This window comes from Sphaerisporangium rhizosphaerae (assembly GCF_042665155.1).
Lineage (GTDB): Bacteria > Actinomycetota > Actinomycetes > Streptosporangiales > Streptosporangiaceae > Sphaerisporangium > Sphaerisporangium rhizosphaerae.
Genome location: NZ_JBHTCG010000001.1, coordinates 1 through 56,986, shown reverse-complemented (window position 1 = coordinate 56,986; position 56,986 = coordinate 1). Strand labels below are relative to the sequence as shown.

The window sequence follows — 56,986 nt, the reverse complement described above, 5'->3', positions numbered from 1 at the left end:
AGCCAGTACCCGTGCAGGTCGACCTCGGGCTCGATCGCCGCGTTCCTGCCGACCTTGAGCATCCCGGTCACCGGGGGCAGCGCGTGCAGGTCCACGTCCTCGCCGACCTGCGCGCCGAGCGCCCGCGCGTACCGGGCGTTCCACGGGGCGCCGGACAGCCGGCCCACCCCGATCTGCGCGGCGAACCGCTCGGCGAACCACAGCCGCAGGTGCGTGCCGCCGCCGCGCGGGTAAGCGCCCGGCTTCAGGCCGCGCAGCAGCACCCGGGCCACCGCGGCGGCCACGCCGATGCGTCCCCAGGGGGAGACGAACAGCAGCCAGCCCGCCAGCACCCACCACCACGAGACGGTGGGGGTCCAGGGAAGGGCCACGATGTTGTTCAGCGTGGCCAGGCCGACGATCCACGGCATGCCGCCGATGGTCAGCAGCGGAATCATGAGCGCCGTCTGCGCGAGCGCGGAACGCCGCGGCACCGGCGTCACGGGACGCTGCGCGTTCTCGGCGCGGGGGGCCGCCATCGCGGCCAGGCGGGCGGCCAGCCCGCCCAGCGTGGGGTGCTCGTACACGTCGGCGACCGCCGCCGCGGGGTGGCGGGCGCGCAGCTCGGAGACCAGCAGCGCGGCGGCCAGGCTCGTGCCGCCCAGCACGAAGAAGTCGGCGTCGCGGTCGGCGGCGTCCACGCCCAGGATGCCGGCCCACCGTTCGGCCACCCACCGCTCGTCGTCCGACAGCTCCGCGGCCGCGCCCGCCGCGCCCGGATCGGCGCCGGGGGTCGCGCCGCCGGGCAGCGGCCACGGCAGGGCGTCGCGGTCGATCTTCCCGGAGGTGCGGGTCGGCAGGTCGGCCACGAGCGCGATGCGCGGGACCAGGGCGGCCGGCAGCGCCCCGGCCAGCCGGTCGCGGGCGGCCTCGGCGTCGAAGTCCTCGGCGGCGACGACGTACCCGACCAGAAGCTGGTGCCCCGAGCCGGTCGCGCGGACCGCGGCGGCCGCGCCGCGCACGCCCGGGAGGGACTGGAGCGCGGCGTCCACCTCGCCCAGCTCGATGCGCCGGCCGCCGAGCTTGACCTGCTCGTCCGCCCGGCCGACGAAGACCAGGCCCCGCGGCTCGGCGGTCACCAGGTCGCCGCTGCGGTAGGCGCGCGCCCAGCCGAGGGAGGGCAGCGGGGCGTACTTCTCGGCGTCCTTGGCGGTGTCCAGGTAGCGGGCCAGGCCGGCGCCGCCGATGACGAGCTGGCCGGTCTCGCCCATGGCCACGGGCTCGCCCGCGTCGTCCACGACCGCGAGGTCCCAGCCGGCGAGCGGCAGGCCGATGCGCACCTTGCCCCGCCCGGTCAGCGGCGCGGCGCACGCCACGACGGTGGCCTCGGTGGGGCCGTAGGTGTTCCACACCTCGCGCCCGGGAACGGCCAGCCGCTCGGCCAGTTCGGGCGGGCACGCCTCGCCGCCGAAGATCAGCAGGCGGACGTCGTCGAGGGTCTCCACCGGCCACAGCGCCGCCAGGGTCGGCACCGTCGAGACGATCGTGATGCCCTTGTCGGCGAGCCAGGGGCCGAGGTCCATGCCGGTGCGCACGAGCGCGCGGGGCGCGGGCACCAGGCAGGCGCCGTGCCGCCACGCCAGCCACATCTCCTCGCAGGAGGCGTCGAAGGCCACGGAAAGGCCCGCGAGTACCCGGTCGCCCGGGCCGATCGGCTCGTCGGCGAGGAACAGTCGCGCCTCGGCGTCGACGAACGCCGCCGCGCTGCGGTGGGTCACGGCCACGCCCTTCGGCCTGCCCGTGGAGCCCGAGGTGAAGATGATCCAGGCGTCGTCCTCCGGCCCGGGACCGGACCGCTCCGGGGCGCCGGTCGTCTCGGGACCGGGCCGCTCCGGCATGCCGTCCGGCTCGGGGTGAGGGCGGGGGTCTGTGTCCGAGAGGACGGTGTGGCGAGGGCCGTCCGTGCTCGCGGGGAGGGGACGGCGAGCGTCGTCCGTGCTCGCGGGCGTCGTACGGGTGATCGCGCGGCCTTCGCCGACGACGGCGTGGACGCCCGCCTCGGTGAAGACCAGTTCGGCGCGCTCGTCGGGGTCGTCCGCGTCGACGGGCACGTAGGCCGCGCCGGCGGCGAGCACGGCGAGGATCGCGACGTAGAGGTCGGCGGTGCCGGACGGGACGCGCACGCCCACGCGGTCGCCGGTGCGCACACCGGCCCGGCGCAGCTCGCCCGCCAGGGACTCCACCTCGGCGCTCAGGGCCTGGTAGTCCAGGCGGGTGCGGCCGTCGTCGAGCGCGGGGGAGCGGGGGTGGCGCCGGGTCGTCTCGGCCAGGATGTCGACCAGCGTCCGCGGCGGCGCGGCGGCCGCCCCGGCCAGGAAGACGGCCGGCTCGGAGGTGGTCCCGGGCAGGGAGCCGGCCGGGGTGGGGGGCTTGCGCGGTGTCAGGGGGGCGTGCTGGACGGCTCTGGTCGCGGGCGTCCGCGAGGCGGCCGGCGTCGGGGTCCGCCGCGCGAGCGGCTGCTCGGCTTCCACCGGTGAGGAGGGCAAGAAGGCTCCTGGTGAGTGCCCGGACGGTTCGCCCGGGTCTTCGTCAGGGGCGGGGGAACGACGGTCTGGTCGACCACCCTGCTGCGGTTCTTCGGCTCCGAACCGGCCCTACTGACGCCATGGACATCGCCCGATCTTAACTTCCGCCACCGTTCCGCCTATTCCCGTCCATCTGATGGACACCCCGAGGACACCTTGATCGCCGTCGCCGTCGCCGTCGCCGCCGAGCCGGCACGGGGACGGGAGCGACGAGGACGGGGACAGGGGTGGATCAGCCCGGAGGAGGACGGTCTGGAGGGTGAGACCCGTGTGGGAGTTCGGACGCAGGGCCGATGCGCCGCCGCTTCGGCTGCGGGAGCGTTGACGCGTCCCCGAACACCCGCTCACCGGCGCCCGTACCGTCGAGCGCCCGCCCACGGTCGGCGTCCACGCACCGGAGGTAGTCCATGATCGACGTTCTGGCCGCGGAGTGGCACAAGCTCCGTTCGGTCCGCTCCACCTACTACGCCCTGGGCGTCACCCTGGCAGGCCTGCTGGCCGGCGCGGCCATCGCCTGGTCGGCGGCGGCCGCGTTCGACGGCACCTCGCCCGAAGGGCGGCTGCGCTCCTCGGTCTCCTACATCGAGGAGGTCCTGGTGATCATCCCCCAGCTGTGCCTGGGCATCCTCGGCGTGCTGTCGATCACCTCGGAGTACACCACCGGGACGATCAGGGCGACCATGATGGCGGTGCCCCGGCGTTGGCCGGTCGTCGCGGGCAAGGCGGCCCTGCTCGCCGGGCTGGCCGCCGTCACCGGGCCGCTGGTGGTGTTCGGGACCTACTTCGCCTGCCGGTCGCTCATCGGGGGCCGGTTCAACGGCGTGTACCTCACCCCCTTGGCCCACCGGCTGCCGGTCCTGATCGTCACCGGCCTGTCGGTGGTGGTGTTCGCCCTGGTGGGGCTGGGGCTGGCCACCGTTCTGCGGTCCACGGCCGGGTCGATCGTCATCCTGATCGGGCTGGTGTACGTGATCCCGATCGTGGCGATCAACCTGCCGGCGCCGTGGGACGCGCGGCTCGGGTCGGTCCTGCTGACGAACCTGCCCCGCGAGATCACCGGCACCCTCGACGCGAACACGGTGTTCGACACGCTGCTGTCCCCGGTCGCGGCGGCGGCCGTGATGCTCGCCTACGCTCTGCTGCCGCTCGCCGCGGGCGCCCTGCTCGTGCGCCGCAGGGACCTGTGAGCGGCGAATCGGCCCTCGCCATTGAGCATCGGGATGGCGGCTGTTAACGTCGGGCCCCGAATAACGTGAACGGTCGGCGAGAACCGCCGCATGACACCCGGCCCCCGACGGAGTGGTAATGGATTCCGCGCCACTGAACGCAGCATTCGACCCGATAACCCCAAATGTCGGGCGAATGTATGACTATTACCTGGGCGGCAAGGACAATTACGCCTCCGACCGGGAAGCGGCCGAGCGGGTCATCGGCGTGTTCCCCCGCACGCGCGAGCTCGCCGTCGCCAACCGCCGCTTCCTGCGGCGCGCGGTCGAGTACGCCGCCGCCGAAGTGGGCATCGGCCAGTTCCTCGACATCGGCTCCGGGCTGCCCACACAGGAGAACGTCCACGAGGTGGCGCAGCGCGTCCTGCCCGCCGCGCGCGTCGCCTATGTCGACCTCGAACCGATCGTCCTGTCGCACGGCGAGGCCCTGCTCGCCACCGACGAGCAGACCATCATGGTCGCCGGCGACCTGCGCCGGCCGGAGAAGATCGTCGCCGACCCGGTGCTGCGGGAGCACCTCGACTTCGACCGGCCCATGGCCGTTCTGCTCGTCTTCGTGCTGCACTTCATCAGGGACGAGGAGGACCCGCGCGGCATCGTCCGCGCTCTGATGGACGCCGTGGTCCCCGGCTCGGTGCTGGTCCTGTCGCACGCCGAGGCCGATCGGCGGCTGATGCCGGGCACGTCGGTGTACGACAGGGCCAGCTCGCCCGCCGTGCTGCGCTCCCAGGAGGAGATCGAGGCGTTCTTCGACGGCCTGAAGCTCGTGGAGCCGGGGTTGACGCGCCTGGGCTCGTGGCGGCCCGACTCCCCGCTCTACCGGGGGGACGACGACCTGCCCGCCTTCTGCGGCGTCGCCCACCGGGGCTGACCCCCTCCACACCCCACGCGGGGTCAGCGAAAGTCGTCCGCGTGACGCGGGGTCAGCGGAAGTCGTCCGCGTGGTCGCGGGCCCAGGTTCCGAAGCCGGTGGCCGGGGTGCCGGTGATCTCCTCGACGGTCGTGGTGACCGTTTCCGGGGCGGTGACCATCGCGGCGTGCCCGTCCAGTATGTCGCGGGCCAGCGAGGCCGGCATGCCCTGGGCCACCATCGCCCGCTGCGCGACCTCGGGGGACATCTCCTCCCATCGCACCGGACGGCCGACGGCCTCGCCGATGAGGGTGACCTGCTCGACCTGCGTGAGCGCCCGCGGCCCGGTGAGCTCGTACGCGGCGCCGCCGTGCCCGGGGGCGGACAGCGCGCGCACACCGACGGCCGCGATGTCGCGCTCGTGGATGAGCGGCCTGCGAGCGGCGCCGTGCACCCACCGGACGGTCCCGGTCTCCCGGATCTGCGGCGCCCACATGAGGGTGTTGGCCGCGAAGCCGCCGGGGCGCAGGAACGTCCACTCCATCCCCGACCGCTCGATCAGGCTTTCCAGGCGGGCGTGCGAGCCGAGGATGGTCCCGTCCGACTCCTCCCGCCCGGGTGGCACTCCCCGTGCGGACACATAGACGACGCGGCGGACGCGCGCGGCGATCGCCTCGACGGCGGCCGGGGCGGCGTGGTCGGCGGACAGGGTGGGCCAGACCAGGAACACCGCTTCGACGCCGTCCAGGGCTGCTTCCAGCGTCTCGGGTTTCGCCAGGTCGCCCGGGACGATCTCAACGGCGTCCGGCAGGCGGGCGGCCGCGGGGTCGCGGGCGAGGGCCCGTGTCTCGGCGCCCGCCGCCAGCAGGGCCGACACGGCGTGCCCTCCGACGCGACCGGTGGCCCCGGTGACCAGAATCATGAGTTCTCCCTTGTCAGAGGTGCGGGGCGACCATCGTGAAACATCAAGCGCGGTTGAGGTCAACCCCCGGCGGCCGGCACCGATCTGAATTACCGGATATGTCGCAATTAGGGATGGCGACGGGCGCTAATACCCGGAATCGATTCCCGGCGCCCATGAACCGCGCCGCGCGCCATGCGCGAACGTTAAAATGACGCCAACGGGGATTGTCGGCTGCGGGGCCACGGCTCCGCCGCTGACGGGGGGCGGCGATTTCGCCGAGAGGGGGCTTGCTTCACGATGGGCGCCTGGTGGATCGGACGATGGCCGGTGGTGGACCCGGACATCCCCGACGATGACAAACGACGCATCATCGGTAACAACGCCCTGGCCGACCGCCGTGTCGTCCCCTCCAGCGCCTCCGGCTGGCTCGGCGTCATCGCGGGCCTGCTGCTCATCCTCGTCCTCATCGCGGTGTCGCAGGAAGTGGCCCACGACCGCATGACGTTGATCGGCGGAACGGCGACGCTGTCGGTCCTGCTGGTGGGCGCCGCCGCCGTGGGCCTGCCGTGGGGCCGCTTCGCCGTGCTCGGATCCCCCACCCGCCTCGTGCGGCTCTACCAGGACCGTTACGTCGTCCCCGCCGACCTCGACCGGTCCGCCCGGCTGCTGCTCGACCGCGCGGGCCACGCCGTCGAGACGGTCTACGCCTCCCGCGTCAACCAGATGGGCTGGCTGGACCCGGTGGCCAACGACGTCGTCCTGCCCCGGCGGCTGTGGGAGATCGCCAGAGTGCTCCGCACCCAGTCCGAGCTGCGCGCCGAGCACGCCCGGGCGACCGGGGGAGTGCTGACCCCCGAGCTGCGCGCGGTGCTCGAGCCCCAGCTCGCCGCGCTGCGGCGCTCGGCCGGCGAGGTGACCGGGCAGGTCGCGGCGCTCGAGGCGTACGCGCGCCGCGTGCAGGCGGCGGACGCGGCGCTGCACGCCGAAGACCTGCTGCGCAGCAACGACAAGTACCGCGACCTGCTGGCGCACACCGATGACCTCGAGGGCCTGCGCGACCTGGCGTCGCGTGCCCACGGAGTCGGAGCGGTCCTGGCGAGCAGCGTACGCGAGGCCGTCGCCGCCGGCCGCACTCTCGCCGTGCACTGAGTCCCGGGTCGGGGGCGCACGCCGCCTCGCCGTGCGCCGACCGCTTCGGCCGGCCCTCTCGGCCCGGCGCGGCGGAGAGGGCCGGTGGCGGTGCCCTTAGGCTCGCGCCGGGCGCAGGGTCTCGGTGGGGAACAGGGGGATGGCGGGGGCCCTCAGCGTGGAGGGCGGGGCGGCCTGGGTTCCGCACAGGGCGACCAGCATGTGCCGCGCCATCGCGATGTCGATGGGATGGACCTGGACCTGGCCGTTCTCGTCGATGTGCTGGTACTTCATCAGGTTGATGCCCAGCGACGCCTGGCGGCGGCCGTCGGGGCTGGACAGGGTGACCGTGCCCGCGCCGAAGACCGCTCCGTCGTGCCCCCAGAACCGGCCGCACGGCCAGTCCTGCGCGTAGATCCCCAGCCCGTAGTTGAGCAGCACGTTGCCCTGCGCGTCGGTGAACGGGACGGTGCGCTGCATCTCGGCGAGTTGCCGGGCGCCGACGAGCCGGCCGCCGAGGAGCGCGCGGTAGAAGGTGCCGAGGTCGTCCATCGTGGAGATCAGCGCGCCCGCGGTGAAGGCCCAGGACATGTCATACACGCTGTAGTCGCGCGGCGGGTCGATCAGGCCGTACAACGCCTCGTACATCTTGGAGTGCGGCCCGGTGATGAAGGGCGTGCGCGGGAAGTAGGTGTGCCGGAGCCCTGCCCTGCCGATGACGTTGTGGGTGATGTAGGTCTCGGCCTCGACGCCGGTGAGTCTTTCCAGCAGCAGGCCGGCGATCACGTAGTTGGTGTTGGAGTACGAGGCGCGCTCGCCGGGACGTCCGGTGCGCGCGCCGGCCAGGCCGAAGCGCACCAGTTCCTCGGGGGTGAACCGCTTGAACCTGTTGTCGTCGAGGCTGGCGGGGGAGTCCCGCAGCAGCGACGGGAAGGCACCGGGGATGTAGTCGGCGATGCCGCTGGTGTGGTTCAGCAGCATCCGCGTGGTCACGGCGCGCCCGAGCTCGCCGGGCACCAGGCCGGGCAGATAGCGCGCGATCGGCGCGTCGAGGTCGAGCCGGCCGCGCTCCACCTGCTGCATGAGCGCGACGGAGGTGAACGCCTTGCTGACGCTGCCGATGCGGTGCCGCATCCGGGGCGTCACGGGCCTGCCGGTGCGCACGTCGGCGACGCCGGAGGCGCCCTCCCACCGCTCCTCGCCGTCTCGGACGCTGGAGTAGATGCCGTACATCCCCGCGTCCCGCACCGCGTCGAGCGTCCCGCGCAGCGCGTCGCGGTCGAGGGCGTCCGCGGCGGGGGTGGTCCGCGGCGCCGCGGTCCGGACCACGGCGCCGCCGGTGCCGGACGCCTCGCTCTGCCGCGCCGCCGCTGGGTGCGCCGCCGCTGGGTGGGCCGCCGCCGTCCAGGTGGCGAGCACAGTGCCGGAGACCAGCCCGGCGGCCATCAGTCTACGGAGTGATTTTCGGGCTAAATGCACCGTTTTGCTCCTTTGGTGGGCCGACATCGGTCGCCCTCCCGAGTCTGCCGACCTCCGTCGCCGGCCTCATCGTCATCGCGGACGATTTTCGCGCTCCTCCACCCTCCCGAAGTCCTGCTCGCAGCCGGCGTCAGGAGTCCCGGCCGGGGCCGGGGTGGCCGGGCTCGCCCGCGCGGGGCCGGTCGTCGTCGGGGGAGTTCCCCTTAGAGCGCCGATCCGGAGTGTCCCCCTTGGGGGCACGGTGCCTGCGCTCGTCGTGGTGCTTCGCGCCGCCGGAGCCGCCCTTGGAGCGTGGGAAGGGCCAGGCGTTCGGGCGGCAGCCCTGCAGGGACTTGGTCTGCTGCGTCATCACCGGCGCGAGCCCGCCGGGGGCGGGGCACCGCTGGTGCGCGTGGCCGAGGGCGTGGCCGACCTCATGGTTGATCACGTACTGCCGGTAGGCGACCAGGTCGCCGTGGTAGCCGGGAATCGCCGCGCCCCACCGCTTGGCGTTGATGACCGAGCGCCTGCCGTTCCAGCACGACAGCTCGCCGAACGTCTGCAGGGGACGGCACCGTACGTTGGTGAGCGCGGGGCTGGACAGCGCCACGCGGAAGCGCACCGGGCCGTGGTCGACCCGCTCGAACCGCATGCGTCCCCGGCCCCAGCTGCGCGGGTCGTTGAGCGTCCGGTGCACCATGGCGGCGAAGTCCTCGGCGTCGAACGGCAGCCCGCGCTCGACCTCGACGAGGTAGCGGACCACTTTGCCGCGGGTTCCCTCCGGCGGCTCGGCGACCCCCTTGACGACCTTGTACCGCCCCTTCGCCGAGTACGGGACCCGGACGGTCTCCGCCCGCCCCGCCGAGCCTGAGTCCGAGCGCGCGTCCGGGCCCGCGTCCGGGCCGTCGCCGGAGCCGGACGCGGCGGACGTGGGGCTGGGAGGCGGGGCCACGGCGGACGGTGGGCTCGCCGTCCCCGCCGGCGCACCGGGCGTCACGGCGGCCGAAGGGGCCGATGGGGGCGTACCCGGGGCGGAGGGGGCCGTGACCGAGCCCGGAGGGCCCGCCGCCGAGGCCGAGGGGGCCGCGACCGCGGCGCGAGCCGTCCTGTCCCGTCCCGCGACCGCCTTCGCGTCATGGCCGGCGGCGAGCAGGAACACGTATCCGCTGAGCAGGCAGATGGCAGTGATCGGCAACGCCATGAGCAGGGTCCCGGGCTTCAACCGACGAAGAATGCGAGGCGTGATATTTCCGGACATCGAGGGCGAAGCCTAGTACCGATCGCCTCATTGATCACCTTAGGCCACTCTGGTGGCGAACGGCCCGATCACCCGCCGTGCGCGCCGTGGAAGGGCGTGGTGACGCCCTCATAGTCCAGCATGAGCATCATGCCCTGATCCGCGTGGCTCAGGTTGTGGCAGTGGTTCATCCACACGCCCGGATTCGAGGCGCGGAAGGCCACCTGCCACACCTCGCCCGGGCGCACGTCGAAGGTGTCCAGCCACAGCGGGGTGCCGGTCGGCGCGCGGCCGTCCCGGGCGAGGACCAGCACGCGATGGCCGTGCAGATGCCAGGGGTGGGTCTCCCGTCCCCGGTTCACCACCGTCATCCGGACCAGATCGCCATCCCGTACCTGTTGGGTCGGCACCGAGGGGAACGCGCGCCCGTTCACTGTGTGCGCGTACAGAGGGCGGCCTTCCGACACGGCCAGCCCCTGGTCGAGGACCATGGTGAAGTCCCGGTCGAACCGGGTGGAGCCGCTGTACGGAAGCGGCCCGGCCGGCGACCCGTACCGCGTCAGGTCCAACTCGGGCCACCCCCGAGTGTCCGGAACCGTCACCGTGCCCGGCCCGTCTTCACCCGTCTCGCCGCTCGTGTCCCCCTCGTTCGTGGGGTCCGTGGACGAGCCGGGTGTGGCGCCGGCCGCGGGGGCCGTGGGGTCGGGGGTGAGGCGCAGGCCGGCCACGCGGTCGTCCACGGCGAGCGTGACCGGCGCGCCCGCCGCGAGCGTGAAGGCGAGGTCATAGCGGCCGCCCGCGGGCAGGCGCAGTCCCACCCGGTCCACCTCGCCTGGGGTGTGCAGATCCGAGCCGTCCACGGCGACCACCCTGTACCGGGCGCCCGCGAGCGTGAACCGGTGCGGAGTGTTGTCGGTGTTGACCAGCCGCAGCCGGACGGCCGTGCCGGGCGCGACGCGCCGCTCGATCGGCCGGTCGTGGTCGCCGAGCACGGTCCGGCCGGCGAAGGTGTGCACCGGCAGGGTGAGGTCGGCGCCCGGCGGCGCCGGTCCACGCCGTGTCACCACCAGCGCGCCGTACAGGCCCATCTTCACCCCTTTGTCGGACACTTCGTGGGTGTGGTACCAGTACGTGCCGACCTGGAGGGCGCGGAACCGGTACACGAACTCCTGTCCGGGCCGCACGCCGTCCTGCGTCAGGCCGGGGACCCCGTCCTCGCCGGCGGGCACGTCATAGCCGTGCCAGTGCAGGGTCACCCCGGCGGCGATGTCGGCGTTGCGCAGGCGCACCTCGACCAGGTCGCCCTCGGTGGCGGTGATCGGCGGACCGGGGACGGTCCCGTTGAACGTCCACGCGGCCACCTTGCGCCCCGACGACAGGGTGACCGTGGCCGTGCGCGCCGTGAGCTCGTACCGGCGCACCGTGCCGCCCGGCGCGGGCGCGGCGGGTCCGCGCAGCGCGGTCACCGGCCGGTCGTACCCCGCGGCACCGGCCGCATGCGCTCCTGCCGGGTGCCCCGCTCCGAATCGACCACCGGTCACCGGCATCGCGGCATGTCCAGCCGGCATCGGCATGGCGGCATGTCCACCTGACATCGGCATGGCGGCGTGCCCGTTCGATGCCGGCATGGTGCCCGAGGAGGCGGCGGCCGGGCCACGGCCGGTGTCGACGTCGTCGGCCGGCAGGAACGCGAGCCCTCCACCGATCAGCCCGGCCACGACGGTCGCCGCCACGGCGGCCCGCGTCCCGTGGACGCGCGTGCCGGGGGCCAGCAACCGCTGGGTGGTCAGTACCGCCGCGGCCACGAGGACCACGGTGATCACCGCGGTGCTCCACGTCGCCGGGTACCCCATCAGCAACGTGACCACCGGCCCGGCCGCCGCCGCGTACCCGGCCCCGAACAGCGCCGTCACCGTCCCGGGCCTGGTCAACGCCGCCGCACCGGGTACGGCATCCCGTCCTGCCTTGGCACTTGCCCGTGTCTCGGACGCCGGTCCCGTGCCGGCGGCCGTTCCCGGCCCGGCCGCCGGGTTCTCGACCGCCTGCGCCCCCGTGGCGTGCGGTACCGTCGCCGTCGACTCGGTGCGGGCGGCCTCCGAGAGGCCGGGTGCGCCCCGACCGGCTCGCAGGGCTGCTCTGGCAAGGGACGGAGCGGCGAGCACGGCGGCGGCGATCACGCCGACCGCCAGCAGCGGCAGCGTCAGGGTGAGCTTCTCCTGGACGAACCACCAGCCGGCGCCGGCGAGCGCCAGGACGATCCCGCCCCGGGCCAGCGACGCCAGCACCGCCAGAACGAACAGACCGGCGGCCACCCGGATACGGCGGGTGGCCGCCGCCGCGCCCGCGCCCAGCCACGCCACCGCGGCGAGCACCCCGGCGAGCAGGTCGAGCGCCATGAGCCCTTCAACGCTCACGAGGACCGTGCCGCGGACTCGCCGCCCAGAGAGCCGGAGGTCCGCGCCATGGGAGCGCCGTCGGCGGCCTGCGAGCCGCGCGGAGAACCGGCGAGCTTGCGGGCGTTGCGCAACACCATGCCGGCGGCTCCCATGACCGCCATGGCGTTGATCCCATGCAGGCCCATGATGGCGAGCCCGGCGGGGGTCGTGTTGTCCGCACTGTCGTTCAGCACGCGGCCGAGCACGACGATCAGAACCTGGACGATCACCAGGCCGAACGGCAGCAGGGCCGTCGCGATCTGCCGCCCAGGGGCGCGGGAAGCGGCGGCGGCGATGGTGACCAGCAGCGACAGGACCGGAATGATCATCATGCCGGTGATGCTGTGCAGCGCGAAGGAGCCGTCGTCCTGTGGTCTGGCGAACGCGCCCACTGCGGCGAAGTAGAACTGTGCCAGTACGGCGATCAACAGCAGTGCGGCAAGCGCTGCGTAGATTCTGCGCATCGCGTGCTCCCTTCATGGCTCGGTCGGTAGTGACCGATGCTGTTGCACGCGCCGCTCCACGTCGTCCCCCCTCCAGCGACACGTCACGTACTACCTAGGGAGTACGCGGACCCGCCGGGCCTGCCCCCGGGACCGTCCGCCTCCTCGCCGAGCGGGCGTCCCGGTCGAGAACGCCCGGCCAGGGGGCCCGCTGTGGCGCTTCGCGGAAGCGGTCAGTCCTGATCGAAGGACCCTGTGACGACCTCGCCGGCCGATTCGTAGGTGTTCATGAGGACGCCGGTGGTGGAGACCTCCCTGTCGACGAGCTTCAGTCCCGAGGGAACGGCGCCTTCGGAGAACAGCCGCTTGCCCGACCCGAGGACCACGGGGAAGATCAGCAGGCGGTACCGGTCGACGAGGTCGTGGCGCAGCAGCGTCCGCAGCAGGTCGCCGCTGCCGTGCACCTGCAGCTCGGGTCCGTCCTCCTTCTTCAGCGCCGCGACGCCTTCGGCCACGTCTCCCTTGATCAGCACCGAGTTGTTCCACTCCAGCGTGGGACGACTCCGCGACGCGACGTACTTGGTGGCGTCGTTCAGGCGCTTGGCGCCGGCCTCCTCCGGGGCGTTCGGCCAATACGAGGCGAAGAGGTCATAGGTCTTGCGTCCGAGGACGAGATCGAACGGCGTGGACATGGTCTCGTCCATGAATGCGGCCAGCTGCTCGTCCCAGTAGTTCACGGTCCATCCGCCGTGCGCGAAGCCATTGCTGTCGTCCTCGCCGGGGCCGCCGGGAGCCTGCATGATCCCGTCGAGCGTGACGAAGGTGCTCACGACCAGCTTCCTCATCTGTCATGTCCTTTCGGTCGGATCCCCGGGCGATCCATCGCGTGCTCTGAAGTTCTAGGCCGAAGGTGATGCGCCGATCCCTTCGACCGCCACCCATCTACTGCCCGATACGTCGCTACCGAAAACTAATCTCTTCAAGAACATAGACATTGTCGGTCCTTCGGAGAGCCGCAAACAACCCAAAATGGCCGACGGCGTCCCGCCGGCGTTACCGCAGGACGTTACGGAGGTCAGACAAAGAGGTCATCCCGCATGCGATTGAGATCGCCGTACACCGGGTGGCGGCCGGGGGCCATCGCACAGACCGGCAGCGAGGTCATGGGCGAGATGAGGCGGCTGCTGTCGGTCCTGCGCATCGAACCCGAGGACGAGGGCGATGGGGTGAGCTACGACCCGGCGCCGGGTCTCGACCAGCTCGGGCAGCTGGTCGAGCGGGTGCGTTCTGCGGGGGTGGCGGTGGAGGTGACGGTCACCGGCGCCGCGCGGCCGCTGGCGCCCGGTGTCGACCTGTGCGCCTACCGGGTCGTCCAGGAATCGCTCACCAACGTGCTCAAGCACGCCGGGCCCGCGCGGGCCGGGGTGTCCCTCCTGTACCGCCCCGCGGAACTGGAGATCCGCGTCACCGACGACGGCGGCGGGAGCGAGAGGGCGGCCGCTCCCGACTGCGAGAAAGGCCACGGCTTGATCGGCATGCGAGAAGGCGTCAAGCCCTGCGGGCCGGCGCGTCGGGCTTCCTGCTCAAGGACACCCCGCCCGAGCGCCTGCTCACCGCGATCCACACCGTCGCGGCCGGAGAGATGCTCTTCGCGCCCAGCGTCACCCGGCGCCTGATCGAGACCTACACGCGCCGCGCGGACGTCACCGCGCCCCCCTCCCGCGACCTGGCCGCCCTCACCGCCCGCGAGGCGGAGGTCCTCGAGCTGGTCGGGCACGCGCTGTCCAATACCGAGATCGCCGGCCGCCTGTGCGTCAGCGAGGCGACCGTGAAGACCCACCTCAACCGCACGATGACCAAACTCGGCCTCTCCAGCCGCGCGCAGGCGGTCGCCTTCGCCTACGAGACCGGTCTGGTGACCCCTCGCCGGGCGACGGTGTGAGACGGCTGCTCGCCGTCGCGGCAGGTCACGGCCTCTCGCCCGCGGGTCTCGGCGTGTCGGCCGAGCGGCGGCTCGGGTGGACGACGCCGGCGACCGGCGTGGCCGCCTCTTCGGCGGCCGGTTCCTAGTGGTCGTCGTGGTCGTCGTGGTCGCCGGGCCGGCGGTGATCGGCGCCGGCGAGTTGTGACAGGTGAGTGAGCAGCCGGGTCAGCGCGGGTCCGGCGATGAACTTCCCGTTCCGCTCGGCGCCGGCCAGGTCGCCGAGGATTCCGCGGATCCGGTCGGCCGCCTCGCGATCGTCCCGGTCCCTGTGGTCGTGCCGCCCACCGTCCCGGCCGAGCCTGGCGAGGGCCTCCGCGATGTCGTGCCGGGCCTTCTCCGCGACGCGAGGGTCGAGCCGTCCCTGGTCGACCGCCCAGCTCAGCCCTTGGGCGAGCTGGGCCAGCAGCACACGCGGATCGTCCGACAGCCGCCGCGGGCCGACGGCCACCACCGAGGGCGGTGAGGGCGGTGGCGACGCGGGAAGCGACACGGAAGGCGACGCCGACGCGGAGGGCGACTCCGATGGCGACGAGGGCGCGGAGCCGGAAACGGACGGGGCGTCCGCGTAGGGAGACGCGGCGGCGGCCGACGGGGCCACCGTGTCCGGGCCCGAGCGCAGGAGCGCGAAGGCGAGCGCCGCGACGACCATGACCGCGGCGACTCCGGCGGCGGCGACGGGCGCCGGTTCACCTCGGCGGAGCGACAGCCACGCCTTGACCGCCGGCGACCGGCGGGCGCCGGCCTCGGCGATCGGCGACGTCCGGCGGCCCCCGTGATCCGGCGGCAGGGAGGCCAGGAAGCGCGTCCCCGAGGGCTCCGCGGCGGACGGCGCCATCGGCAGGGCCGGCGCGACGTCGTGCCGCCGCCGGGGGGCGTCCGCGAAGGAACGGGGGATCGGAGCCCCGACGAAGGAGCGGTGCGGCGGGGCGGCCGTGTAGGAGGGCCCCGGATCGGTGAGCCGGTGGGCGACCTGGTCGGCGGTCGGGCGGTCGTCGGGCTCCTTGGCCAGCAGGCGCATCAGCAGGTCGTCCAAGGCGGACGGCACGTCCCGGCGCACTTCGCCCGGCGGCGTGGGCGGCACCTGGACGTGCTGGTACAGCAGCGCGGTCGGGCCGTCCGCGCGGAAGGGCGGGCGCCCGGTCAGCAACTCGTACAGCACGCACCCGAGCGCGTACAGGTCGGACGCCGGTCCGGCGTCGCGGCCGAGGGCGCGTTCGGGGGCGAGGTAGGCGCTCGTGCCGATGATCAGCCCGGTGCCGGTGAGCGCCGCCGCGGCCTGGTCGGCCAGCCGGGCGATGCCGAAGTCGACGACCTTCACCGCTCCGTCCGCGGTGAGCAGCAGGTTGGCGGGCTTGATGTCACGGTGGACGACGCCCAGCCGGTGGGCGGCGGCCAGGCCGGTGGCGGCCTGAGCCCCGATGCGGACCACCTCGTCGACGGCGAGCCGTCCGGCGGCGGCGAGGTGGCCGGCGAGACTGTGTCCCTCGATCAGCTCCATGACGAGGAAGAGCCGGTCGCCGGCCTGGCCGAAGTCGTAGACGGAGACGACGTTGGCGTGGTTCAGCCGTGCGGTGGCCTGTGCCTCCTGGCGGAACCGCGTGGCGGCAGAGGAGCCGACGGCCTCCGCGAGCAGCAGCTTGACCGCGACGGGGCGGTTAAGGACCTCGTCGGTGGCCCGCCACACCTCGCCCATGCCTCCGCGCCCGAGAGGCTCGTCAAGCCGGTATCGAGCCGCCAGCAGCACGCGAACGCCTTCCTTGTCACGCCCGGCAGGCCGTCCGTCCCCCGAGGCCGATGATGCGCGCCGTTCCGGCGGGGCCGTCCGGCAGCGCAAAGGCGATCTTGAGCCGCCACGGCGTCCCACGATACCGATCGGCGGCGGCCATGGAGCGGGCATGCCTCCGGCCTGACGGACGGCGTACTCCCCGTTTGCGCCGTCATCTCCGTTCCCCGTCACAGAACGGGCGCGGCCGCGTGAGAGGATAGGGATTGACATTAGATAGCTGCGCTATCTAACGTACGTGATGGCGCTGACGTGACGATCCGGATGTCCCCGGCTTCTCGCGGGGCTTCGCGGTTTTCGATCTCTTTGCACAGGAGTGGACGACGATGACGCAGGACCCCGGTTTCGCGCGGCGGATGTGGCACCAGCTGGAGCCGGTGCACGCGCCGTTCTGGTACGCGCCGGAGGTGTCGGCCGAGGCGGCGGCCCTGGGCTACCAGGTGGACACCCGCTGGCCCGCGTACTTCGCCTGGCGCGCCGCCCCGCTGGGGGAGGCCTCCGCCGAGCTGGTCGCCGCGGCCTTCTACAGCTTCAGCCCGCGCATGGTCGCCGAGCACGTCCCCGCCGCCTGGACCGTGGCCCCGGCCGCGAAGGTGCTGGAGGCGCGGCTGCGCGCCGTGGACGGGATGTACCGGGCGATGCTGGGCGGCGAGGTCGGCGGCCAGGGCCTCGCCGAGGCCGCGCGGCTCGCCAGGGAGGCGGCGGAGGCGGCCGGTACCGCGGGCCGGCCGCTCGCCGCGGCCAACGCCGCGCTGCCGTGGCCCGAGGAGCCCCACCTCCTCCTGTGGCAGGCCATCGGCGTCCTGCGCGAGCACCGGGGGGACGGGCACGTCGCCGCGCTGCTGACCGCGGAGCTCGACCCGTGCGAGGCGCTGGTGTCGCTCGCCGCGATCGGCGGCGCGCCGCGCGAGACGTTCGGCAGCCGCGGGTGGACCGCTCAGGAGTGGGACGCCGCCCGTGACCGTCTGGCCGCCCGCGGCCTGGTGAACCCGGACGGCACGGCGACCGAGCAGGGGCACCGGCTGCGCGACACCGTCGAGCGCGTCACCGACGACCTCGCGATCGCCCCCTGGCGCGCGCTCGGCCTGGAGAAGGCCGAGCGCCTCGCCGAGCTCACCACGCCCCTCCTGGTCGCCGCCCTGGAGTCCGGCCTGCTCCCCGCCACCAACACCCTCGGCATCGGCAGGGTCCCCACCCCTGCCCGCTGAACGGCCCCACGGTCCCTGAAGGCGCCACGGTCCCTGAAGGCGCCACGGTCCCTGAAGGCGCCACGGTCCCTGAAGGCGCCACGGTCCCTGAAGGCGCCACGCCCGTTGATCGAGGGGACCCTCGCTCCGGGCTCTCCCTTCTCGCCCCTGCCGGGTCCGGCCTTCTAAGGTCCTGCCGCCCGCCCGCTGGTCGGGGGGATACTCGCCGACGGTGCCTCCCAGGCGCGGTGGTAGGAGGTCCAGTCGGCGGGAGTGGCGGCGAAGTCGACGTACAGGGCGACTCCGAAGCCGGACCTGGTGTTCGCGCCGAGCCCGAGGCGCACGCCCCGCACGGCCGCGGCCACGGTCTCGGCCGAGGCGTGGTGGGTCAGGTTGTCGTCGTGGTAGGCGGGCAACCCCATCAGCAGCCGGGTGGCGGGCGGAACCGCCGCCAGGGCCAGCTCGGTCTGCCGCCGGACATAACCGGCGTAGGCGTCCTCGGTCGGCTGCGCGGTGTCGTAGCTCATCACCGCGACCTGGTCGACGCGGCGGGCCACCTGGGTGAGATAACCGGGCGTCCACCACTTGGTGCTGCCGAGCAGCGCGTTGCCGACGAGCGCGACGCCGCGGGCCGGTTCGATGTGGTGCACCGACATCGACAGCACGCCATGGGCGGGCGCGATGGCCGCGCGGGTGCGGTCGAGAAGCTCCAGCAGCCCCGGGTCGCCGTCCGGGACGGGCTCGAAGTTGTAGTGGACGCCGTCGAAGCCCGCGGCCAGCACCTGCCCGGCCGCCTCGACCACGTTGGCGCGCACGGACGGCGAGCCGAGGTCGAGCTCCCCGGGCTCCACGCGCTGGCCGAGCCAGGCGTGCACGCGCAGGCCCGGCACGGCCCGGTGCAACGCGCCGACCGCCCACGCGGCGCGCGGGTACAGCGAGGGCGCGAGGGTGCCGTCGTAGGCGAGCGGCCCGGTGTGCAGGTAGACCTCGCCGATGCCTCCGCCGCGAAGGTGGGCGGCGAGCGCCGCCAGCTCCGGCTCCCCGTTGCGCCCGTCCACCCAGGCGTGGCCGAGCCACAGGGCGTCCTGCCCGGCGGGGCGCGGCGGGCGCGCCGCCGGCTCGCCCGACCCGAGCAGCGAGAACCACGCCCCGCTGACGACGAGGAACAGCGGCGGAACCGACAGCAGAGCGAGAACGCCACGCCACCGGCGACGCGTGTGAAGTACTGACATGCCCTGTATACAACCTCCCGTACGCCCCGACACGGCACGGCGGGGGTCACCGAGGCCGCGTGGTGCCGGGAGGCCGTCGGGGTGCGGAGCGATCCGCATGGGCATACGCCTCGCCACGGCATGGTGGGGGTCACCGCGGCGGCGGGGATGCTGGCAGGCTCGTGCCATGCGGATCGACCTGCACACGCACTCCACGGCCAGCGACGGCACCGACGCCCCCGGCGCGCTCATGGGGCGGGCCGCCGCCGGGCTCGACGTGGTCGCGCTCACCGACCACGACACCACGGCCGGCTGGGAGGCGGCCGCGGCGGCCGTCCCGCCGGGCCTGACCCTCGTGCCGGGGGCGGAGCTGTCCGGGCGCTGGTACGGCGCCGAGCCGTCGGTCGGGCTGCACCTGCTGGCCTACCTGTTCGACCCGGCGCACCAGCCGCTGGCCGAGGAGCTGGCCCGGGTGCGCCTGTCACGCGACCTGCGCAGCGAGAAGATCGTCGCGCTGCTGAACGCCGACGGAATCGACGTCACGACCGCCGAGGTCGCCGGGCAGGCGGCCGGCGGCACGGTGGGCCGTCCGCACATCGCCCGGGCGCTGGTGCGGCGGGGCCTGGTCGGGTCGGTGGACGAGGCGTTCGGGCCCGAATGGCTGGGCCGCCGCTACCGGCTGCCGAAGGCCGACATCGACGTGTTCACCGCCGTGCGCCTGGTCGGCGAGGCCGGCGGGGTGTCGGTGCTCGCGCATCCGCGGGCGGGCAGGCGCGGCCACATCGTCCCCGACGCCCTGATCGCCCGACTCGCCGAGGCGGGCATGTGGGGCGTGGAGGCCGACCATCCCGACCACACCCCCGGCGACCGCGAGCACGTGCGCGCCCTGGCCGGCGATCTCGGCCTGCGGGTCACCGGGTCGAGCGACTACCACGGCACGAACAAGACCATCGCCCTCGGCGCCTTCACCACCGGCCGCGAGGTCTACGAGGACCTGGTGTCCACCGCCACCGGCGCCACTCCCGTCCGGCCCTCCTGAGAGCCGTGCCCTTCGCGCAGGTCAGAGGGGGTCGGCGGGGAGGGCGGCGTACTCCCTGCGCAGGGTGGTGAGGAGGGGGTGGTCCAGGGACAGCTCGGCACCCTCGATGGAGCGGACCGGGCGGGGGCCGGCGGCGGCGTCGGTGATGAAGGCGGCGTCCATTGCGGCCAGGTCGCCGGTGTCGACCTCGGCGGTGGCGGACGGGACGCCGGCGCGGCGCAGCGCCTGGTCCAGCAGGCGCATGGTGACGCCGTTGAGGCGGTCGGCGCCCGGCCAGACGACGCCGCCGTCCTTGACGAACCCGATGTTCCAGGTGGGCCCCTCGCTCACCCGGGCTCGGGCGTCGGTGAACAGGACGTCGTCGTGGCCGCCGGCCTGGGCGAAGCGCCGCTGCAAGAGCGGGCCGAACATGCCGGAGTGCTTGACCTGCGGCAGGTCGCGCTCGTACTCGGCCACGCCGAGCGAGGGCGGCTGCCGGTCGGGGGGCGCCGGGCGCGTGCTGACCAGGATCTCCGGCCGGGCCTTGGCCGCCGGGTGCGCGAGGTCGAGTTCGGGGTCGAAGACGGTGACCCGGATGATCACCGGCGAGGGGGCCGCGGAGGCCGCGCGGCGGGCCAGGTGGCGCACGCGGTCGAGGTCGAGCTCGACGCCGTGGACGACGCGGCAGTCGCCGAGGAGCCGGTCGAGATGCAGGGACAGGCCGCGGACGCGGAGGTCCTCCACCCGCATGGTGGTGAAGTGCCCGTAGTTGTACAGCGCGAGCGAGCCGAGCTCGCCAGGGGTCACCGGACGTCCGTTCAGCTCCATCATGCGGCCATCCTGGCAGCTTCCGCCGGGCCGGTGGCCCCCCTCCCCGCGCTGTTCGCCCCTGGCGTGACGGCGACGCCTCCGGGCGCCATCCCCCACCGGCGCGACCGGAGGGTGCGGCGGGTGGCGAGGGGCCGGGAACGGCGAAGTGGCCCAAGAAAGCGAGTGGAGAGAGGCTCTTCAGAGTGGTCCGCATCGCATCTAGCGTGGTGTCGTGATCAGCCCTTCCGGCCCGTCGCGGGTCCTCGCCTCGCCCATCTGGCCAACGCCGTCGGCGACGGCGCCTACCTGGTCTGCTCGGCCCTGTACTTCACCCGCGTCGTGGGCCTGTCCCCGGCGCAGGTCGGGCTCGGCCTGACGCTCGGCTGGGCGGCCGGGGCCCTCGCCGGCGCCCCGCTCGGGCACCTCGCCGACCGCAGGGGTCCCCGGGGCACGGCCGCGCTGCTCGCCCTGGCCACCGGCACGGCCGTGGCGGCGTACCTGTTCGTCACCTCGTACGCGGCCTTCCTGCTGGCGGCGTGCCTCTACGCGTGCTGTCAGAGCGGGCTGGCCGCCGGGCGGCAGGCGCTGCTCGCCGGGCTGGTGGAAAGGACCATGCGCACGCGGGTGCGCGCCCGCCTCCAGGCGGCGGTCAACGCCGGGCTGGCCGTCGGCGCGGCCGTCGGCGGAGTGGCGCTGCACTTCGACACCCGCGAGGCGTACCTGGCGATCCTGGCCATGGACGCGGCGAGCTTCGTGCTCTCGGCGCTGGTGCTGCTCCGGCTGCCCGCCGTGCCGCCCTCGGCGGCCCGGGCCGTTCCGGTGGCCGGGAGCGCCGGTGCCGGCCGGCGCAGCGGGCGCCGGGAGCGATGGGTGCCGGAGGTGGTGCGCGACCGGCGGTACGTGGTGGTGGCGCTGCTCAACATGGTGATGATGCTCTACATGCCGCTGCTCAGCCTGATCGTCCCATTGTGGATCGCGGGGCGGACGCAGGCGCCGGGCTGGACGGTCGCCGCGCTGCTCGTCCTCAACACGCTGACCGTGATGCTGTTCCAGGTGCGGGTCGCCCGGCGCGTCACGGGCCTGCGCAGCGCGTCCCGGCTGGTGCGGCTCGCGGGCGTCGCCATGTCCGCCTCGTGCGCGGCGTTCGCGCTGTCGCAGGCCGGGACCTCGGCGTGGGCGGCCGCCGCCGTTCTGCTCGCCGCGGCCGGTCTGCAGGTGCTCGGGGAGATGATGCTGGCCGCGGGGGCCTGGGAGATCGCCTTCGACCTGGCGCCGCCGGACAGGCAGGGCCAGTACCAGGGGTTCTTCGGCAGTGGCACGGCGGTGGCCCGGATGGCGGGCCCGTTGCTGCTGACCACGGTCGTCCTCGGGTGGGGGACGGCGGGGTGGCTGCTGCTGGGCGGGCTGTTCCTGGTGGCCGGCTCCGCCATGGGGCCGGCCGTCCACCGGGCCGAGCGCGACGACGCGGCGGGCCTTCGCGGGGCGCCCGTCGCGGCGGCGGACGCGCCCGTCCGGTAAGGCGGATTTTCCGTTCTGCGGAATATGTTGGCCGGAACCGTGCCGTCGCTTTTGCTGGTCTAAACCAATTGTGCTCCGGTGAGCCCCGGCCCAATCGCCGTGAACCGCCCGCACAATTGGTCTGTACCATTGCCCGGTGGCCGGCTCCTTTTCTGGCCGTCCCGCCCCCGGGGTCGATTGGATTAGACCGCTATATTGGGTCTAGCAGGGCGAACGTCCCTCTGATAGGCCGGTGACGTTTCCTTCCGTTAATCGTAGGTAGAGTCCCCCGGAAAGAGGCGGAACCGTACGCCGGAGGAGTCGTTGGAGGGGTCCCAGTGCCCAAATACGTATACGGGTTCACCGAGGGCAACAAGGATCTCAAGGAGCTCCTCGGTGGCAAAGGCGCCAATCTCGCCGAGATGACGAACCTGGGTCTTCCGGTGCCACCGGGGTTCACGATCACGACGGAGGCGTGCCGCCGGTTCCTGGCCGGCGGCGGCGTGCCCGACGGGCTGTGGGACGAGGTCGACAAGCACCTCCACGCGATGGAGGACGGCATGGGCAAGCGCCTCGGCGCCCCCGGGGACCCCCTGCTGGTCAGCGTCCGCTCCGGGGCGAAGTTCTCCATGCCCGGCATGATGGAGACGGTCCTCAACATCGGCCTCAACGACGAGTCGGTGCGCGGCCTGGCCGCGCAGGCCGGCGACGAGCGCTTCGCCTGGGACTCCTACCGCAGGCTCATCCAGATGTTCGGCCGCACCGTCCTCGGCATCGAGGGCGACCGGTTCGAGGACGCCATCGAGCGGGCCAAGCGGCACGGCGGGGTGACCAGCGATCTTGAGCTCACCGCCGAGGACCTCCGGCGCCTGGTGCGGACCTTCAAGGACATCGTCAAGGACGAGACCGGCCGGGAGTTCCCCGAAGGCCCCCGCGTGCAGATGCGCATGGCCGTCGAGGCGGTCTTCGACTCCTGGAACGCCCCCCGCGCGATCGTCTACCGCCGCCAGGAGCGCATCCCCGCCGACCTCGGAACGGCGGTCAACATCGTCGCGATGGTCTTCGGCAACCTCGGCATGGACTCCGGCACCGGCGTCGCCTTCACCCGCGACCCCGGCACGGGCAACCAGGGCGTATACGGCGACTACCTGCAGAACGCCCAGGGCGAGGACGTCGTCGCGGGCATCCGCAACACCATCCCGCTGCAGGAGCTGGAGAAGATCGACGCGAGCTCCTACCGCGAGCTGCTGGGCATCATGCGGACGCTGGAGAACCACTACCGCGACCTGTGCGACATCGAGTTCACCATCGAACGCGGAAAACTGTGGATGCTGCAGACCCGTGTCGGCAAGCGTACCGCCGAGGCGGCGTTCCGCATCGCGACCCAGCTCGTCGACCAGGGCCTGATCGACATGGACGAGGCGCTCGAACGCGTCTCCGGCGACCAGCTCGCCCAGCTCATGTTCCCGAGGTTCGCCGGGCACGCCCGCCTCATCCCCATCGCCAAGGGCATGAACGCCTCGCCGGGCGCGGCCGTGGGCAGGGCGGTGTTCTCCTCCGAACGCGCCGAGGAGCTGACCGCGCGGGGCGAGGAGGTCATCCTGGTGCGCCGCGAGACGACCCCGGACGACCTGGCGGGCATGATCGCCGCCCGTGGCGTGCTGACCAGCAGGGGCGGCAAGACCTCGCACGCCGCCGTCGTCGCCCGCGGCATGGGGAAGACCTGCGTGTGCGGCGCCGAGCAGATCGAGGTGGACCCCGCGGGCCGGCGCTTCACCGCCCCCGGCGGCGTGGTGGTCGAGGAGGGGGAGTTGATCTCCATCGACGGCTCCACCGGCGAGGTGTACCGCGGGGAGGTGCCCGTCATGGCCTCGCCCGTCGTCCAGTACTTCGAGGGCGCCGGCGACACCTCCGACGACCTGATCCAGGCCGTGCACCGCGTCATGGTCCACGCCGACGAGCGGCGCCGCCTCGCGGTGCGGGCCAACGCCGACACCCCCGAGGACGCCGCGCGGGCGCGCGGGTTCGGCGCGGAGGGCATCGGCCTGTGCCGCACCGAGCACATGTTCCTCGGCGAGCGCCGCCGGCTCGTCGAGGACCTCATCCTGGCCGTCTCGGGGGAGGAGCGCCAGGCGGCGCTCGACGCGCTGGAACCGCTGCAGAGGTCCGACTTCGCGGGCATCTTCGCGGCGATGGACGGCCTGCCGGTGACGGTCCGCCTGATCGACCCGCCCCTGCACGAGTTCCTGCCCGACCTCACCGCCCTGTCGGTGAAGGTCGCGCTGGCCGGTGAGCAGGCCACGGCCCGCGACCGCAGGCTGCTCGCGGCGGTCAAGCGGCTGCACGAGGAGAACCCGATGCTCGGCCTGCGCGGCGTGCGGCTCGGGCTGGTGATCCCCGGGCTGTTCGCCATGCAGGTGCGCGCGATCGCCGAGGCGGTGGCCGAGCGCCGCGCCGCGGGCGGCGACCCCCGGGCCGAGATCATGATCCCGCTGGTCGGGGCCGTGCAGGAGCTGGAGCACGTCCGGGACGAGGCGCGGGGCATCCTGGCGGAGAACGGGGTCGAGGCCGCGATCGGCACGATGATCGAGGTGCCGCGCGCGGCGCTGACCGCCGGCCAGATCGCCGAGGCCGCGCATTTCTTCTCCTTCGGCACCAACGACCTCACCCAGATGACCTGGGGGTTCTCCCGGGACGACGTCGAGGCCGCGTTCTTCTCGCGCTATCTGGAGCTGGGCGTCTTCGGGGTTTCCCCGTTCGAGAGCATCGACCGCGGCGGCGTCGGGCGGCTGATGTCCATCGCCGTCGAGGAGGGCCGCGCCGCCCGTCCCGACCTCAAGATCGGCATCTGCGGCGAGCACGGCGGCGACCCCGAGTCGGTGCGCTTCTGCCACGACATCGGCCTGGACTACGTGTCCTGCTCGCCGTTCCGCGTCCCGGTCGCCCGGCTGGAGGCCGGACGCGCGGCGCTGCCCCGCGAGGAGTCCGACTCCCGCTGACCGCGCCCCGCCCGGGTTGTGCGCGGAGCCCGGATCCCGCCGGCCGTCGCTCGTCCGCTTCGCGCGACGGCCCGGCTTCCGTCCATCCAGGCCCTGTCCGGCCGAAGGGGCCTCCTCCGGCCGGACAGGGGTGGCGACGGCCGGGGCAGGGGTTACTCACGGGCCGCCTGACCTGCGGGGGAAGACGAAATGCGTCCGGACATCGTGAGTTTCCTGCATGTTTGTCATGCGCGACCCATAGCGGGGGTAGCATCCCCGCTACCGATGACAGGCTACGACGACTTCGACCAGGCCAGATGGGTGCCGGAACCTCCCGGCAACCCTGAGCGCAGCGCGTTCGAGCGCGACCGGGCGCGGGTGCTGCACAGCTCCGCGCTGCGGCGGCTCGCCGCGAAGACGCAGGTCGTCGGCCCGGGCGAGATCCCCGACCATGGCCGCCACATCCCGCGCACCCGCCTGACCCACTCGCTGGAGTGCGCGCAGATCGGCCGGGAGCTGGGCAAGGCGCTCGGCTGCGACCCCGACCTGGTCGAGACCGCCTGTCTCGCCCACGACCTCGGCCACCCCCCGTTCGGGCACAACGGCGAGACGGCGCTCAACGAGCTGGCGGCCCGGTGCGGCGGCTTCGAGGGCAACGCCCAGAGCCTGCGCCTGCTGACCCGCCTGGAGGCCAAGGTCCTCACCGGCGACGGCCGCAGCGCCGGACTGAACCTCACCCGCGCGACGCTCGACTCGTCCCTGAAGTACCCCTGGACCTCCGCGCACGGCCCGAAGTTCGGCGTCTACCCCGACGACCTGCCCGTCTTCGACTGGGCGAGGCAGGGCGCGCCCGAGGGCAGGGTCAGCTTCGAGGCGCAGGTCATGGACTGGTCCGACGATGTCGCCTACTCCGTGCACGACCTGGAGGACGCGCTGCACTCCGGGCACCTCACCCCGGAACTGCTGTTCGACGCGGGGGAGCGGCGCGAGGTGTGCGAGCGCACGCTGAAGTGGTACGCGGGCGACTCCTGCCTCACCGAGCTGGAGGAGACGCTGGCCCACCTGGTGGCCGCGCCGCTGTGGCCGGCGCGGTTCGAGGAGACCATGGCCGACCTGGTGGCGCTGAAGTCCTTCACCAGCGCCCTGATCGGCCGGTTCTGCCTGTCGGCGCAGGAGGCGACGACCAGCGCCTACGGCCGGGGCCGCACCCGGTACGGCGCCGACCTGATCGTGCCCCGGGTCACCCGGCTGGAGTGCGCGCTGCTCAAGGGGGTCACGGCGCACTACGTGATGTCCCGGGAGGACCACCACGCCAACCAGGCGCGCCAGCGCGACCTCATCGCGGAGCTGGCGTCCATGATCATGCTGGGCGCGCCCGGGACGCTGGAGCCCGCCCTGCGCCCGGCCTTCGCCGGAGCGGCCGACGACGCCGCCCGGCTGCGGGTGGTGGTCGACCAGATCGCCTCGCTCACCGACGTCAGCGCCGTCGCCCTGCACCGCTCACTCAGCTCCCGCGCCTGACCCGCCCCGCCCCGCCCGGCGCGCCCGCCCGGCCACGCCGGCGTCCGACGTCCTGGTGTTCCGCTCGCCTGGTGCCCGCCGTCCCGGCTGTAAGTTACACGGCCGCGCGGCGGCGGACCGCCGGGTGAGCTGGGGAAGAGCCGGGGCGGCGGGTGCGGGCGGCCCCGCGGCCGTTGCCGCGCCGCGCGAGCCGACCTAGCGTCGAAGACCGATCATCACGTCCTGATCATTCCCCCACCCGGCGCCGTGCCGCGGCCGGACGCGGCGGGCTCCGCCACGAGCGAGGACGATCACATGCCGAGGTTCAGAGCTCTCATCATGGGGGCGGTGACGGCCCTGGTCATCGGCGGCGTCGCGCCTCTCCCGGCGACGGCGGCGACCGGCGACGGCTCGCCGACGGACGCCAACATCTCCTTCACCGGCCGCTGGGACACCCGCAACCCGGCGGCCTACACGCCGTACTGGGCGGGAGCCTACTTCACCACCGGCTTCACCGGGACGACGGTCAAGCTCAAGCAGCGCGGCGCCATCGACCTGTACTACAGCATCGACGGCGCCCCGTTCGTCTACCGCACCAACGTCAGCGGCACGGTGAACCTCACCTCGACGCCGCTGCGAGCGGGCGACCACACGCTGCGCGTCTCCTACCGCGTCGTCGCCGGGTCCTACCACGGCGACGCGGTGTTCCAGGGACTGGTCCTGGACGCGGGCGCGAGCACCTTCCGCGCGAACGTGCCTTCGACGCTGCTGGAGTTCGTCGGCGACTCGATCACCGTGGGGACCACCACCTCCAAGAACGCGCTGACGGCGTACGGGTGGCTGGTCGGCGAGCGGCTCCACGTGCGGCACACGCAGATCGCCCAGGGCGGCGCCTGCCTGGTCGCCACGGCCGACGGATGCGTGGGGCTGGAGCGGCAGTTCCTCAAGCTGAACCCCAACGCGGCGACCCCGGACTGGGACTTCTCCCGCTACCAGGCCAACGTGGTGGTCATCAACCTCGGCACCAACGACTCCGGCCACGGCGTGCACACCCCGGAGTTCCAGGCCTCCTACACCAACCTGCTGCGCGAGGTGCGGGCGAAGTACCCGTACGCGACGATCTTTGCGATGGAGACCTTCCGTGCGAAGTTCGTCGCCCAGACCCAGGCCGCGGTCAAGGCGCTCAACGACGGCGGCGACCCCAACGTCGTCTACGTCAACACCGAGGGCTGGCTGACCAGCGCCGACCTCAGCGACTCCGTGCACCCGAACGACGCGGGGCACGTCAAGATCGCCGACCGCCTGGCCCCGATCATCGCGGCGAGGATCGGCGCTCCCTGACGAAGCTCGGCGCCGCACACGCGGACGCATGGCGGCCCGGAGCGGCCGGCAGGGGCGGTGGCCTCCGCCGGCCGGTCCACGGAGTGGCGTCAGCCGGTGGTGACGGAGTCGGGTTCGGCGGTCTGGGTGGGGACCGGCGTGGGCTTCTTCTTGACCGGCTTGGAGGCGCACAGCGTGCGGCAGGCGGGCGTGGCGCCGACCCGGGCGCGCGCCGCCGCCACCTGCTCGGCGGGGGACAGGGTCGGATTGCCGTGCAGCCACGCGTCCAGGTAGGTCCACGGATCGACCATCCCGCGGCGCACCCACCAGTAGCGCGAGGCGGTCGCCCAGGACACCGAGAAGTACAGGTTGGCCCCCTGGCCCCGCGCGTCGCCCGAGTCGCCGACGCGCCCGAGCACCTGGCCCGCGGCGACGCGCGTCCCCGGCCGGACGCCCGCCTCGACGGTGTCGAGGTGCCCGCCGAAGTAGCGCACCCCGTCGTCGCCGAGGACGGACACGAACCGGCCCTCGCGGTCGGTCCCGTGGTCGGTGGCCGGCCTCCAGCGGTCGGTCGTGCTCACCTCGTGCACGACGCCGCCGACCGGGGAGACGTACGAGCAGCCCTTGCCCGCCCAGATGGTGGTCTTGGGCAGCACGAGCTGCTTGCGGGCGTAGCTGACCCGGCACCCGCGGACCGGGAAGACGTAAGTGAACCGCGACAGCCTCGGCGGGGGCACGCGGACCGGGTCGTCGCCGCGCGGCGGCCTGACGTCGCCGGGGGAGCCGGGGGAGGCCGACGGGGTCGGCTTCAGGGTGGCGGCGTCGATCTCCGTGCCGCCCTCGCCGGTGGGCGAGACGTCGGGGCTGGGAAGCGCGTCCGGCGTGCCGGTCGCGGCCCCGGTCGCCGCCACGTCCTGCATGGGGGGCGCGGGCGGCAGCGTGCTGATGCCGGCCACCCCGCCGGGGGCCGCACAGGCGGCGCTGACCAGCACGGCCGCTCCGATGGCGGCCAGTCGCCCCGATCGCATGATCTCCACCCGCCAGACGTTACCGATATGAGCGTTCCCTTTGTAACCGACCTGCGCCACCATCACCGCTTATTCGCCGAAAATCCCCCATCTTGGGATGGAACCGACGGTAACCGGCCGGTCACGCTGGCGCGGCGACCCCTGACGCTCCGGGGCGTGCGGTGTCCGGCCCCGGCGGGTCCCGCCGGGCCGGGACGGCCGCCGGAGCGGAGTGTCGGCGCCGAGTCGTAGACTCGCGGCGTGGCAGGGCGGATCAGTGACGAGGACATCGCGCTCGTGCGAGAGCGCTCATCGATCGCCGACGTCGTGGGGGAGCACATCCAGCTTCGCAACGCCGGCGGCGGCAATCTCAAAGGCCTGTGCCCCTTCCACGAGGAGAAGTCCCCCTCGTTCAACGTCACCCCCTCCCGCGGCTACTGGTACTGCTTCGGTTGCGGCGAGGGCGGCGACGTCATCACCTTCGTCCGCAAGCTGGAGCTGCTGTCGTTCGCCGACGCGATCGAGCGGCTGGCGCAGCGCGCGGGCATCCAGCTCCGCTACGAGCAGGGCGGGTACGTCCCCGGGCGCGAGCAGGGCGAGCGCAGCCGGCTCATCGAGGCCCACCGGGCCGCCGCCGAGTTCTACGCCGCCCAGCTGGAGACCCCCGAGGCGGCGCCCGGCCGCCGTTTCCTGTCCGAGCGTGGCTTCGAACGCGTCGACGCCGAGCACTTCGGGGTCGGCTTCGCCCCGTCCGAGTGGGATCGCCTCGCCCGCCACCTGCTGGGCCGGGGGTTCACCGCCAACGAGCTGATCAAGGGCGGCCTGGCCCGCGAGGGGCGCCGCGGCCCGGTCGACCGCTTCCGCGGCCGGCTCGTCTGGCCCATCCGCGACATCACCGGCGACGTGATCGGCTTCGGCGCGCGCAAACTGCTCGACGGCGACGACGGGCCCAAGTACCTCAACACCCCCGAGAGCCCGATCTACAAGAAGAGCACGGTGCTGTACGGCATCGACCTGGCCAAGCGCGAGATCTCCAAGCGCTCCCAGGCCGTCGTCGTCGAGGGCTACACCGACGTCATGGCCTGCCACCTGGCCGGCGTGCCGACGGCGGTCGCCACCTGCGGCACCTCCTTCGGCGAGGAGCACATCAAGGTGCTGCGCCGCCTGCTGCTCGACCAGGCCGAGTTCCGCGGCGAGGTCGTGTTCACCTTCGACGGCGACTCCGCCGGCCAGAAGGCCGCCCTGCGCGCCTTCGCCGACGAGCAGAAGTTCGTCACCCAGACCTTCGTGGCCGTGCAACCTGACGGGCTCGACCCGTGCGACCTGCGGGTCAAGCACGGCGACGCCGCCGTCCGCGATCTGGTCGCCGCCCGCGAGCCGTTGTTCGCGTTCGCCATCCGCAGCGTCATCTCGCGCTACGAGCTGACCACCAACGAGGGCCGCCTGGCCGCCCTGGACGCCGCCGCCCCGCTGGTGGCCGGCATCAAGGATTCCGCGCTGCGCGGCAGGTACGCCGTCGACCTCGACCGCTGGCTCGGCTTCATGGACGAGCGGCTGGTGCTGCGGCGCATCCAGGAGGTCGCGGGCCGCGCGGGGGGCAGGGCGGCGCCCGAACGGCCCGCACGGCGGGCGAGCGCGCCCCCGCCGGCCGACTCCGCCGACCCGGTGGTGCGCATCGAGGCGGAGGCGCTGAAGCTCGCAGTGCAGCGTCCCGCGCTCATGGGGCCCGAGTTCGACGCCCTCGGGGCCGAGGCGTTCACCGTGCCCGAGCACGTCGCCCTGTACGGCCTGGTCACGGCGGCGGGCGGCACGGTCGCGGGCGGCCCCGGCGGGCGCGAGTGGGTCGACATGCTGCTCGCCGCCACCGAGGACGACGGCCTGCGCGCCCTGGCGACCAGGTTCGCGGTCGATCCGGTGCGGGCCGACCTGGCCGGCGAAGAGCGCTACGGCCAGGCCGTGCTGGCCCGGCTCGCCGAGATCGCCGTCACCAGGGCGCTGGTGCAGATCAAGGCCAAGATGGAGCGCCTCAACCCTGTTGAGCAGCAGCAGGACTACAACCGGCTCTTCGGGGAACTGGTGGCGCTCGAACAACAACGCCGGGTCTTAAGAGAACGCGCCGTCGGAGCGTAATTAACCTTACTTTCCGCTTCTCAGAGCAGCCAAACTCTTTGTCCGATCTCAATTCGGTAATGGCTCCGGCCTTACCTCGGGTGACAAAAATAGGCCTGCCCTTTTACCGCCCCTATACCGCAGACTATGCACCGTGGGTGCATCGGTGCTGCCAAGTGGACCGCCGTCGGTAGTAGACCAGGTGGCGGATCTCGTCGCGAGAGGAAAGGAGCGCGGCAGCGTCACCGTCGACGACGTCGCCGCCGCGCTCGACCGCTCCGAGTTGCCGGCCGACGCGCTGGAGCGTGTCGTGCGGATGCTCGCCGAAAAGGGTGTGGAGGTGCTCGAGCCGCAAGGCGACGACGACACCGTCCGGCCCGATGAGGAGGATGTCGGCAAGCGGGCGCCGACCAGCGACCTCGTCCGCATCTACCTGCGGGAGATCGGCCGCGTGCCGCTCCTGACGGCGGAGGAGGAGGTGGAGCTGGCGAAGGCGATCGAAGCCGGCCTGTTCGCCGAGGACAAACTGTGCGACATCGGCATACGGCTGGTCAAGCCCGAGTTCGAGGAGCTCGTCTGGGAGGGCGTCCGGGCCAAGCAGCGGCTCATCGAGGCCAACCTGCGGCTCGTGGTGTCCATCGCCAAACGCTATGTGGGCCGCGGAATGCTGTTCCTCGACCTCATCCAGGAGGGCAACCTCGGGCTGATCCGCGCGGTGGAGAAATTCGACTACACCAAGGGATATAAGTTCTCCACCTACGCCACGTGGTGGATTCGCCAGGCCATCACCCGGGCGATCGCCGACCAGGCGCGGACGATTCGAATTCCCGTGCACATGGTCGAGACGATCAACAAGCTGGTCCGCGTGCAGCGCCAGCTCCACCAGGATCTCGGCCGGGAGCCCGCTCCCGAGGAGATCGCGATGGAGATGGACCTCCCCGTGGACCGCGTGGTGGAGATCCAGCGCATCGCGCAGGAGCCGGTGTCCCTGCAGTCGCCGATCGGCGAGGAGGACTCCGACCTCGGTGACTTCATCGAGGACGCCGACGCCGTGGTGCCCATCGAGGCGGCGGCGTTCATCATGTTGCAGGACCAGCTCGACGACATCCTCGCCACTCTCTCCGATCGCGAGCAGCGCATCATCCAGCTTCGCTTCGGGCTGTCCGACGGGCACCCGAGGACGCTGGAGGAGGTCGGCAGGGAGTTCGGGGTCACCCGCGAGCGCATCCGCCAGATCGAGTCCAAGACGCTGGCCAAGTTACGTCACCCGACGCGGGCGCAGATGCTGCGCGACTACCTCGACTGAGACCTCCCGCGCCCGTCCAGGGCCGTCAAGGCCATAGGCCCCGGACGGGCGCGGGCCCATCAGCACGGGGGCCCGCGGGGACCAGGGAGGAGGGACGGCAGGGACGCCCCTCCTGCCGCCGAGCCGATGGACGCGCGGTCCGCGCCCGACGAGGACACCGCGCTCGAGCGGGCCGCACTCGACGTGCTTGACGCGAACTGGACGGGAACGGCCACCGTCCCCTCGGTGGGGCGCTACCCCCACCAGTGGAGCTGGGATTCGGCGTTCGTGGCGATCGGCCTGTCCCGGCGCCGGTGGTCGCGCGCCTGCGAGGAGCTGCTGAGCCTGTTCGCCGGCCAGTGGAGCACCGGCATGGTGCCGCACATCGTCTTCGACCCGGCCGCCAGGGACTCCTACTACCCGGGGCCGTCGATCTGGCGTTCGGGGGAGTGCGCCGCCGCGCCGCGCGGGGTGCCCACCTCCGGCCTCACCCAGCCGCCGCTCCACGCCTGCGCCGTGTGGTGGATCTGGCGTTACGCCCGTGACCGCGACGCGGCGCTCGCGTTCGTCCGCAGGACCTGGCCGTGCCTGGTGGCCCAGCACCGGTACCTGGCCTCCGCCCGCGACCTCGGCGGCGAGGGCCTGGCGGCGATCGTCCATCCCTGGGAGTCCGGCCTGGACGACAGTCCCGCCTGGGACGCCCCGCTGGCCGCGCTGCCCATGGTCGGCTACGCCTGCGGGCTGGAGGACTGGCGCTCCGACAGCCACCACGACCGCTGGGTCTGGCTGGCCCTGCGCTACCGCGACGCCGGGTACGGCCCGGGCTACCTGCGCGACGAGCACCCCTTCGCCGTCGAGGACCCCATGTTCAACGGCATCTGGCTGGCCTCCTGCCTGGCGCTGGCCGACCTGGCCGGGGTCATCGGGGCCGACGGCCGGCCGTTCGAGGAGGCCGCCGAGCGGATCCGCGGCGGACTGCTGGCCCGCCTGTGGGAGGGCGCGTTCTACGCGCGCGATCTGCGTGCCGGGTCGCTCATCCCGATCCGCACGATCGGCGGGTTCGGCCCGCTGCTGGACCCGGGCATGCCCGCGACGGTCGTCGGGCCGCTGGTCGAGCTGCTGGAGTCGTGCTTCCTCGGCCCGAGCGGCTACCCGGTGCCGAGCTGCGAGGTGCGGGCGCTGCAGTTCGACCGGGAGAGGTACTGGCGCGGGCCGTCGTGGGTGAACACCAACTGGCTGCTGCGGCAGGCCGCGGCCGGGCACGGCCTCGGGGCCCTGGAGAGGCTGCTCGCGACCGCCACCCTTCGCCTGGTGCGCCAGGCGGGGTTCCGAGAGTGCTTCGACCCCTTCGACGGCATGGGACGGGGATGCCGCGACTTCTCCTGGTCGGCGGCCCTCACCTTGGACCTGCTCGCCGGATGAGCGCCGGGCCGCCCGCGTGCGGCCCCGCACCGGCGGGCCGGGTAGCTTTCACCCATGCGATTTCCCTGGGGCACCAAAGGCCTCCCCCCGGAGGCCGGCGTGCGGCTGGAGCCCGGCGAGCGGGTGCTGGTCCACGCGCGGACGCCGGACGGCGGGTACGTCGTCGCCACCGACCGCGCGCTGCGCCTGCCGGCCGGCGAGACGCTGCCCTGGTACCGGGTCGACCGGGCGCAGTGGGACGAGGAGGGCCTGCTGGTCGTCGGCACCGACGGCGCCCGCCGGCGGGTGGAGCTGCCCGACCCCGGCCGGCTGCCCGAGGCCGTGCGCGAGCGGGTGACCTCCTCCATCCTGGTCAACCGGCACGTCCGCCTCGGCGAGCGCGGGGGAGTGCGGCTGGTCGCCCGCCGGGTGCCCGGTCAGGACACCGCCGAGTGGGAGTTCGTGTTCGACCCCGGCCTGGACCCGTCCGACCCCGGCCTGCGCGCCGCGGCGGAGCAGGCCCTGGAGCGGCTGCGCCGCACGCTCGGCGTCTGACCCGCCGCCCGCGCGGCCGCGACATGCGGAGACGGCCCGTGCGCGGGGGTTTCACGCGGGCCGTCTCCGGGGTGCGCCGGTCAGGTGACGCGGTCCATCTCGCTGTCCGGCCAGCCGGTGCCGGTGTCGTCCTTGACGACGTTCCAGCCGTTTCTGTGCAGGAACGGCACCCGGTCGCCGAGCACGTCGCCCAGCTTGTGCTTGGTCACCTCGGCCGCCTTGGACGCCTGGGCCCCCGCCACGCCCGCGGCCTGCTGGACCATGGGATTGTCGGCGACGCGCTGCGCCAGCCGCCTGATCTGTTCGTACCGCTCTCGTCCGGCCTTGCTGCCGAGGACGTACCCGATGGCCAGGCCTACGGCGAACGTGAATCGATATCGCATCTTCTACCTCCCGCGTGCCGCTGGCTCCCCCGCTCTGGGCTTCCCCTACCCCGGCTGCGGGCGGTTATCTTCCCGGCGCGCGGAAGCTTGCGGGGGAGCGACGCCGCAGGCTCCGGCCCGGGACGGCGCCTCCCCGCGGCGGGGGACGATCTGGGTGCGACACGCACCCCTCGGAATGCGCTAATCTAGTTCCGCGCCGCAAGGAAGGGCCAACGCCCTCCCCGCAAGGCGCAAAACGAACGATCCCGTGTAGCTCAATCGGCAGAGCAGCCGGCTGTTAACCGGCAGGTTATAGGTTCGAGTCCTATCGCGGGAGCCACCATGCAGCCCCAGGGGGAGTCCCCCTGGGGCTGTCGCCGTTCTTGGACACCGACCTGTCTGCGATTTGGCAGGACAAATCCCACTCGATGGCCCAAGATGTGGTCTTGCCGTGCTTCGTGTCACTTTGCAGGCGCATCGACGCTGAGAGTCACCGAGCTCGCCCGGAACACGACGTGCGGCTGCCGCGGATCCGTGCCGACGGCGGCGGGGAAGGCCGCCGCCTCCAGGGCGTCAGAGCTCCCGGAAGCGTTCTGATACCCATGTGACCGATGTGGCGGTTGTCCAGTGTTGGGGTTTCTGAGGGTCCGACTTCCGGTAAAGTCAGCTGTCGCGGCGCTGCGTCGGGGTCGTTCGACTCCCGCGCCGTCTCCTGAGGCAGAGGGCGCCCAGGCGCCCTCACCCTCGCAGGAGGATGTCCCACTGTCTCCCCCCGGACGGAGCGCAGTTCCCGTGTCGATCCATGAGCGGGACCGAGCCTGCCCGCCGGCCTCTCGCGCTCCTGTGGCGCTGCCCCTCCATCGCCCCGGCGGCGGCGACGGCCTGGCCGACCCGCAGGAGGCGGAGAAGTTCCTGCGGCTGTTCCACGCCGAGAACCCCTCGGCCGGCCCGTTCTGGCCCCGCCTGCACCAGGTGCTGGCCGAGATCGACGCCTGGGGCACCTACACCCACACCGCCGACGAACTGGCCTACGGGGCGCGCGTCGCCTGGCGCAACAGCAACCGGTGCATCGGCCGGCTGTACTGGCACTCGCTGCGGGTGCGCGACCGCCGCCACGTCGACACCGCCGAGGGGGTGGCGGTGGAGTCGGTCGCCCACCTGCGCGAGGCGACCAACGAAGGGCGCATCCGCCCCACCATCACCGTCTTCGCCCCCGACCGGCCGGGCCGTCCTGGGCCGCGCATCCTGAACGAGCAGCTCATCCGGTACGCGGGGTACCGCGCGCTGGACGGGAGCATCCTGGCGGGCGACGCGCGCAACGCCGACCTCACCGCCATGGCCCGCCGCCTGGGGTGGTCCGGCGGGCCGGGGACGGACTTCGACGTGCTGCCGCTGGTCATCGAGGCGGGCGGCCGTCCGCCGCTGCTGGCCACCGTCCCCGCGGACGCGATCTTGGAGGTGCCGCTGGTCCACCCGGTGTTCCCCTGGTTCGCCGAGCTCGGGCTCCGCTGGCACGCCGTCCCGGCGATCTCCGGCATGTGCCTGGAGATCGGCGGTGTCTGCTACCCGTGCGCGCCGTTCAACGGCTGGTACATGGGCACCGAGATCGGCGCGCGCAACCTGGCCGACACCGACCGGTACGACATGCTGGAGGTCGTGGCCCGCCGGCTCGGCCTGGACACCTCCAACGAGCGCACGCTCTGGAAGGACCAGGCGCTGGTCGAGCTGAACGTCGCCGTGCTGCACTCCTTCGAGCGGGCGCAGGTGACGATCACCGACCACCACACCGAGTCGCGCCGGTTCATGTCCCACCTCGAGCGTGAGGAGCGCTCGGGACGCATCTGCCCGGCCGACTGGTCGTGGATCGTCCCGCCCCTGTCCGGCTCGCTCACGCCGGTCTTCCACCGCTACTACGACGACGTGCAGCTCTCCCCGGCGTTCGTCCACCATCCCCGCAAGAGCGACTACGAGGGATGACCGGGCCGCCCCGGTCGGGCAGACTGGTGTAGAACGTTGTTCTGTACCGGCCCCGCTGGAGGTTCCATGTCCGATCTGGTGCTGTCGTCCCTGGACGAGGGCGTGCTGACGCTCACCTTCAACCGGCCCGACCGGCTGAACGCGTGGACCGACGCCATGGGCAGGCGCTACTTCGACCTGCTGGAGCAGGCCGAGCGCGACCCCGGGGTACGGGTCGTCGTGGTCACCGGCGCCGGGAAGGGCTTCTGCGCCGGGGCGGACTTCCAGACCCTCGCCGCCGTCCAGGACGGCTCCTACGACGTCGAGCCGGACAAGCGGCCCACCACCCACCCGACGACCATCCGCAAGCCCGTCATCGCGGCCGTGAACGGCGCCTGCGCCGGGCTCGGCATGGTGCACGCGCTGGTGTGCGACCTGGTCTTCACCGCCGCCGAGGCCAAGTGGACCACCGCCTTCGCCCGGCGCGGCCTGATCGCCGAGTACGGCCTGGCGTGGATCCTGCCCCGGCTGATCGGCCAGCCCAGGGCGATGGACCTGCTGCTGTCCGGCCGCACGTTCACCGGCGCCGAGGCCGGCGACCTGGGCCTGGCCAACCGGGTCGTGCCGGGGGAGCGGCTGCTGGAGGAGACCCTGGCCTACGCCCGGGAGCTGGCCGCCCACAGCTCGCCGGCCTCGATGGCCGTGATCAAACGGCAGGTCTGGGGCGACTGGGGGCGGTCCCTCGCGGAGTCGGAGTCCGAGGCCGTGCGCCTGATGCTGGAGTCCTTCACCCGGCCCGACTTCGCCGAGGGCGTCGCGAGTTTCCTGGAGCGCCGCACCCCCGCCTTCCCTCCGCTCGGCGGGTAGAAGGCCCGGAAATTCCCGGGGTCACCGTTCGCCTTCTCGGGCCGCATGGTGTTGAATGGGGATCGGTTGTAGTAGAGGTTCGTTAACGTTTAGCAGCGCCTGCGGAGTTCTTACAGCGGGCGTTCCACCGTGCGAAGCACGTGTTTCAAGGGGCGGTCGGTCGCTGAACAACCCGGGGTGTCACGTTGTGGACCTCGTAGATCGTCTCAGAGGAGATCAGTTTCATGGCTCAGGGAACCGTCAAGTGGTTCAACGCCGAAAAGGGCTTCGGGTTCATCGCTCCCGATGACGGCAGCGCCGACGTCTTCGTGCACTACTCCGCGATCGACGCCGCGGGCTACCGCAGCCTCGAGGAGAACCAGCGTGTGGACTACCAGACGACTCGCGGCCCGAAGGGCCCCCAGGCGGAGCAGGTTCGCCCGCTCTGATCACGCAGCCGCAAGGCTCACGTGACGGCGGCGACGCCGCCGTCATTCGAAGGACGCAAGAAGGGCGGTCCGCTCGACCGCGAACCGCCCGGCGTCCGATTGGAGGTCCTGTGATGGACCTGTCCGTGAACGTCCTGGCCGACGCGGTGGTGTGCCGCGTCAGCGGGGACATCGACATCGCCTGTTCCCCCGAGCTCAAAGAGCGCCTGATCGGCCTGCTCCAGTTGCCGCACCCGCGGCTCATCGTCGACCTTTCCAAGGTCACCTTCATGGACGCCAGCGGGCTCGGCGCCCTGCTGGCCGCCCGGCGGCGCTCGGTGGTGCTGGGCGGCGAACTACGGCTCGCGGAGCCCTCCTCGCCCGTGCGGCGGGTCCTTGAGGCCAGCGGCCTCACCGCACGCTTCCTCGTGGAGACCCGGCCGCGCCGCGGGCGCGGGCCGCAGACCCTTCCCGCCGGCCGCGGGAGCGCCAGAGCGTCCCGTGACCTGACCGGCCCCGCCACCCGCTGACGGCGCCCGCCGGCCTCGTTTCGCACCGGAGGCGTCCGCAGGCCTCACTTCCCGCTTCCCGCTGGGGACGTCCCCTGGTCCCCAGGCCTCACTTCCCGCTTCCCGCTGGGGACGTCCCCTGGTCCCCTCTCGCACTGGGGTTTCCTGGCCCCCTCTCGCACTGGGGGCGTCCGCCGGCCTCGCCGCTCGCTGAGGGCGACCGCTAAGCGAGGCGGTGCGCCCCCGGGGCGAGGCTGGCCGGGAAGAACCGCGGAGCGGCCCAGCCCCGCTCCTGGTAGGCCCTGGTGACCTCCTCGCGCACCTGATCGGCACGGTCGTCGGCGACCAGGGCGATCGCCGACCCGCCGAACCCGCCGCCGGTCATGCGCGCGCCGCGCGCGCCGCCGCGCACGGCCGCCTCGACCGCCACGTCCAGCTCGGGGCAGGACACCTCGTACTGGTCGCGCAGCGACAGGTGCGAGGCGTTGAGCAGGGCGCCGATCTCGCGCACGGCGCCGGCCCGCAGCAACCCGACCAGCGCCTCCACCCGGTGGTCCTCGGTGACGACGTGCTGCACGCGCTTGCGCTCGTCGCCCGAAAGGCGCGACAGGGCGGCGGCCAGGTCGGTGACGTCGCGCAGTGCCTTGACCCCGAGACGGGCGGCGGCGCTCTCGCAGTCGCGGCGGCGGCGGGCGTACTGGCCGTCGGCCAGTTCGTGGTGCACGCCGGTGTCGATGATGAGGATCTGCAGCCCCTCGGAGGCCAGATCGAGCGGGACGGCCCGCGTCGCCAGGCTGCGGCAGTCCATGAACAGGACGTGGCCTTCCTGGCTGAGGGCGGAGGCGGCCTGGTCCATGATGCCGCAGGGCATGCCGACGAAGTCGTTCTCGGCCTTCTGCGACAGCAGCGCGAGGTCGAGCCGGGACAGGCCGAGCCCGTGCAGGTCGTCCAAGGCCATGGCCACCGAGACCTCCAGCGCGGCGCTGGAGGACAGCCCGGCCCCCCGCGGCACGTCGCCGTCGATCACCACGTCGGCGCCGCGCACATCGTGCCCGGCCTGCCGCAGCGCCCAGAAGACGCCGACGACGTACCGCGCCCACCCCTCGGCCTGCCCGAACTCGGTGATCACCAGCGGCTCGGGCGCCTGGGTCTCGTCGCCGCCTGAAGCCTGAAGGGAGAGCAGCCGGATGGTGTCGTCATCGCGGAGGGCGACGGCGGCGGTGACGCCCCAGGGCACCGCGAACGGCAGCACGAACCCGTCGTTGTAGTCGGTGTGCTCGCCGATCAGATTGACCCGCCCCGGGGCGTGCCAGACACGCTCGGGCTCGCGGCCGTAGGCCGCGCGGAAGGCATCGACAGCACGCATGACGCGCATCTCCTCAGGTTTCGAAGGGCCGTCGGTAGCCTACCGACCCCCTCTCACCGCTCGTCGCGTGCCAAGCTGGGCCTGTGGACGACGACGCCGGGCGGGGTGAGGGGGCGCCGCGGACGCCGAGCCCGATCGCGGAGCTCCGCGACGACCGGCTCGGCGGCGTGCGCCTGTTCCTCAAGCGGGACGACCTGCTCGACCCCGAGCTGCCCGGCAACAAATGGCGCAAGCTCAAGTACAACCTGGCCGAGGCCGCCCGCCTGCGGCACGGCACGCTGCTGACCTTCGGCGGGGCCTACTCCAACCACATCCGGGCCACCGCCGCGGCCGGCCGCCGGTTCGGGTTCGCGACCATCGGGGTGATCCGCGGCGAGGAGCACCTGCCGCTCAACCCGACCCTGGCCGGCGCCGCCGCCCGCGGGATGCGGCTGACCTACCTCGACCGCACCGCCTACCGCGCCAAGCACACCCCTGAGACCATCGCCCGGCTGCGCGCCGAGTGGGGCGAGTTCTACCTGCTCCCCGAGGGCGGCAGCAACGCCCTCGCCGCCCGGGGCTGCGCCGAGCTGCCCGCCGAGATCGACGCCCAGCTCGCCGCCGCCGGGGGGTTCGACGCGGTGTGCTGCGCGTGCGGCACGGGCGGGACGCTGGCCGGCATCGCCGGTGGGCTGCCGCCGGGGCGCCGGGCCGTCGGCTTCCCGGTGCTGAAGGGCGGGGAGTACCTGGCCGGGGAGGTGGAGCGGCTGCAGCGCGAGGCGTTCGGCGCGCCCACGTCGAACTGGAGCCTCGAATGCGGCTTCCACTTCGGCGGGTACGCCAGGCGCACCCCCGAGCTCGACGCGTTCGCCGGGGACTTCCACGAGCGGCACGGCCTGCGGCTCGACCGCGTCTACATCGCCAAGATGATGTACGGGATCTTCGCCCTGACGGCCCGGGGGGCCTTCGCCCCGGGTGCCCGCGTCGTCGCCGTGGTCACCGGCGGAGCGGGCCCTGCGTGATCTTCCGCTGACAGGGCGCTCCGACCGAACTTGCAAGCCGTTGTAAGAGGGTGCAAGTTGCTGACGTTCCAATTGGGACGCATGTCGTTGAGCGACCAGGCGAACGCAAGCGACTTGCAGGATTTCGACCTATGATTGCGCCGTGACACGGCGACTTGCGGAAGTGGCGAAGAAGGTCGGCGTCAGCGAGGCCACGGTCAGCCGGGTACTCAACGGCAAGCCGGGGGTGGCCGAAGCGACCCGCGCGGCGGTGCTGACCGCGCTCGACGTGCTCGGGTACGAGCGGCCGACGCAGTTGCGCGGTGAGCGGGCCCGCTTGGTGGGCCTGGTGCTGCCCGAGCTGGGCAACCCGATCTTTCCCGCGCTGGCCGAGGTGGTCGGCGGCGCGCTCGCCCAGCAGGGCTTCACCCCCGTGCTGTGCACCCGGACGGCGGGCGGGCTGTCGGAGGCCGACTACGTCGAGATGCTGCTGGAGCAGCAGGTCTCCGGCGTGGTGTTCGCGGGCGGCCACTACGCCGAGGCCGACGCGCCCCACGAGCACTACCACCGGCTGCTGGAGCTGCGGCTGCCCGTCGTGCTGGTCAACGCGGCCACCGACAGCCTGGACTTCCCGCGCGTCTCCACCGATGACGCCGTCGCCGTCGAGCAGGCCTACGGCCACCTGGCCTCGCTCGGGCACGAGCGCATCGGCCTGGTGCTCGGTCCCGAGGACCACATTCCCTCCCGGCGCAAGCTGGAGGCGTTCACCGCCTCGGCGCGCAAGGCCGGGTTCGAGGCCGGCCTCGACACGGTGGAGCACACCCTGTTCTCCCCCGAGGGAGGCCAGGCGGTGGTCACCCGGCTGCTCAAGCGAGGGGTCACCGGCCTGATCTGCGCCAGCGACCCGCTGGCCCTGGGCGCCATCCGAGCCGTCCGGCGGGTCGGCATGTCGGTGCCCGAGGACGTCTCGGTCGTCGGCTTCGACGACTCGGCGTTCATGAACTGCACCAATCCGCCGCTGACGACGGTCCGCCAGCCGATCGAGGCCATGGGCAGGACCGCCGTCACCCTGCTGGTCAGCCAGATCGAAGGCGCGACGGTCACCGCCGAGGAGCTGCTGTACGAGCCCGAGCTGGTCGTGCGGGGCTCCACGGGGCCGGTCAAGGTTCGTTCCGGCGCCTTCGTGGAGTAAGGTCCCGGATTCGGGCCCCTCGTGCCGTTCCGCGGACGGGGAGGCGCCACCCCGGAGCACGCGGGAACCCTCGGCGGACCCGGCTGGGAGCCACGGAAGGAAAGGCAGGTCGGTCATGTCGCCCGATCGTCGGATTCTGTTCGTCCACGCCCATCCCGACGACGAGTCGATCGGCACCGGCGCCACGATGGCCAAGTACGCGGCCGAGGGCGCCCACGTCTGCCTGGTCACCTGCACGCTCGGCGAGGAGGGCGAGGTGATCCCGGCCGAGCTGCGCCACCTCGCCGCCGACCGCGACGACCGTCTCGGCGAGCACCGGGTGGGCGAGCTCGCCCGAGCCTGCACGGCGCTCGGAGTGCGCGACCACCGCTTCCTCGGCGGCGCGGGCCGCTGGCGCGACTCGGGCATGATGGGCGCCCCCACCAACGACGACCCGGCCTGCTTCTGGCAGGCCGACGTGGACCTGGCCGCGGCCGAGCTGGTCGGCATCGTCCGCGAGGTGCGGCCGCAGGTGATCGTGACCTACGACGCCGACGGCTTCTACGGCCACCCCGACCACATCCAGGCCCACCGGGTGGCGTGGCGGGCCTTCGAGAAGGCCGCCGACCCCTGCTTCGGCGAGGGCGAGCCGTGGACGCCGTCGCGGTTCTACGCCACCGCGACGCCGCTCTCGGTGCTGGAGCAGGCGGTGGACGCCGGGCCGTTCGAACGGCTGAAGGCGGTGGAGGACTTCGGGTTCGGCGTTCCCGACGAGCAGGTGACCACGCGGGTGGACGCGGTCGCCCACCTCCCGGCCAAGACCGCGGCGCTGCGCGCCCACCGCACGCAGATCAGCGTGGACGGCGGCTACTTCGCGCTGTCCAACGGCGTCGGGCAGCCGGTGTCGGCCGTGGAGCACTACACCCGCCTCGCCGGCGAGCCGGGCCCCACCGGAGACGACGGCCACGAGACCGGCCTGTTCGCCTGACCCCCTGACCGGGGACATTGACCGACGGACAGTGGGTCAGGGGGCGGTTCGGGGGTGGGTGGCGGGCCAGTTCTGGAGGAGGAAGTGCAGGGCGGTGATGGCCCGGTCCCAGGAGGCGTCGACGTCGCGCACGTGGGTGAACCCGCCGTTGGCCTCCAGGGTGATGTACCCGTGGAAGGTGCTGCGCAGCAGGCGGCCCGCGTCGGTCAGGTCGGGCTCTGACAGCCGGTACGCGCGCAGGATGGCGTAGGTCAGCTCCACGTTGCGGGCGAAGGCCGCCGAACCGGCCAGGACGGCGGGGTCGATGGAGACCTGTGTCGCGGCGTAGCGTCCGGGATGGGCCAGAGCGTACTGACGGTAGGCGTTGGCGAAGGCGGCCAAAGCGTCCTGCCCGGCCCGCCCCGCGACCGCCGCGGCGATGCGGTCGACCATCTCGCCCGCGGCCAGCAGCGCGACCCGCTCCCGCAGGTCCTTGAGGTTCTTGACGTGCGAATACAGGCTCGCGTCCTTGACGCCGAAGCTCCGCGCGAGCGCGGAGACCGACATGTTGTCGAAGCCGACGGCGTCCGCCAGGTCGGCCGCCGCCCGCGTCACGCGCTCTGCCGTCAGTCCGGCACGCGCCATCCGCCACCTCACTCTCCTAGACCCTCTAGGTAGTTGCCTAATCTACCAAGGGAATGTAGCGTTCCCCGCCATGACAACCATGAAGCATGGCGGAGCGGCCGACGAACGATTTGGAGCGGTCGCCGACGCCTTCTTCCGCAACTTCGCCGGCCACGGCGAACTCGGCGCGGCGGTCACCGTCTTCGCCGGAGGGCGCAAGGTCGTCGAGCTGTGGGGCGGCGTCGCCGACGAGCGCGACGGCCGGCCCTGGGAGCGGGAGACGATCGTCCCGGTGTTCTCCTGTACCAAGGGCGTGGTCGCCCTCTGCGCCCACCTGCTGGCGCAGGAGGGGCGGCTGGACCTCGACGCCCCGGTGAGCCGGCACTGGCCGGAGTTCGCCCGCGGCGGCAAGGAGTCCATCACGCCGCGCATGGTGCTCGGGCACCGCGCCGGGCTGCCCGTCCTCGATCGCGTGCTGAGCTTCGAGGAGATCCTCGCCTGGACACCGGTGATCCACGCCATCGAGGAGCAGCGGCCGCTGTGGGAGCCGGGCACCGCGCACGAGTACCACGGCCACGTCTTCGGGTTCCTGATCGGCGAGCTGATCCGGCGGATCACCGGGCTCACCCCCGGCGCGTACTTCCGCAAGGCCGTCGGTGACGAACTCGGCCTGCGGGCGTGGATCGGCCTGCCCCGGGAGGAACTGCCCGCGATCGCCCGGCTCGCCGAGGCCGAGGGCAGGCCGGCGATGCCCGGCCCGGAGTCGCTGCCGGTGCGCATCGTGACGATGAACGGGGCGATCCCCTTCCCCGGCCTCGAGCAGCCGCACGGGTGGAACGACCCCGCGCTGCTGGCCGCCGAGATCCCCGGGGCCGGGGCCGTCGCGTCGGCGAGCGGCCTGGCCGGCGTGTACGCCGCCGCCGCGACCGGACTGGACGGCTCGCCCCGGCTGCTCACGCGCGACACCCTCACCGGCGCCCTGCGCGAGCAGGCGGCCGGAGCGTCCTGGTCGGGGTTCCCCGACGTCGGAGCCCGGTGGGGGTCGGGATTCCTGCTCGACGCGCCGCGGTTTCGCCCCATGCTGGGCCCGCGCAGCTTCGGCAACGACGGCGCGGGCGGCCAGTTCTCCTTCGGGGACGACGAGGACGGGGTCGGGTTCGCCTACGTCGCCAACCGGATGATCGGCCACGGCGACGCGCGGGCGCGCGGGCTCGTCTCCGCGCTGCGCGACTGCCTGGCCGGCGGCTGAGCCCGGGGCCCGCCGCCGGCCAGGACCTACCCGCCGGCCAGGCAAGGCCGACCCGCCGGCCGGGGCTACCCGGCGGTCTCGGCCGGCCGCAGCCAGACGGCGGTGTCGGAGGGCAGCACCTCGCCGTCCAGCGGGCCGCTGGCCAGCAGGACGCTCTCGTGCGCGGGCAGCGGCACCGGCCCGGCGTTCAGGTTGACGACGCAGGCCAGCCCGGACTCCCGGGCGAAGGCCAGCACGCCCTCCGGCGCCTCCAGCCAGCGCAGCGCGCCGTCGCCGAGTTCGGCCCGCCGGATGTGCAGGGCCGTGCGGTACAGGCACAGCATGGAGCCGGGGTCGGCGTTCTGCGCCTCGGCCGTCAGGTCCTTCCACGCGGCCGGCTGCGGCAGCCACGGCTCGCCGGTGCTGTAGCCGAACGGGGGCGTGGCGCCCGACCACGGCAGCGGCACCCGGCAGCCGTCCCGGCCGGGGACGGTGTTCTTGGAGCGGGTCCACATCGGGTCCTGGCGGAGCTCGGCGGGGATGTCCTCCACCTCCGGCAGGCCCAGCTCCTCGCCCTGGTAGACGTACACGCCGCCCGGCAGCGCCATGGCGAGCAGCGCCGCGGCCCTGGCCCTGCGCTCGCCGAGCGCCAGGTCCGAGGCCATGCCGTCCCTGCGGTCGGCGTGGCTGAAGGAGGTGATCGCCCTGCCGTACTTGGTCACCGGCCGGGGCACGTCGTGGTTGGACAGCACCCAGGTCGGCGGGGCGCCGATCGTCGCGTGCGTGGCCAGCGTCAGGTCGATCGACGCGCGCAGCTCCGCCGCCTCCCACGAGCGGGCCATGAAGTCGAAGTTGAAGGCGGTGTGCATCTCGTCGGGACGCAGGTAGAGGGCGAACCGCTCCTGGTCGGGCAGCCACACCTCGCCGATCAGGATGCGCTCGCCGTACTCGTCGGCGATCCTGCGCCAGCCCCGGTACACCTCGTGCACGGCGTCGTGGTCGGTGTAGGACTCCTCGACGCTGTCGAAGTCCTTGAACAGCACGGCGGCCGAGTCGATGCGGATGCCGTCCACCCCGCGGTCGAACCAGAACCGCAGGATGTCGTGGAACTCCTCCACCACCTCGGGGTTGGTCCAGTTGAAGTCGGGCTGCTCGGGGGCGAACAGATGGAGGTACCACTGCCCGTCCGGCACCCGGGTCCACGCGGGACCGCCGAAGATCGACCGCCAGTCGTTCGGGGGCAGCTCGCCCCGGCCCTCGGCGAACCAGAAGCGCGCCCGCTCTGGGGACCCCGGCCCGGCGGCGAGCGCCTGGCGGAACCACTCCTGCTGGTCGGAGCCGTGGTTGGGCACGATGTCGATGATCGTCCTGATGCCCAGCGCGTGCGCCTCCTGGATGAACTTCTCCGCCTCCGGCAGGGTGCCGAACGAGGGGTCGATGTCGCGGTAGTCCGCCACGTCGTAGCCGCCGTCGGCCATGGGGGAGGGGTACCAGGGGTTGAGCCAGATCGCGTCGACACCGAGCTCCGCGAGGTAGGGAAGGCGGGACCGCAGGCCGGCCAGGTCCCCGACGCCGTCGCCGTTGCCGTCGGCGAAGCTTCGCAGGTAGACCTGGTAGATCGCGGCTCCCCGCCACCACGTTTCGGACATGCTGGAGTCTCTCCTTACAGATTCGGTGTGCGGCCGGCGCGGTCCGCGGTGACGGAGGGCGCCGGTCGCGGCGGGTACGGCCCGGGCGGTGGGTGCTCTGGGCGCGGCAGGGGGCGCGGCCGGATGGGGCGCGCGCCGGGTCATCCCTTGAGGCTTCCGGCGGTGAGTCCGGCCATGATGCTGCGCTGGAAGACGAAGAAGATCACGATGGCCGGGATGCTGGCGATGACCAGGGCCGCCATGAGCACGTTCTGCGGCATCTGCGCCGACAGCGAGGAGATGCCCACGCTGATCGACATCTTGTCGCTGTCGGGCAGCACGAGCAGCGGCCAGACGAAGTCCTTCCAGACGCTGACCACCGACAGGATCGACACCACGCCGATGATCGGCCGCGACACCGGCAGCACGATCGACCACAGGATGCGGGCCGGGCCCGCGCCGTCGATCTCGGCGGCCTCGAGCAGCTCCCGCGGGATGGAGTCGAAGAAGCGTTTGAGCAGGAAGATGAAGAAGCCGTTGGCGGCCGCGGGCAGCCAGATCGCCCACGGGGTGTTCAGCAGGTTGAGGCCGAGGATCGGCAGGTCCTTCACCGTCAGGTAGGCCGGCAGCAGGATCACCATCGGCGGGATCATCAGCGTGGCGAGCATCCCGGCCAGCACGAGTTTGCCGAGCACGGGCCGCAGCTTGGACAGGGCGTAGGCGGCGGTGACGTCGATCGCCAGGGTGAACAGCCAGGCCCCCGCCGCGTAGATCACCGTGTTGCGCAGGAACGTGCCGAGGTCGAGCTGGTCCCACGCTTCGGCGTACACGCCGAAGTCCAGGGAGTGCGGGAAGAACGACGGCGGGATCTGGGCGAGCTCGTCGGGCGACTTCAGCGCCCCGGTGACCATCCAGTACAACGGGAACACGAAGATCGCGGTGAAGGCGACGACCACCGTGACCAGCACGATCCAGTAGATGATCTTCCCGTGGGTCGTGCCGAGGGTCTGGGGGGACACCAGGCCCCGGAACTGGCGGGCCGCCTCCTTCTTTTTCTTCCTGCGCCCGCGCGACGGCGGGGACGCCGTGACGGCGCCACCGTCCGGCGCGGGAGGCGGGACGGGGCGCGGCGGGCGCACCTCGCCGCCCGAACGCACTGTGCTGCTCGGCATCGTCGCCACCTCCTAGATCTGGTTGTCCCGCGAGACGCGCAGGTAGATGGCCGAGAACACCATCAGCACGATCATGAGCATGAGTCCCAGCGCGCCGCCGCCGCCGAAGTTGCCGAAGCTGAAGGCGTACTGGTACATCAGGTAGGCGATCGTGACCGTCGCGTTCTCCGGGCCGCCGCCGGTCAGCAGGTACGGCTCGATGAACACCTGCATGGTGGCGACGATCTGCAGCAGCAGCATCACCAGCAGGATCAGCTTGGTCTGCGGGATGGTGACGTGCCACACCCGCTTGAACAGGCCCGCGCCGTCCAGCTCGGCCGCCTCGTACAGCTCGCCCGGGATGCTCTGCAGCGCCGCCAGGTAGATCAGCGTGCCGGTGCCGAGGTTCATCCACGTCGAGACGAGCACCAGCGAGAGCAGCGCGGTGCTGGTGGAGTCCAGCCAGCTCAGCCCGGGCAGGTGCGCCAGAGCCAGGATCTGGTTGAACAGGCCGGGGCCCGGGTCGTAGAACCACTTGAACAGCAGCACCGCGACGGCCGGCGGGAGCATCACCGGCAGGTAGACCACGAACCTGAGGTAGGCCTTGGCGTGCCGCAGCTCGTTCAGCACGATCGCCGCCACGAACGGGACGGCGTACCCGACGACCAGCGCGAGCCCGGTGAAGGCGGCCGTGTTGAGCCAGGCCGGCACGAACGCCGAGTCCTCGGTCACGGTGCGGAAGTTGTCCAGGCCGACCCAGTCGGGCGGCCCGACGAAGTTCGTCTTCTGGAAGCTGAGCAGGATCTCCCGCACCATCGGGTACCAGGAGAAGAACGCGAAGCAGATCAGCGCCCCGCAGAGGAACCCGTACGCCGTCAGGTTGCGGCGGACGCCTCGCCGCACCGCCCCCGGAGGGCGGCGCCGTGATCCTGCCACGGCCGTCGTGGTCATCTGTACTCCCGATCGCGATAGTGCGTGGGCGGGGCGCCGGCCGGTGGGCCGGCGCCCCGGCGGGCCAAGGTCAGCTCGACTTGGCCAGGATGTTGTTGACCTTCTTCTCCGCGTCGGACAGAAGCTGGTCAACGTTGGCGTCCTGCCTGGTCAGCACCGCCGACATCGCCGTGTCCAGCACCGCGTAGATCTCCTGGGCCTTCGGCGGCTCCAGCTTGAACTGGACCGCGGAGTTGGCGTCGATGTAGGGCTGGAAGTGCTCGACGGGGATCGTCGCGAACTGCTTGCGCAGCTCCAGGATCTTCTTACCGGGCTCGGTGTCGCCGAACAGGTCGATGTCGGGGAGTCCGACCGGCAGCCCGTCGGCCTTGGCGCGCTCGAAGTTGAACTGGCCCTGGCCGGGGGTCAGGAACTTGTACTCCAGCCACTGGAGACCGGCCTTGATCTGGTCGGGGGTGGCCTTGGGGTTGAACATGTAGCCGTCGCCGCCGCTGAGGGAGGTGGTGGCCTCCGGCATGCCCGCCACGCCGTAGTCGTCGAACTTGCCCTTGAAGGTGTTGTTGACCTCCTTGACCACGTCCGGGGCGCCGATCATCATGCCCAGCTTGCCGCTGCCCATCATGCGCATGAGGTCCTCCCAGCGCAGCAGCTGCTTGGTGCCCATGCTGTCGTCGGTCCAGCGCATCTGCTTGAGGTTCTCCAGCACCGCCTTGCCCTGCGGGCTGTTGAAGGCGGCCTTCTTGCCGTCGGGGGTGACGACGTCGCCGCCGCGGCCGTAGATGGAGGAGGTGAAGTGCCAGCCGCCGGTGTTGCCCGCGCTGTACTCGCCGTACCCGACGTAGCCGGGCCCGAGCGCCGCGATCTTCTTGGCCGCGGCCTGCACGTCGGTCCAGGTCTTGGGCGGCTGGTCGGGGTCCAGCCCGGCCTGGGTGAACAGCTTGCGGTTGTAGACCAGGCCCGTCGAGTAGTTGACCCTCGGGAGACCGAAGATCTTCTCGCCGCTCTTGAAGACGCTGATGACGTCGGGGCGGATGTTCTTCAGCGCGGGGACGCTGTCGAGGTAGGGCGTGATGTCCGCGGCCTGACCGGCGGCGATGATCTTCTGGACGTCGGTGTAGTAGACGTAGAAGAGGTCCTCCATCTCCCCGCCGGCCAGCTTGGCCTGGAAGGTCTCGGGGACGATGCACGGGAAGGCGTCCTTGCCCTCCACCGTGATGTTCGGGTGCAGCTTCTGGAACGCCGCGACGTCCGCGTCCCACTGGGCCGCTTCCTTCGGGTTGTTCTTCGGGGGCTTGCAGCCGACCGTGATCGTCACGGGGGCGTTGGCGGCCGCTGAGCCCTGCGACGACTTCGCGTCAGGGGTTGTGCCGGCGTCGCTGCCGCATCCGGCGGCGGCGAGCGCGATCCCTGCGCTCAGCAGGATCGCGAGGTTGCGGGGTTTCATGGATGTTCCCTCCTGGACTGCCCCCGACTACGAGGCCCAAGTTCTGGTACAGCTTCGTGAACCGGTTGGGAGCAACATATAGAGGCGGACATATCCCAGCAAGAGTCATACGAGCCCGATGCAAAAAAGTGACAGTGCTGCCTCCGGCAACACTCTTGTCACCTTGACGTCACACGCGTTCGGTGCGTGGACGTGGAGGTGGACGCCGAGGACGGGCGCGCCGGGTCGGCGGGTCAGTCGCGCGTCTTGGCGGGGCCGGTGGAGCCGCGCACGACCAGCTCGGGCTCGAACAGCAGCTCCTCGGCGGTCACCGAGCCGCCGTCGATCTGGTTGACCAGCAGCGTGACCGCCGTCCTGCCGATGGCCTCGATGGGCTGGCGCACGGTGGTCAGCGGCGGGTTGGTGCAGTTCATGAAGGCCGAGTCGTCGTAGCCGACCACGGAGACGTCCTCGGGCACGGACATGCCGAGCCGGCGCACCGCGCGCAGCACGCCGAGCGCGAGCACGTCGCTGGCGCAGATGATGCCGGTGATGCCGTTCTTGACCAGCCGGGTCGCCACGGCCTGGCCGCCCTCCAGGGAGAACAGGCTGTGCTCTATGGTGTCGCGGCCCGCCTCCAGCCCGGCCCGGCGCGCCTCGGCCTGGAACGCGGCGAGCTTCCTGCGCGAGGGGACGTGGTCGCGCGGCCCGAGGACCATGCCGATGCGCGTGTGCCCGAGCGAGGTCAGGTGGCCGAAAGCCTGCTCCACCGCGACCACGTCGTCGGTCGCCAGGCACGGGAGGCTCAGCTCGCCGATCGCCGCGTTGACCAGCACGGCCGGCAGGCGGCGGTCGAGCAGGCGCAGGTAGTGCTCGTGCGGCGCGTCGGCTTCCATGTAGTGCCCGCCGGCGAAGACCATGCCGGAGACCTGCTGCTCCAGCAGCATCTCGACGTAGTCGGCCTCCGACAGCCCGCCCGCCGTCCGGGTGCACAACACGGGCGTGAAGCCGCGCTGGGCGAGCGCGCCGCCGACCACCTCGGCCAGCGCGGGAAAGATCGGGTTGCCCAGCTCGGGCAGCACCAGGCCCACCAAGCGGGCCCGTTCACCGCGCAACTGCGTCGGCCGTTCGTACCCGAGCACGTCGAGCGCGGTCAGCACCGCGGCCCGGGTGGTGTCGGAGACGCCGGGCTTGCCGTTGAGCACGCGGCTCACCGTCGCCTCGCTCACCCCCACCTTGCGGGCGACCTCGGCGAGGCGGCGCGTCGTCGCGCGGGAGGCCGCGCCGCCGGCCGTGCGCGACCCCGCGCCGTCGGACCGCCGCGCCGTCGCGGCGCCGCCCGGACGAGCGGCGGCGCCGTCGAGCGGGACGGGCTTTCCCCCGTCGGTGGGGCGGGCGGCGGGGCCGCCCTTCGGACGGGATGCCGCATTGTCGCTTGTCACGGTCGCAAATATACGGCAGTCGCCTGCAAACGGTTTGCGGCGGGTGGGGGAAGAGCGTCCCGGAGGGTCCCGGGTGTCCTTCCTGGGGCCCGCTCTCCCGGCGAATGCCGTGACACAGTCGTAACATTGCAGGCTTTAGTCAGAACATTGCGGTTATCTGTCTGTCATCTTATGGTGTGGGCAGTTCCGCCGGGCAAGCGACGGTCCGCGCGTCCCTGACCGCGAAACGTCCCGGCTCTTCGCTTCCGCAGAAGGGTCCGCCGATGAAGAAAACGGGCAGGCTGCGCGCCTGGACGATCGCCACCACCGTGGCACTGGCGGCGGGGACGTTGTCGGTCCCGCTGTTGTCACCCGGTGCCGTGGCCGCCACGGCGGTGGACACCCCCTGGGACTTCGCCGGGCGCGGCGCCACCGTTCCTTTCACCGAGTTCGAGGCCGAGGACTCCGCGCACGCCGCCACCAACGGCCAGGTGATCGGGCCCGACCGGGTCTACACCCACCTGCCGTCCGAGGCGTCGGGCCGCCGCGCCGTGACCCTCGACGCCTCCGGCGAGTACGTGGAGTTCACCCTCACCAAGCCCGCCAACGCGATGGTGGTGCGCTACAGCGTCCCGGACAACGCGGCCGGGACCGGGCAGGACACCACGGCCGACGTGCGGGTCAACGGCGCCCATCTGAAGGACCTGCCGCTCACCTCCCGGTACGGCTGGTACTACGGCGGCTACCCCTTCGGCAACAACCCCGGCGCGGGCAACCCGCACCACTTCTACGACGAGGCCCGCACCAGGTTCGGCTCGACGCTCGCCGCCGGGACCAAGGTGCGCGTCCAGCACACCGGCGGCATCCCGATCACCGTGGACCTGGCCGACTTCGAGGCCGTCCCGGCGGCCATCGGCCGCCCGGCGGGGTCGCTGTCGGTCGACGACTTCGGCGCCGCGCGCAACTCGGCGACCGACTCCACCGCCGCCTTCCAGGCCGCCGTGGACGCGGGCAAGGCCCAGGGCAAGGTGGTCTACATCCCCGAGGGGACCTACACCCTGTGGGACCACGTGGTCGTCGACGGCGTCACCCTGGCCGGGGCCGGGCCCTGGTACAGCGTGCTGACCGGCAGGCATCCCACGCAGCGCAACCGCGCGGTGGGCGTCTACGGCAAGTACGTCGCCGGAGGGGGGTACACCGGCCCGGTGCGCGCGCACGAGGCCGGCGGGCCCAGCCGCGACGTCACGCTGCGGGACTTCGCCATCATCGGCGAGATCACCGAACGCGTCGACGACGACCAGGTCAACGCCCTCGGAGGCGCCATGACCAACTCGGTCGTGGACAACGTGTGGATGCAGCACACCAAGGTCGGCGCCTGGATGGACGGCCCGATGGACGGCTTCACCATCAGGAACAGCCGCATCCTCGACCAGACCGCCGACGGGGTGAACTTCCACACCGGGGTCACGAACTCGACGGTGACCAACACCTTCGTCCGCAACACCGGCGACGACGGGCTCGCGATGTGGCCGGACCGGGTGGCCAACGTGAACGACAGCTTCACCCACAACACCGTGGTCGCGCCGGTGCTCGCCAACAACATCGTCACCTACGGCGGGCGGGACATCAAGATCACAGACAACGTGGTGACCGACACCGTGACCAACGGCGGCGGCATCCACGTCGCCAACCGCTACCCGGGGGTCAACTCCGGGTCGGGCACGGCGGTGGCGGGCACGCACACCGTGGCGCGCAACACCCTGCTGCGGGCGGGCAACTCCGACTACAACTGGAACTTCGGCGTCGGCGCCATCTGGTTCGACGCGCTCAACGAACCGGTCAACGCGACGATCAACGTCACCGACACCGACATCCTCGACAGCTCGTACGCGGCGATCCACTTCATCGAGGGCAGCACGCAGACCGTCAACTTCTCGGGCGTCCGGGTGGACGGCACGGGCACCTACATGATCCAGGCGCAGGCGGCGGCCAGGACGACGTTCACCAACGTCAGCGCCGCGCACATCGGGGCCGGGGTCAGCGTCCACAACTGCGTCGGCAGCGGCTTCTCCATCACCCAGGGCGGCGGCAACACCGGGTGGAGCCCCACCTCGACGTTCTGCGGCGGCTGGCCGGCCCCGAACTACATCTACCCGGGCGGCGGTGGCAACACCACGCCCAGCCCGACCCCGACCGGCCCCACCCCGACGCCCACTCCCACCCCGACCCCGACGCCCACCCCGACGCCGACGCCGACTCCGTGCGCGCCCGGCACCGGCGACCTGGCGCGGGGCAAGGCGGTCACCGCCACCGGGCAGGTGCAGAACTACGCCCCCGCCAACACCGTCGACGGCAACGCCGACACCTACTGGGAGAGCCCGGGCAACGCCTGGCCGCAGTCCATCACCGTCGACCTGTGCGCGGTCGCCTCGGTCAACCGCGTGACGCTCAAGCTGCCCCCGGCGGCGGCCTGGGCCGCCCGCACACAGACGGTCGCGGTGCAGGGCTCGGCGGACGGCGGCGCCTTCACCACCCTGTCGGCGGCGGCGGGCCGCGCGTTCGACCCGGCGTCGGGCAACACGGCGACGGTGTCCTTCACCCCGGCGAACCTCCGGTACCTCCGGCTGACCTTCACCGGCAACACCGGCTGGCCGGCGGCCCAGCTGTCCTCCTTCGAGGTGTACGGCGGGCCCGCCGCCACCCCGACTCCGACCCCGACACCCACTCCCACCCCGACCCCGCCGGCGGGCAACCTCGCCCGGGGGAAGGCCACCAGCGAGAGCGGGCACGCGGACGTGTACGGCTCGGCCAACGTGGTGGACGGCAACACCGGCACCTACTGGGAGAGCGTGAACAACGCCTGGCCGCAGTCGGTCACCGTCGACCTCGGCGCCGCCTACAGCGTCGGCAGGGTCGTGCTGAAGCTGCCCCCGTCGGCGTCCTGGGCGACCCGCAGCCAGACCGTGGCGGTGCTCGGCTCCACCGACGGGTCCACGTACGGCACCCTGGCCGGCGCGGCCGCCTACACCTTCAACCCGGCCACCGGCAACACCGTGACGATCACCTTCCCGGCCGCCGGCCGGCGCCACCTGCGGCTGACCTTCACCGGGAACACCGGCTGGCCGGCCGGGCAACTGTCGGAGTTCGAGGTCTACTCCTCCTAGGAGCGGAACCCGGTACGGGGGGCGCCCCCGAGCGGCGCCCCCCGCGCCGGCCCGAGACCGGGGCCTCGGTGGCAGGGGGACGCACCTGCCACCGAGGCCCCCACCATCCGGCGACGGCTCCCGATGATCAGCCGGAGGTCTTCTCTCGGCGCCCGGCCCGTCAGAGGGCCGGGACGATCGCCGGCCGCCCGGCGGGCCCGGTGACCGTGCTCCGCCCGGACGGGGACGCGACTCCTTTCGAAAGTTACGGAGCATCACCGAAAGGGACAAGCCCATGGTTCGGGGAGCGGGCTGGAGCCGATAGGACACAACCCGGCCGTGCATGGGAACGCACAGGTCGGAAAGGGTGACAGGTCAGGACCCCGCACGTGACCGTCCGGCCCGCGGGTGAAAGTTTCGGGGTCGGCCAGGGAGTCGAACGGTCAGGCGGGCTGGTCCTCGACGTGGAAGGAGATGCCGCCCTGGTCGTCGATGTTGGCGTCCAGGGCCTTGTCGTCGAGCACGGTGGCGGCCACCGGGTCGAGGTAGACCTTGGCCCCTTCGCTCTCGACGACCTTGTCGGAGCTCTCGGGCCCGTCGGCGACCGACAGCATCAGCGAGCCGGCGTCCTCGCCCTGCGAGGAGATGCGGATGCCCTTGTCGGTCGCCTCGCCCGACTGGGTGTTGAGGTCACGGATCACCTTGGCGGCGGTCTCTGTCAGCGTGAGCATTGGGCCTCCTCGAGAGGGCCGAGTTGGGTTACCCGCCCCATGCCCGATTTGCGTGATATGAACCGTATGGTCGATTCCTTGGGTCGAATCCTTGTCGCGCGAACCGATGGCCAAGCGGTGCGACAGCGGTCATAGTGGAGCGGCGGGCGGCGGTCGCCGGAGCCCGCGATCACTGGGGGAGGGGTCCGGTTCCCGCCTGCGCCACGGGGGTGAGCGCGCCACGGGGGCGCTCCCGTCCGCGTTCACAACGGGAGCGGTCATGGTCGTCGTCGGCACGTGGAACCTGGAGAACCTCTACCGGCCCGGCGGGGAGTTCGGCCCCCGCGACGAGGCCGCGTACAAGGCGAAGATCGCGGCGCTGGCCGCCACCCTCGGCGGCATCGCCCCCGACGTGCTCGGCGTCCAGGAGGTCGGCGACCCCGCGGCGCTGGCCGACCTGGCGGAGGCGCTCGGCGGCGAATGGCACACCGTCCTGTCCCAGCACCCGGACGTCCGCGGCATCCGCGTCGGCGTGCTCAGCCGCCTCCCGCTCACCGTCGTGGAGGACGTCGCCGCGTTCACCTCGCCGCTGGCCGCCGTGCAGAGCGCCGACACCGGGCCCGCGACCGCCCAGACCAGCCGCGGCATGCTCGCCGTGCGGGTCGAGCCGGGCCCGGGGACGAGGCTCGCCGTCGCGGTCTGCCACCTGAAGTCCAAGCTGCTGAGCTTCCCCGGCGGCCGGTTCGCGGCCCGCGACGAGGGCGAGCGCGCCCGGTACGGCGCCTACGCCCTGTACCGGCGGGCCGCCGAGGCCACCACCCTGCGCGGCCTGGCCGACCGGCTCGTCGGCGGCCACGGGCAGGACCGGCCGGTGGTCGTCCTCGGCGACTTCAACGACGAGCCGCAGGCGGCCACCACGCAGATCGTCCTCGGCCCGCCCGGGTCCGAGCTCGGCACGGCCGGGGCGCTGCGCCCGGACAAGGGCGACGCCTGGCGGCTGTGGAACCTCGCGACGCTGATCCCCGAGGCCGAGCGCTTCTCCCGCGTCCACAACGGCCGCGGAGAGCTCATCGACCACATCCTGGCCAGCCGGGCCCTCATCGAACGGGTCGCCGAGATCCGATCCGTGGTCGGCCACGGCCTGCCCTCGGTCACCGAGGACCCCACCCGACGCCGCGACGCCGCCGACTCCGACCACGCCCCCATCGTCGCCCACTTCGACCTCTGATCGGCGGGCCGCGGCGGTGGCCACGGTGCCGCTGTAGGCTCCGTGGTTCATGAAGGTGCTGATCTCCGTCGACATGGAGGGCATCTCGGGGGTCGTGCATCCCGCCGAGACCAACCCGGACCGCTACGACTACGAGCGCGGCAGGGCCCTGATGACCGCCGAGGCGAACGCCGTGATCGCCGGAGTCCTGGACGCCGAACCCGACGCCGTGGTGTGGGTCGCCGACGCTCACGGGCCGTTCCGCAACATCGATCCCGAGAAACTCGACCGGCGGGCCCGCCTGGTCCGCGGCAAGCCGCGTCCGCAGGGCATGCTTGGCGCGCTCGACGACCACACCGACGCCGCCCTGTTCATCGGCTACCACGCCCGCGCCGGTGGTGGCCCGGCCGTACTGGCGCACACCATGAGCGGCGACATCCTCGACGTGCGCGTGAACGGGCGGTCCATGGGGGAGATCGGGCTCAACGCCGCCATGGCCGGGCATCTGGGCGTGCCCGTCGTGATGCTCAGCGGCGACGACACCGCCTGCGCCGAGCTCGGCGAGCTGGTCCCCTCGGCCGTCACCGTCGCGGTCAAACAGGCTCTCGGCCAGGCCGCCGCCATCGCCCTGCACCCCGGGGAGGCCCGGGAGCGGCTGCGGCGGGCCGCCGCCGAGGCGATCACCGGGCGTGCGCGGGTCACGCCCCTGAGCATCGCCGGACCGATCGACGTCGAGGTCGACCTCTACAGCCCGATCACGGTCGACCTGGCGACGCTCGTGCCGGGCGTCTCCCGCGCCGCGGGCGGCCGTACGGTGACCTTCACCGCCGCGGACTTCGCCGGCGCCTACCGGCTGGTCCTGTTGCTCGTGCAGCTCGCCACCATCAAGCCCGCCTAGTACTCCAGTGACCTTTTGAGATCAGCGTTGGGATCTCCGCTGGTAGTGGGATCGTCTGGCTTGATGCTGGTGTCGACGGCGCCACCGTGACCAGCGCAGGATCTCCTGGATCTGCCGGTGCGGCGTC

46 protein-coding genes and 1 tRNA gene (1 of these 47 cut by a window edge) are annotated in these 56,986 nt (G+C 72.6%); 27 read left to right on the top strand and 20 right to left on the bottom strand.

Annotated features, from left to right (window positions below):
• Positions 1–2,525, bottom strand: the 5' portion of a protein-coding gene (locus ACFQSB_RS00235) for a Pls/PosA family non-ribosomal peptide synthetase (RefSeq protein ID WP_380823641.1). The gene continues 1,624 nt to the left of window position 1, outside the view; 2,525 of the gene's 4,149 nt are visible here — the first part of the coding sequence; the start codon lies at positions 2,523–2,525; its stop codon lies beyond the left edge, outside the window.
• Between the two features lie 446 nt (positions 2,526–2,971).
• Between ACFQSB_RS00235 and ACFQSB_RS00230 the strand changes: the two genes are divergently transcribed.
• A complete protein-coding gene (locus ACFQSB_RS00230; protein WP_380823640.1) occupies positions 2,972–3,751 on the top strand; it encodes an ABC transporter permease subunit in 780 nt (259 codons plus the stop codon).
• Positions 3,752–3,869: 118 nt separating this feature from the next.
• Complete coding sequence (locus tag ACFQSB_RS00225) at positions 3,870–4,661, top strand: SAM-dependent methyltransferase (RefSeq protein ID WP_380823639.1); 792 nt, start codon at positions 3,870–3,872, stop codon at positions 4,659–4,661.
• A gap of 52 nt (positions 4,662–4,713) precedes the next feature.
• Here ACFQSB_RS00225 and ACFQSB_RS00220 read toward each other — a convergent pair whose 3' ends face one another.
• On the bottom strand, positions 4,714–5,562 hold the full coding sequence (locus ACFQSB_RS00220) for an NAD(P)H-binding protein (RefSeq protein ID WP_380823638.1): 849 nt from the start codon (positions 5,560–5,562) through the stop codon (positions 4,714–4,716).
• Positions 5,563–5,841: 279 nt separating this feature from the next.
• Between ACFQSB_RS00220 and ACFQSB_RS00215 the strand changes: the two genes are divergently transcribed.
• On the top strand, positions 5,842–6,693 hold the full coding sequence (locus ACFQSB_RS00215) for a hypothetical protein (RefSeq protein ID WP_380823637.1): 852 nt from the start codon (positions 5,842–5,844) through the stop codon (positions 6,691–6,693).
• Between the two features lie 96 nt (positions 6,694–6,789).
• Here ACFQSB_RS00215 and ACFQSB_RS00210 read toward each other — a convergent pair whose 3' ends face one another.
• The 5 genes from ACFQSB_RS00210 to ACFQSB_RS00190 form a co-directional block, all read right to left on the bottom strand.
• Entirely contained in the window at positions 6,790–8,118 is a 1,329-nt protein-coding gene (locus ACFQSB_RS00210) for a serine hydrolase domain-containing protein (RefSeq protein ID WP_380823636.1), read from the bottom strand.
• A 163-nt stretch (positions 8,119–8,281) separates the two neighbouring features.
• Positions 8,282–9,352 carry a DUF3152 domain-containing protein gene (locus tag ACFQSB_RS00205; RefSeq protein WP_380823635.1) on the bottom strand — a complete coding sequence of 357 codons (1,071 nt, stop codon included), beginning with the start codon at positions 9,350–9,352 and terminating at the stop codon, positions 8,282–8,284.
• Positions 9,353–9,456: 104 nt separating this feature from the next.
• Complete coding sequence (locus ACFQSB_RS00200) at positions 9,457–11,781, bottom strand: multicopper oxidase domain-containing protein (RefSeq protein WP_380823634.1); 2,325 nt, start codon at positions 11,779–11,781, stop codon at positions 9,457–9,459.
• Positions 11,778–12,266, bottom strand: coding sequence for a DUF6220 domain-containing protein (locus ACFQSB_RS00195; RefSeq protein ID WP_354834308.1), 489 nt, complete (start codon positions 12,264–12,266; stop codon positions 11,778–11,780). Before ACFQSB_RS00195 ends, ACFQSB_RS00200 begins: the two co-directional genes overlap by 4 nt.
• 212 nt (positions 12,267–12,478) lie before the next feature.
• Entirely contained in the window at positions 12,479–13,090 is a 612-nt protein-coding gene (locus ACFQSB_RS00190) for a dihydrofolate reductase family protein (protein WP_380823633.1), read from the bottom strand.
• A gap of 252 nt (positions 13,091–13,342) precedes the next feature.
• Between ACFQSB_RS00190 and ACFQSB_RS00185 the strand changes: the two genes are divergently transcribed.
• Together ACFQSB_RS00185 and ACFQSB_RS00180 are read left to right on the top strand one after the other, a co-directional pair.
• A complete protein-coding gene (locus ACFQSB_RS00185) occupies positions 13,343–13,921 on the top strand; it encodes a sensor histidine kinase (protein ID WP_380823632.1) in 579 nt (192 codons plus the stop codon).
• Complete coding sequence (locus ACFQSB_RS00180) at positions 13,888–14,187, top strand: response regulator transcription factor (protein ID WP_380823631.1); 300 nt, start codon at positions 13,888–13,890, stop codon at positions 14,185–14,187. Before ACFQSB_RS00185 ends, ACFQSB_RS00180 begins: the two co-directional genes overlap by 34 nt.
• A gap of 124 nt (positions 14,188–14,311) precedes the next feature.
• Here ACFQSB_RS00180 and ACFQSB_RS00175 read toward each other — a convergent pair whose 3' ends face one another.
• Positions 14,312–15,973, bottom strand: coding sequence for a serine/threonine-protein kinase (locus tag ACFQSB_RS00175; RefSeq protein ID WP_380823630.1), 1,662 nt, complete (start codon positions 15,971–15,973; stop codon positions 14,312–14,314).
• A gap of 365 nt (positions 15,974–16,338) precedes the next feature.
• Between ACFQSB_RS00175 and ACFQSB_RS00170 the strand changes: the two genes are divergently transcribed.
• Positions 16,339–17,220, top strand: a complete 882-nt coding sequence (locus tag ACFQSB_RS00170) for an SCO6745 family protein (RefSeq protein ID WP_380823629.1) — start codon at positions 16,339–16,341, stop codon at positions 17,218–17,220.
• A 164-nt stretch (positions 17,221–17,384) separates the two neighbouring features.
• On the opposite strand, the gene ACFQSB_RS00165 is transcribed toward ACFQSB_RS00170, so the two are convergent.
• Complete coding sequence (locus ACFQSB_RS00165; RefSeq protein WP_380823628.1) at positions 17,385–18,431, bottom strand: glycoside hydrolase family 18 protein; 1,047 nt, start codon at positions 18,429–18,431, stop codon at positions 17,385–17,387.
• Positions 18,432–18,597: 166 nt separating this feature from the next.
• Between ACFQSB_RS00165 and ACFQSB_RS00160 the strand changes: the two genes are divergently transcribed.
• Positions 18,598–19,449 carry a PHP domain-containing protein gene (locus tag ACFQSB_RS00160; protein ID WP_380823627.1) on the top strand — a complete coding sequence of 284 codons (852 nt, stop codon included), beginning with the start codon at positions 18,598–18,600 and terminating at the stop codon, positions 19,447–19,449.
• A 21-nt stretch (positions 19,450–19,470) separates the two neighbouring features.
• On the opposite strand, the gene ACFQSB_RS00155 is transcribed toward ACFQSB_RS00160, so the two are convergent.
• Positions 19,471–20,256 carry an aminotransferase class IV gene (locus tag ACFQSB_RS00155; RefSeq protein ID WP_380824042.1) on the bottom strand — a complete coding sequence of 262 codons (786 nt, stop codon included), beginning with the start codon at positions 20,254–20,256 and terminating at the stop codon, positions 19,471–19,473.
• 165 nt (positions 20,257–20,421) lie between these two features.
• Between ACFQSB_RS00155 and ACFQSB_RS00150 the strand changes: the two genes are divergently transcribed.
• The 4 genes from ACFQSB_RS00150 to ACFQSB_RS00135 all read left to right on the top strand — a co-directional run bounded on the left by ACFQSB_RS00150 (position 20,422) and on the right by ACFQSB_RS00135 (position 27,554).
• Positions 20,422–21,756: an MFS transporter gene (locus ACFQSB_RS00150; protein WP_380823626.1), complete on the top strand. Its 1,335-nt coding sequence runs from the start codon at positions 20,422–20,424 to the stop codon at positions 21,754–21,756.
• A gap of 317 nt (positions 21,757–22,073) precedes the next feature.
• Positions 22,074–24,734, top strand: a complete 2,661-nt coding sequence (ppdK, locus tag ACFQSB_RS00145; RefSeq protein ID WP_380823625.1) for a pyruvate, phosphate dikinase — start codon at positions 22,074–22,076, stop codon at positions 24,732–24,734.
• 264 nt (positions 24,735–24,998) lie between these two features.
• The gene (locus tag ACFQSB_RS00140; RefSeq protein WP_354834272.1) at positions 24,999–26,234 is read left to right on the top strand and encodes a deoxyguanosinetriphosphate triphosphohydrolase; all 1,236 of its coding nucleotides are present in this window, start codon (positions 24,999–25,001) and stop codon (positions 26,232–26,234) included.
• A gap of 294 nt (positions 26,235–26,528) precedes the next feature.
• Complete coding sequence (locus ACFQSB_RS00135; RefSeq protein WP_380823624.1) at positions 26,529–27,554, top strand: SGNH/GDSL hydrolase family protein; 1,026 nt, start codon at positions 26,529–26,531, stop codon at positions 27,552–27,554.
• Positions 27,555–27,643: 89 nt separating this feature from the next.
• On the opposite strand, the gene ACFQSB_RS00130 is transcribed toward ACFQSB_RS00135, so the two are convergent.
• Positions 27,644–28,561, bottom strand: a complete 918-nt coding sequence (locus ACFQSB_RS00130) for a peptidoglycan DD-metalloendopeptidase family protein (RefSeq protein WP_380824041.1) — start codon at positions 28,559–28,561, stop codon at positions 27,644–27,646.
• Positions 28,562–28,801: 240 nt separating this feature from the next.
• Here ACFQSB_RS00130 and dnaG point away from each other — a divergent pair, with 240 nt between their 5' ends.
• The 4 genes from dnaG (at position 28,802) to ACFQSB_RS00110 (ending at position 33,890) form a co-directional block, all read left to right on the top strand.
• Positions 28,802–30,670 carry a DNA primase gene (gene dnaG, locus ACFQSB_RS00125; protein ID WP_380823623.1) on the top strand — a complete coding sequence of 623 codons (1,869 nt, stop codon included), beginning with the start codon at positions 28,802–28,804 and terminating at the stop codon, positions 30,668–30,670.
• Between the two features lie 181 nt (positions 30,671–30,851).
• A complete protein-coding gene (gene rpoD, locus ACFQSB_RS00120; protein ID WP_354834264.1) occupies positions 30,852–31,955 on the top strand; it encodes an RNA polymerase sigma factor RpoD in 1,104 nt (367 codons plus the stop codon).
• A 126-nt stretch (positions 31,956–32,081) separates the two neighbouring features.
• The gene (locus ACFQSB_RS00115; RefSeq protein WP_380823622.1) at positions 32,082–33,356 is read left to right on the top strand and encodes an MGH1-like glycoside hydrolase domain-containing protein; all 1,275 of its coding nucleotides are present in this window, start codon (positions 32,082–32,084) and stop codon (positions 33,354–33,356) included.
• 54 nt (positions 33,357–33,410) lie between these two features.
• Positions 33,411–33,890: a hypothetical protein gene (locus ACFQSB_RS00110; RefSeq protein WP_354834258.1), complete on the top strand. Its 480-nt coding sequence runs from the start codon at positions 33,411–33,413 to the stop codon at positions 33,888–33,890.
• Between the two features lie 80 nt (positions 33,891–33,970).
• Here the strand turns inward: ACFQSB_RS00110 and ACFQSB_RS00105 are convergent, their stop codons facing one another.
• A complete protein-coding gene (locus ACFQSB_RS00105; RefSeq protein WP_380823621.1) occupies positions 33,971–34,273 on the bottom strand; it encodes a YtxH domain-containing protein in 303 nt (100 codons plus the stop codon).
• 243 nt (positions 34,274–34,516) lie between these two features.
• Between ACFQSB_RS00105 and ACFQSB_RS00100 the strand changes: the two genes are divergently transcribed.
• The 5 genes from ACFQSB_RS00100 to ACFQSB_RS00080 all read left to right on the top strand — a co-directional run bounded on the left by ACFQSB_RS00100 (position 34,517) and on the right by ACFQSB_RS00080 (position 38,012).
• Positions 34,517–34,592, top strand: a tRNA-Asn gene (locus ACFQSB_RS00100).
• 503 nt (positions 34,593–35,095) lie between these two features.
• On the top strand, positions 35,096–36,229 hold the full coding sequence (locus tag ACFQSB_RS00095; RefSeq protein ID WP_380823620.1) for a nitric oxide synthase oxygenase: 1,134 nt from the start codon (positions 35,096–35,098) through the stop codon (positions 36,227–36,229).
• A 66-nt stretch (positions 36,230–36,295) separates the two neighbouring features.
• Positions 36,296–37,075, top strand: coding sequence for an enoyl-CoA hydratase (locus ACFQSB_RS00090; protein WP_380823619.1), 780 nt, complete (start codon positions 36,296–36,298; stop codon positions 37,073–37,075).
• A gap of 224 nt (positions 37,076–37,299) precedes the next feature.
• On the top strand, positions 37,300–37,503 hold the full coding sequence (locus ACFQSB_RS00085; protein WP_354834246.1) for a cold-shock protein: 204 nt from the start codon (positions 37,300–37,302) through the stop codon (positions 37,501–37,503).
• Positions 37,504–37,616: 113 nt separating this feature from the next.
• Positions 37,617–38,012 (top strand): STAS domain-containing protein, encoded by a 396-nt coding sequence (locus ACFQSB_RS00080; RefSeq protein WP_380823618.1) that lies wholly within the window; start codon positions 37,617–37,619, stop codon positions 38,010–38,012.
• A 202-nt stretch (positions 38,013–38,214) separates the two neighbouring features.
• Here ACFQSB_RS00080 and galK read toward each other — a convergent pair whose 3' ends face one another.
• Positions 38,215–39,357, bottom strand: coding sequence for a galactokinase (gene galK, locus ACFQSB_RS00075; RefSeq protein ID WP_380823617.1), 1,143 nt, complete (start codon positions 39,355–39,357; stop codon positions 38,215–38,217).
• A gap of 83 nt (positions 39,358–39,440) precedes the next feature.
• Here galK and ACFQSB_RS00070 point away from each other — a divergent pair, with 83 nt between their 5' ends.
• The 3 genes from ACFQSB_RS00070 (at position 39,441) to mshB (ending at position 42,496) form a co-directional block, all read left to right on the top strand.
• The gene (locus tag ACFQSB_RS00070; RefSeq protein WP_380823616.1) at positions 39,441–40,358 is read left to right on the top strand and encodes a 1-aminocyclopropane-1-carboxylate deaminase/D-cysteine desulfhydrase; all 918 of its coding nucleotides are present in this window, start codon (positions 39,441–39,443) and stop codon (positions 40,356–40,358) included.
• A gap of 142 nt (positions 40,359–40,500) precedes the next feature.
• Positions 40,501–41,529, top strand: coding sequence for a LacI family DNA-binding transcriptional regulator (locus ACFQSB_RS00065; RefSeq protein WP_354834234.1), 1,029 nt, complete (start codon positions 40,501–40,503; stop codon positions 41,527–41,529).
• Between the two features lie 115 nt (positions 41,530–41,644).
• The gene (gene mshB, locus ACFQSB_RS00060) at positions 41,645–42,496 is read left to right on the top strand and encodes an N-acetyl-1-D-myo-inositol-2-amino-2-deoxy-alpha-D-glucopyranoside deacetylase (protein ID WP_380823615.1); all 852 of its coding nucleotides are present in this window, start codon (positions 41,645–41,647) and stop codon (positions 42,494–42,496) included.
• A gap of 36 nt (positions 42,497–42,532) precedes the next feature.
• Here the strand turns inward: mshB and ACFQSB_RS00055 are convergent, their stop codons facing one another.
• Positions 42,533–43,120, bottom strand: coding sequence for a TetR/AcrR family transcriptional regulator (locus ACFQSB_RS00055; protein WP_380823614.1), 588 nt, complete (start codon positions 43,118–43,120; stop codon positions 42,533–42,535).
• Between the two features lie 70 nt (positions 43,121–43,190).
• Between ACFQSB_RS00055 and ACFQSB_RS00050 the strand changes: the two genes are divergently transcribed.
• Entirely contained in the window at positions 43,191–44,348 is a 1,158-nt protein-coding gene (locus ACFQSB_RS00050; protein ID WP_380823613.1) for a serine hydrolase domain-containing protein, read from the top strand.
• A 65-nt stretch (positions 44,349–44,413) separates the two neighbouring features.
• Here ACFQSB_RS00050 and ACFQSB_RS00045 read toward each other — a convergent pair whose 3' ends face one another.
• The 5 genes from ACFQSB_RS00045 to ACFQSB_RS00025 form a co-directional block, all read right to left on the bottom strand.
• Complete coding sequence (locus ACFQSB_RS00045; RefSeq protein ID WP_380823612.1) at positions 44,414–45,976, bottom strand: glycoside hydrolase family 13 protein; 1,563 nt, start codon at positions 45,974–45,976, stop codon at positions 44,414–44,416.
• Between the two features lie 140 nt (positions 45,977–46,116).
• On the bottom strand, positions 46,117–47,127 hold the full coding sequence (locus ACFQSB_RS00040; RefSeq protein WP_380823611.1) for a carbohydrate ABC transporter permease: 1,011 nt from the start codon (positions 47,125–47,127) through the stop codon (positions 46,117–46,119).
• A 12-nt stretch (positions 47,128–47,139) separates the two neighbouring features.
• Complete coding sequence (locus tag ACFQSB_RS00035; RefSeq protein WP_354834216.1) at positions 47,140–48,057, bottom strand: carbohydrate ABC transporter permease; 918 nt, start codon at positions 48,055–48,057, stop codon at positions 47,140–47,142.
• Between the two features lie 70 nt (positions 48,058–48,127).
• Complete coding sequence (locus ACFQSB_RS00030) at positions 48,128–49,501, bottom strand: ABC transporter substrate-binding protein (protein WP_354920413.1); 1,374 nt, start codon at positions 49,499–49,501, stop codon at positions 48,128–48,130.
• A 233-nt stretch (positions 49,502–49,734) separates the two neighbouring features.
• A complete protein-coding gene (locus ACFQSB_RS00025; protein WP_380823610.1) occupies positions 49,735–50,922 on the bottom strand; it encodes a LacI family DNA-binding transcriptional regulator in 1,188 nt (395 codons plus the stop codon).
• Positions 50,923–51,185: 263 nt separating this feature from the next.
• On the opposite strand from ACFQSB_RS00025, the gene ACFQSB_RS00020 reads away from it, so the two are divergent.
• Entirely contained in the window at positions 51,186–54,065 is a 2,880-nt protein-coding gene (locus ACFQSB_RS00020; protein WP_380823609.1) for a galactose-binding domain-containing protein, read from the top strand.
• Between the two features lie 422 nt (positions 54,066–54,487).
• Here ACFQSB_RS00020 and ACFQSB_RS00015 read toward each other — a convergent pair whose 3' ends face one another.
• Positions 54,488–54,775: a Fe-S cluster assembly protein HesB gene (locus ACFQSB_RS00015; protein WP_354834204.1), complete on the bottom strand. Its 288-nt coding sequence runs from the start codon at positions 54,773–54,775 to the stop codon at positions 54,488–54,490.
• 259 nt (positions 54,776–55,034) lie between these two features.
• Between ACFQSB_RS00015 and ACFQSB_RS00010 the strand changes: the two genes are divergently transcribed.
• Together ACFQSB_RS00010 and ACFQSB_RS00005 are read left to right on the top strand one after the other, a co-directional pair.
• The gene (locus ACFQSB_RS00010) at positions 55,035–55,982 is read left to right on the top strand and encodes an endonuclease/exonuclease/phosphatase family protein (protein ID WP_380823608.1); all 948 of its coding nucleotides are present in this window, start codon (positions 55,035–55,037) and stop codon (positions 55,980–55,982) included.
• A gap of 49 nt (positions 55,983–56,031) precedes the next feature.
• Positions 56,032–56,859 (top strand): M55 family metallopeptidase, encoded by an 828-nt coding sequence (locus tag ACFQSB_RS00005; protein WP_380823607.1) that lies wholly within the window; start codon positions 56,032–56,034, stop codon positions 56,857–56,859.
• Positions 56,860–56,986 lie beyond the last annotated feature (127 nt).

Excerpts from the sequence above, each read along its gene's own strand:
- ACFQSB_RS00080 (WP_380823618.1), top strand. The coding sequence starts at position 37,617 with ATGGACCTGTCCGTGAACGTCCTGGCCGACGCGGTGGTGTGCCGCGTC.
- ACFQSB_RS00140 (WP_354834272.1), top strand. The coding sequence starts at position 24,999 with ATGACAGGCTACGACGACTTCGACCAGGCCAGATGGGTGCCGGAACCT.
- ACFQSB_RS00015 (WP_354834204.1), bottom strand. The coding sequence starts at position 54,775 with ATGCTCACGCTGACAGAGACCGCCGCCAAGGTGATCCGTGACCTCAAC.
- ACFQSB_RS00195 (WP_354834308.1), bottom strand. The coding sequence starts at position 12,266 with ATGCGCAGAATCTACGCAGCGCTTGCCGCACTGCTGTTGATCGCCGTA.
- ACFQSB_RS00085 (WP_354834246.1), top strand. The coding sequence starts at position 37,300 with ATGGCTCAGGGAACCGTCAAGTGGTTCAACGCCGAAAAGGGCTTCGGG.
- ACFQSB_RS00090 (WP_380823619.1), top strand. The coding sequence starts at position 36,296 with ATGTCCGATCTGGTGCTGTCGTCCCTGGACGAGGGCGTGCTGACGCTC.
- ACFQSB_RS00170 (WP_380823629.1), top strand. The coding sequence starts at position 16,339 with ATGACGCAGGACCCCGGTTTCGCGCGGCGGATGTGGCACCAGCTGGAG.
- ACFQSB_RS00055 (WP_380823614.1), bottom strand. The coding sequence starts at position 43,120 with ATGGCGCGTGCCGGACTGACGGCAGAGCGCGTGACGCGGGCGGCGGCC.
- ACFQSB_RS00230 (WP_380823640.1), top strand. The coding sequence starts at position 2,972 with ATGATCGACGTTCTGGCCGCGGAGTGGCACAAGCTCCGTTCGGTCCGC.
- ACFQSB_RS00155 (WP_380824042.1), bottom strand. The coding sequence starts at position 20,256 with ATGGAGCTGAACGGACGTCCGGTGACCCCTGGCGAGCTCGGCTCGCTC.
- ACFQSB_RS00020 (WP_380823609.1), top strand. The coding sequence starts at position 51,186 with ATGAAGAAAACGGGCAGGCTGCGCGCCTGGACGATCGCCACCACCGTG.
- ACFQSB_RS00110 (WP_354834258.1), top strand. The coding sequence starts at position 33,411 with ATGCGATTTCCCTGGGGCACCAAAGGCCTCCCCCCGGAGGCCGGCGTG.
- ACFQSB_RS00130 (WP_380824041.1), bottom strand. The coding sequence starts at position 28,561 with ATGCGATCGGGGCGACTGGCCGCCATCGGAGCGGCCGTGCTGGTCAGC.
- ACFQSB_RS00005 (WP_380823607.1), top strand. The coding sequence starts at position 56,032 with ATGAAGGTGCTGATCTCCGTCGACATGGAGGGCATCTCGGGGGTCGTG.
- ACFQSB_RS00160 (WP_380823627.1), top strand. The coding sequence starts at position 18,598 with ATGCGGATCGACCTGCACACGCACTCCACGGCCAGCGACGGCACCGAC.
- galK (WP_380823617.1), bottom strand. The coding sequence starts at position 39,357 with ATGCGTGCTGTCGATGCCTTCCGCGCGGCCTACGGCCGCGAGCCCGAG.
- ACFQSB_RS00210 (WP_380823636.1), bottom strand. The coding sequence starts at position 8,118 with ATGGCCGCCGGGCTGGTCTCCGGCACTGTGCTCGCCACCTGGACGGCG.
- mshB (WP_380823615.1), top strand. The coding sequence starts at position 41,645 with ATGTCGCCCGATCGTCGGATTCTGTTCGTCCACGCCCATCCCGACGAC.
- ACFQSB_RS00190 (WP_380823633.1), bottom strand. The coding sequence starts at position 13,090 with ATGAGGAAGCTGGTCGTGAGCACCTTCGTCACGCTCGACGGGATCATG.
- ACFQSB_RS00220 (WP_380823638.1), bottom strand. The coding sequence starts at position 5,562 with ATGATTCTGGTCACCGGGGCCACCGGTCGCGTCGGAGGGCACGCCGTG.
- ACFQSB_RS00165 (WP_380823628.1), bottom strand. The coding sequence starts at position 18,431 with ATGTCAGTACTTCACACGCGTCGCCGGTGGCGTGGCGTTCTCGCTCTG.
- ACFQSB_RS00010 (WP_380823608.1), top strand. The coding sequence starts at position 55,035 with ATGGTCGTCGTCGGCACGTGGAACCTGGAGAACCTCTACCGGCCCGGC.
- ACFQSB_RS00105 (WP_380823621.1), bottom strand. The coding sequence starts at position 34,273 with ATGCGATATCGATTCACGTTCGCCGTAGGCCTGGCCATCGGGTACGTC.
- ACFQSB_RS00180 (WP_380823631.1), top strand. The coding sequence starts at position 13,888 with ATGCTCTTCGCGCCCAGCGTCACCCGGCGCCTGATCGAGACCTACACG.
- ACFQSB_RS00115 (WP_380823622.1), top strand. The coding sequence starts at position 32,082 with ATGGACGCGCGGTCCGCGCCCGACGAGGACACCGCGCTCGAGCGGGCC.
- ACFQSB_RS00225 (WP_380823639.1), top strand. The coding sequence starts at position 3,870 with ATGGATTCCGCGCCACTGAACGCAGCATTCGACCCGATAACCCCAAAT.
- ACFQSB_RS00050 (WP_380823613.1), top strand. The coding sequence starts at position 43,191 with ATGACAACCATGAAGCATGGCGGAGCGGCCGACGAACGATTTGGAGCG.
- ACFQSB_RS00040 (WP_380823611.1), bottom strand. The coding sequence starts at position 47,127 with ATGCCGAGCAGCACAGTGCGTTCGGGCGGCGAGGTGCGCCCGCCGCGC.
- ACFQSB_RS00030 (WP_354920413.1), bottom strand. The coding sequence starts at position 49,501 with ATGAAACCCCGCAACCTCGCGATCCTGCTGAGCGCAGGGATCGCGCTC.
- ACFQSB_RS00185 (WP_380823632.1), top strand. The coding sequence starts at position 13,343 with ATGCGATTGAGATCGCCGTACACCGGGTGGCGGCCGGGGGCCATCGCA.
- ACFQSB_RS00035 (WP_354834216.1), bottom strand. The coding sequence starts at position 48,057 with ATGACCACGACGGCCGTGGCAGGATCACGGCGCCGCCCTCCGGGGGCG.
- ACFQSB_RS00215 (WP_380823637.1), top strand. The coding sequence starts at position 5,842 with ATGGGCGCCTGGTGGATCGGACGATGGCCGGTGGTGGACCCGGACATC.
- ACFQSB_RS00135 (WP_380823624.1), top strand. The coding sequence starts at position 26,529 with ATGCCGAGGTTCAGAGCTCTCATCATGGGGGCGGTGACGGCCCTGGTC.
- ACFQSB_RS00045 (WP_380823612.1), bottom strand. The coding sequence starts at position 45,976 with ATGTCCGAAACGTGGTGGCGGGGAGCCGCGATCTACCAGGTCTACCTG.